We start from the raw sequence: 56,997 nt of genomic DNA, 5'->3' as shown, positions 1-56,997 counted from the left end.
TGGATGGCATTGCCGGTCTGGTGCACGGTTGCTTCGTGGCCGGCGTTGAGCAGCAGGATGGCCGAGGAGACCAGCTCGTCCTCTGACAGTTTCTGGCCGTCCTCCTGGGCCGAGATCAGCAGTGACAGCAGGTCATCGCCCGGCTTCTTGCGCCGCTCGGCGACGTAGCCGCGCAGGAAATCGGAAAATTCGCCCGCGGCACTGTTGGCCGTCTCCTCGGTCTCACGGGTGCGGCCATGGATATACATGGCGACCATTTGATGCGACCAGTCGAGCAGTCGCGGCCCCATCTCCACCGGCACGCCAAGCATTTCGGCGATGATGGTGATCGGCAGCGGGGAGGCGAAGGCCGGCAGGAGGTCGACGGCTTTGCTTGGTTCGAAACGATCGATCAATTCGTTGGCGAGCGCCTCCACGCGCGGCCGCAACCGTTCGACCTGACGGGAGACGAAAGCCCGGTTGACCAGTGTTCTCAGCCGCGTATGGACCGGTGGCTCCAGCTCGAGCATCGAATTGGCTTCGATGCCGTCGAATGCCTTGAGATGGGTCCTGTCTTGTCCGACACCGCGGCTGTCGGGGATGCCGGCCGGGTTCTGGCGGCCGAAACGGCGGTCGCGCAACAGCCGGTTGACATCGCCGAAGCCGCCAAAGCACCAGAAGCCGAACTCTTCCCAGAAAAACGCATTCGAAGCTTCGTGCAGGAAGCCGTAGGCCTCGTAAGGGTTCAGGAAGAAAGCCGGTTCGCGCGGGTCGAGTCTGAGCTGGCGAGTGGCTGGATCAAAGGCCAGATAGGAGAGCGTCGATTTGGTCATGCCAGACCCATAGCGCGGCTTGCCAGCCCGGTTCCAGACCGTATGTTGCGTCCGACAGCCCGATGCATTGAGCCAGGCAGTAGGGTTGCGGAAAGTCTGAACGGATGAATGTGATCGTTGTCGGCGCGGGTATCGCCGGTCTGTCCACGGCGTGGTCGCTGGTCAAGGCGGGCCACGCCGTGTCGATTGTCGAGCAGGGGCCGATCCCCAATCCGCTGGCGGCATCGGGCGACCATCACCGCATCATCCGCCGCGCCTACCGCGCTGGAACCGGCTATGGGCTGCTGATCACCGAAGCCTACGAGGCCTGGGACGAGATGTGGGCCGATCTCGGCGAGAACCACCTCGACGCGCGGGGCTTCGTCTGCGTTTCGCGCGAGCCCGGCGACGAGGCCGAGGAATACCGCGAGGGCCTGGAAGAGGGAAAATTCCCTTTCGAATTGCTGGGACCGGAGGCAGCCGTCGAGCGCTGGCCGTTCCTTGAGGCCGGCTCGTTCCGCTACGCCTATTTTTCGCCCGAGGGCGGCGCGCTGCATTGCCGCAAAATAGCGGCCGGGCTGGCCAAATGGCTGCGTGCCAATGGAGCCAACGTCTACGAGCACAGCAAGGTGACGGAGATCGATGGTGAGGCCGGCCATATCGTGCTCGAATCCGGCGAGACGATGCAGGCCGACCGCATCGTCGTTGCCGCTGGCGCCTGGGTGCTGAAACTATTCCCCGAACTCGGCGGCGAATTGAAGACCTTTCGCACCGCGCTCGCCTATGTCGAGCCGCCGGCCGATCTCAAGGCCGCTTGGGAGGCGGCGCCCGTCATTCTCGATGTCGGCGGCACGACCGACGGCTATATGATCCCGCTTACGCGGGGCGCCGGCATGAAATTCGGCTCGGGCCTGCACAAGGTGCCGACCAGCGACGCCGACTGGAACCGCGAGCCGGTGCCCGGCGAGGGCGAGGCGATCCGCAACCTGTTTTCGCCGCCGATCGCCCGCATCGAGGAGTACAAGGTGACCGAAGTGGTCACCTGCGCCTACACGTTCACCGATGACGAGAAATTCCTGGCGCATGAGACCGGCAAGTGCCTGGTCGTCTCGGCGTGCTCGGGTCACGGCTACAAGTTCGGCGCGGCGGTCGGGCGTCGTGTGGCCAAAGCCATTGGCGATGGCGATGTCGTCGGTCTTAAGGCCTGGCTGCGGGCCGAGGTGGCCTAAGCCTAGTCCTGGCAGTGCCTTGGAATATGCACCCGCCGCCAGCCGGATGAGCCTTCGCGCACCAGCACGCGGCGCGGGACGGTCTGGTACGCGGCGGGAATATCGATGACGCGCCTTTGCTCGGGCCGCACCAGCACCTCCTCGGCGATACTGTCATATTGCGCCGGAATGACGACGCGCCGCGTGCGCTCGGGCTGGATCACCACCGTCTCGGCGACGCGTTCAAAGCGTGCCCTGCGCCAAACCTTGCACAGCACGCGGCGGCCGTGGATGACGCGCCATTCCCAGGAATAGCCGCCGCCATCGACCCTGACGGTGTGGTAGACGGTCCTGGTGGCCGCAGGCACCACTTCATACCGAATCTGGGCCGGCACAGTCACCACCACTCGCTCGCGCGTGCCATAGATCGGCGGATCATAGTCGACGATCTGCTGGCCGGGAGGGCTGACCATGACGTCTTCGTAGACCGTGTCGTAAACGGCCGGTGTGTGGACGGGCTCGTAGCATTCGACGGCGCGACCACCGGCCGCCGTTTGCGAAATCGAGCCGAGCATGGTCATCCCTGCAATGGTGAAGCATGCGGTTTTCCCGGACATGGCACTCCCCGTCTGAACTGTAGGCACAAGTTCAACGTTGAATTGTAGGGGAAGCCGTTGCGGAGAAAAGCGGTTTTGGCGCATTTCGTTAAGTGACGAGGTTAAGAAACTGCTACCCTGGCGGGGCCGGTCGGTATTTGAGGTCGGCGTGGCATCAGCTGCTGCTAATTCTTGCCCGAAAGCTTGATTCGACTTACCCAGATGGCTAGGACGGGTCGGCCTTGCACAAGGATGAGCCGGCATCCTATTTACATCTTAACGATCCAGAACCGATTCTGCCCGAGCTGCCAGCCTGTCCGGCGCCGGAATCCCACCGCGAGACAAGAGATAACTGATGAAGAATCCCGTCGAAACCTACATGAACCTCGTTCCGATGGTGGTCGAACAGACCAATCGCGGCGAGCGGGCCTACGACATTTTCTCGCGCCTCCTCAAGGAGCGCATCATTTTCATCACCGGTCCGGTCGAGGACGGCATGGCGACGCTGGTCTGCGCGCAGCTCCTGTTCCTCGAAGCGGAGAACCCGAAGAAGGAAATCAACCTCTACATCAATTCGCCGGGCGGCGTCGTCACCTCGGGCATGGCGATCTACGACACCATGCAGTTCATCAAACCGGCCGTGTCGACGCTGTGCATCGGCCAGGCGGCCTCGATGGGCTCGCTGCTGCTGACCGCCGGCCACAAGGACATGCGTTTCGCCACGCCCAACGCCCGTATTATGGTTCACCAGCCGTCCGGCGGCTTCCAGGGGCAGGCGTCCGATATCGAGCGTCACGCCCAGGACATCATCAAGCTGAAGCGTCGCCTCAACGAGGTCTATGTCAAGCACACCGGCAAGAGCTATGAGGACATCGAGAAGACGCTCGACCGCGACCATTTCATGACCGCCGACGAGGCCAAGGATTTTGGCCTGATCGACAAGGTCATTTCGTCGCGCGAGGCGGCCGAGGGGGCGTTGGCATAAAGGCTAGTTGGCAGTTGGATGGCACCATCACGCGCTTTTGGCGTGTCTTGCGTCATTTCGGCCACAATTGGCTGTTCCCTCGGAGGTCGGGATTGCCTACGTTAAGGCTATGTTGATTTTCGACGGCTTAGCTTTGCGTGGGGAAGCTGCGAATCATTGCCACGTTTTCTGATTTGTGTTTCGTACGGAATACGTTGCGGGAGCCGGAAGACTGGCGGCGGCGGATTCCCGCGATAAATAGAGTATGCGCCCTTTCAGCCAGACCATCGGCGGGCGGCCATGAAAGGACATGAAAATGAGCAAGGTCGGCAACAACAGCGGTGATTCCAAGAACACGCTTTATTGCTCGTTTTGCGGCAAGAGCCAGCACGAGGTGCGCAAGCTGATCGCCGGTCCGACGGTGTTCATCTGCGACGAGTGCGTCGAGCTGTGCATGGATATCATCCGCGAGGAGAACAAGACCTCGATGGTGAAGTCGCGCGAGGGCGTGCCGACCCCGCAGGAGATCCTCAAGGTTCTCGACGACTATGTCATCGGCCAGCCCTACGCCAAGCGCGTGCTGTCGGTGGCCGTCCACAACCACTACAAGCGCCTCGCGCACGCCGGCAAGAACAACGATGTCGAGCTGGCCAAGTCCAACATCCTGCTGATCGGCCCGACCGGCTGCGGCAAGACGCTGCTGGCACAGACGCTGGCCCGCATCATCGACGTACCCTTCACCATGGCCGACGCCACGACGCTGACCGAGGCCGGTTACGTCGGCGAGGACGTCGAGAACATCATCCTGAAGCTGTTGCAGTCGGCCGACTACAATGTCGAGCGCGCCCAGCGCGGCATCGTCTACATCGACGAGATCGACAAGATTTCACGCAAGTCCGACAATCCCTCGATCACCCGTGACGTGTCGGGCGAGGGCGTTCAGCAGGCGCTGCTCAAGATCATGGAAGGCACGGTCGCCTCCGTGCCGCCGCAGGGCGGCCGCAAGCACCCCCAGCAGGAGTTCCTGCAGGTCGACACCGCCAACATCCTGTTCATCTGCGGGGGCGCCTTTGCCGGGCTGGACAAGATCATTTCGGATCGCGGCAGGAAAACCTCGATCGGCTTCGGAGCTGTCGTCGCCTCGCCGGAGGATCGCCGCACGGGTGATGTTTTCCGCCTGGTCGAGCCCGAGGATCTGTTGAAATTCGGCCTCATTCCAGAGTTCGTCGGCCGTCTGCCGGTCCTGGCGACGCTGGAGGATCTCGACGAGCCGGCACTGATCCAGATCCTGACCGAGCCGAAGAATGCGCTGGTCAAACAGTACCAGCGCCTGTTCGAGATGGAAAATGTCGATCTGACCTTCCACGAGAACGCGCTTTCGGCGATCGCCAAGCGCGCCATCGAGCGCAAGACCGGTGCGCGCGGCCTGCGTTCGATCATGGAAGCGATCCTGCTCGACACGATGTTCGAACTGCCGGCGCTCGAAGGCGTGCGCGAGGTTGTGATTTCGGAAGAGGTGGTGACCGGCAGCGCCCGGCCGCTCTACATCTATTCCGAACAGAAGGAAAAGAAGGGCAATGTCAGCGCCTGATATGGCACTTGGCCCTATATTTTTATGGAACGGCGCCCCTGCGGCGCCGTTTTGCTGTGAGGAACCGGCACAGCGTCGCGATGGAGTGGATTGGGGACGATGTTAACTCTTGATCTTTGCCCTGCCTGCCTCCACCTAACACGAGAAGGCCGAGGTGCCCGATTTCTGTGCTGTAAAACTCCCGTCATAAACGGTGGTAGGCGGAACGATCCCCGGTCGTTAATATGAGATTCGCGGTTGGCCTGATGGTGGCCGCGACATGAAAGGTTGGACAATGGCCAAAATATCCAAGGCTCCCAGCGACGGCGTCTTCGCGGTCCTCCCACTGCGCGACATCGTGGTGTTCCCGCATATGATCGTTCCGCTCTTCGTCGGGCGCGAAAAGTCGATCAAGGCGCTGGAAGAGGTGATGGGTCAGGAAAAGCAGATCCTGCTTGCCACCCAGATGAATGCCGCCGATGACGATCCCGAGCCCGATGCGATCTTCGACATCGGCACGCTCGCCAATGTGCTGCAATTGCTGAAGCTGCCCGACGGCACCGTCAAGGTCCTGGTCGAGGGCGCCTCGCGCGCGAAAATCGTCTCCTTCACCGACCGTCCCGACTTCCACGAGGCCAAGGCCACGGCGCTGGTCGAACCGGAAGAGGAGGAGGTCGAGGTCGAAGCCCTGGCCCGCTCGGTCGTCACCGACTTCGAGAACTACGTCAAGCTGAACAAGAAGATCTCGCCCGAAGTGGTGGGTGCCGCCAGCCAGATCGACGACTATTCCAAGCTCGCCGACACGGTTGCCTCGCATCTTGCCATCAAGATCCCTGAAAAGCAGGAAATGCTGGCCACGCTTTCCGTCAAGGAGCGGCTGGAAAAGGCGATGGGCTTCATGGAAGCCGAAATCTCCGTCCTGCAGGTGGAGAAGCGCATCCGCTCGCGCGTCAAGCGCCAGATGGAGAAGACGCAGCGCGAATACTACCTCAACGAGCAGATGAAGGCGATCCAGAAGGAGCTCGGCGAGGGCGAGGACGGCCGCGACGAGGCCGCCGAGATCGAGGCTCGCATCAAGAAGACCAAGCTCTCCAAGGAGGCCCGCGAAAAGGCGGATGCCGAATTGAAGAAGCTCAGGACGATGTCGCCGATGTCGGCCGAATCGACTGTCGTGCGCAACTATCTCGATTGGCTGCTGTCGATCCCGTGGGGCAAGAACTCCAAGGTCAAGCAGGACCTGGCCTACGCGCAGAACGTGCTCGACACCGATCACTTCGGCCTCGACAAGGTCAAGGACCGCATCGTCGAGTATCTTGCCGTGCAGAGCCGCCAGAAGAAGCTGAAGGGGCCGATCCTGTGCCTCGTCGGCCCTCCCGGCGTCGGCAAGACCTCGCTCGGCAAGTCGATCGCCAAGGCGACCGGTCGCGAATTCATCCGCATGGCGCTTGGCGGCGTGCGTGACGAGGCCGAGATCCGTGGCCACCGGCGCACCTATATCGGCTCGATGCCCGGCAAGGTCATCCAGTCGATGAAGAAGGCCAAGAAGTCCAACCCGCTCTTCCTGCTCGACGAGATCGACAAGATGGGCCAGGACTTCCGTGGCGATCCGTCGTCCGCGCTGCTCGAGGTGCTCGACCCCGAACAGAACTCGACGTTCATGGACCACTACCTCGAGGTCGAATACGACCTGTCGAGCGTAATGTTCGTGACGACGGCGAACACGCTGAACATCCCTGCGCCCCTGATGGACCGCATGGAGATCATCCGTATCGCCGGCTACACCGAGGACGAGAAGATCGAAATCGCCAAGCGGCACCTGATGCCGAAGGTGATCCGCGATCACGCGCTGCAGCCAAAGGAGTTCTCCGTCGGTGAGGACGCGATCCGCGCCATCATCCAGACCTACACCCGTGAAGCGGGCGTCAGAAGCCTGGAGCGCGAGCTGATGAAGCTCGGGCGCAAGGCGGTGACCGAGATCCTGAAGACGAAGAAGAAGACGGTGAGCATCACGGCGGCGAACCTCGCCGACTATCTCGGTGTTCAGCGCTACCGCTTCGGCCAGGTCGAGGCTGACGATCAGGTCGGTGTCGTCACCGGCCTTGCCTGGACGGAAGTCGGCGGCGAGCTGCTGACGGTCGAAGGCGTCATGATGCCCGGCAAGGGCCGCATGACGGTGACCGGCAATCTGCGCGACGTGATGAAGGAATCGATCTCGGCGGCGGCCTCCTATGTCCGCTCGCGCGCCATCGATTTCGGCATCGAGCCGCCGCTGTTCGACAAGCGCGACATCCACGTGCACTTGCCGGAAGGCGCCACGCCGAAGGACGGTCCGTCCGCCGGTGCCGCCATGGCCACGGCCATCGTGTCGGTGCTGACGGGTATTCCGGTGCGGGCCGATGTGGCGATGACTGGCGAGATAACGCTTCGCGGCCGCATCTTGCCGATCGGCGGCCTCAAGGAGAAGCTGCTCGCCGCACTGCGCGGCGGCATCAAGAAGGTGCTGATCCCGGAAGACAACGCCAAGGATCTGGCGGAGATCCCGGACAACGTGAAGAACGGCATGGAAATCATTCCGGTCTCACGCGTCGGTGAGGTGTTGCGCCACGCGCTGGTGCGGATGCCGGAGCCGATCGAATGGGTCGAACCGGTCAATCCGCCGGCTTCCACGGACACCAGCGATGACGCTGGAAAGTCGCTTGCGCATTAGTTTTTTCTAAGGTTGCAGCGCACAAACAGAAAGCCGGGCCTCGCGCCCGGCTTTTTCATGTGAAAAACCCCGGAATTCCGGGCTTTTTCCGCTATTTTCCTGCCTTTTCGACTTGGTTGCGGGAACGCTTCTTTCTAAAGTCCGTTTCCTGCCGGATGAGTCGTGAGTTCCGGTGTTCTCATGGAAGGGAATTTTTATGAACAAGAACGAACTGGTGTCCGCTGTCGCCGACGCCGCGAGCATTTCGAAGGGTGACGCGCAGTCTGCGGTCGATGCAGTGTTTTCTGTCATCTCCGGCGAACTGAAGAAGGGCGGCGATGTCCGGCTTGTCGGCTTTGGCAATTTCACCGTGTCAAAGCGCGCCGCATCCACCGGCCGCAACCCGCAGACCGGCGCCGAAGTGAAGATCCCGGCGCGCACCGTGCCGAAGTTCTCGGCCGGCAAAGGTCTCAAGGACGCCGTCAACTAAGCGCGTTTTTATTTTTGAAAAAACCAGAAAAGCCGGGCTTGCCCGGCTTTTCTTTTTCGGCGTATTGGGCCGGACGGTAGCTCCTCAAGCTGTCGGGGCGTCGGCGCGCATGAGGCCTTCGTTCTTGAGGTCGGCCCAGAGCGCTGCAGGGAGTTTGGCGTCCAGGAGCGAGCGGTTGCTCTCGACCTCTTCAGGCCGCTGACCGCCGGGGATGACCGAAACCACCGACGGGTGCAACAGCGGGAACTGCAGGGCGGCTTCGATCAACCTGACCCCATGGCGCTTGCAGACGGCCTCGATGCGCGCCACGCGATCGAGCACTTCCTGCGGCGCCTCGGAATAATTGTAGTAAGCGCCGGACTTCGGTCCGGTGGCCAGGATGCCGGAATTGTACGGGCCGCCGAGAACGATGCCGATGCCGCGTTTCTGGCAAAGCGGCAGGAACGATGTCAGCGCCTCCTGTTCCAGCAGCGTATAGCGCCCGGCAAGCAGGAACAGGTCGAAATCGCCGCGCTCGGCCAGGGTCTGGGCCACCTGCCATTCGTTGATGCCGCCGCCGAACGCCTTGATGACGCCCTGGTCGCGCAAGGCGAGCAGGCCATAATAGCCCGAACGCATGAACTCTTCGATGCGCCGGTCGGACGCCTCCTTGCTGCCGTGGGTGAAGATATCGACATCGTGCACGAACAGGATATCGATGCGGTCGACGCCAAGCCGCTCCAGCGAGGCCTCGAACGAGCGCATGACGCCGTCATAGCTGTAATCGTAGACCTCCTTGCGCGACGGCGTGTCGAAGAACTTGCCGATGCCGGTGCGCTCTTCTGGCGGGCAGGCGCGCATGATGCGGCCGACCTTGCTCGACAGCACGTAGTCGTCGCGCTTCCTGGATCGCAGGAACGGATTGAGGCGCGTTTCCGACAGGCCGAGCCCATAGAGGGGCGCGGTGTCATAATAGCGGCAGCCGGTCGCCCAGGCGGCCTCCAGCGTCGCATTGGCATCCTCGTCGGAGACGGCGCGGTAAAGATTGCCGAGCGGCGCTGTACCGAAACCCAGCTCCGTGAAGGTGATGCCGCCATTGCCGATGCGGTCGAAATGCCGTGTCTTCATATCTTGAAATTTTCCCGGATTGATTTGTCTGACATGACACTATCACGCTCGTGGCTTGGCAAAAGCGCCGCTGAGCGTTGGACACGCATTTTCCCGGTTGCTAGCATGAACGAAATCAAGCTGTTCCGGGGAAAAGCGTGATCAGGAATTGCCAATCCAATTCGATTGCCGGCGCGCAGGCGGCGCGGCCGTGAGCAACTCCAGCTCGGAGATGTTCAAGACCGCGCTCGACGAGCCTGGCGCGGTGCTGGCGCGCGTCGATGGCGATCGGATCGACGCCGCCTGTGGGATGCTGGTCGGTGCCAGACAGATCGTCGTCTATGGCTGCGGCCGCGAGGCCTTGCAGGTGAAGGGCTTCGCCATGCGGCTCTATCATCTGGGCCTGCCGGTTTCGGTCGTCGGCGACATGACCACCCCGCCTGTAGGGCAGGGCGATGTCCTGCTTGTCAGTTCCGGACCCGGCGAAACCTCGACCGTACTCACCCTGATGCGCATCGCGCGCGAGGCAGGCGCCACCGTCCTGCTCCTGACCGCCCAGGCAGGCGGCAGCGCCGCAGGGCTGGCCGATTTGACGCTGCTGATCCCGGCGCAGACCATGGCCGACGACCAGGGGCCGCAAAAGACGTCGGTGCTGCCGATGGGCTCGGTGTTCGAGGGCGCGTTGTTCGTGCTGTTCGAGATCATGGTGCTGAAACTCAGGGAGATGACCGCGGCGTCGCCGGAAGCCATGCGCGCCCGCCACACCAACATGGAATAGATCATGCGCTATGAACTGATGCTGCCGCACCAGATCCGAAAGGCAATCGCCCAGAATTGGCCGGTCGCGCTGCCGCTCGGCGTGCTGGAATACCATGGCGAGCACATGGCCGTCGGCATGGATACGCTGGCAGTCATCAAGACGCTGGAGCTGTTCGAAAAAGAGAGCGATGTCGTCATCCTGCCGCCCTTCTACTATGGCGCGGCGAGTTACGCGGTGGCACCGCCGGAAGGCAGCGGCTCCGTCCAGGTCGGCGGCAATCAACTGGCGCCATTCGGCGAGGCGCTGTTCTACAGCCTGCTGCGCATTGGGTTTCGCAACATCCACGCCATCATTCATCACCAGACCGAGAATTTCGCCGCCGGCATGCCGACGGATCTCGCCTTCAAGACCGCAGGCAGACAGGCGATCTTCCGCTTCCTCGAGAAGCAGCGTGGCGAGGGCTGGTGGGGTTCAGAGACGATGGCCGACTATTATGCCGGACATGCCGAGGGCGAAAACTTCTTCAACTGGGTGCAGGTGCACCCGCTGATGCCGACCGCCATGAACGGCAAATATCCGTTCGACCATGCCGGCATCGGCGAGACATCGCTGATGCTGGCGCTATGCCCGGAAGCGGTGGACGCCGCGCATTTCGCGGACAACAAAAGCTGGTATACGGCAACTGCGGCGGAAGCCTCGGCAGCACTTGGACAGAAGGGCGTCGCCATGATCATGGATCATCTGCGCGCGATCCTGAAGGCTTAGATTAGCGCGACCTTTCTCCGACCGAGGGGAGGTGAAGACGCCCGGTCACTTCACCGCGCCAGCGGTCATGCCCATGATCAGGTAGCGCTCCAGGGCGATGCCGATGACGGCAAGCGGCGCGATCGCGGCCGTGGCAAGCGCCGCCATCGACCACCAGTTGATGCCTTGCGAGCCCGTCTGGCTGGCGACCATGACGGGAATAGTCTTGGCGTCCGTCGAAGTCAAAAGGGCGGCGAAGAAGTACTCGTTCCAGCACAGCACCATCGCCAGGATGAAGGCGGCCACCATGCCCGGCAGCGCGATCGGCATGACGATACGGAAAAAGGCGCCCCAGATCGACAGGCCGTCGACGAGGGCTGCTTCCTCGAGTTCGACGGGGATGGAATTGAACTGGTCGCGCATGATCCAGATGACGATCGGCAGCACCATCAGCGTGTAGAGCAGGATCAGTCCGACGCGGGTATCGAGCAATCCGACTTCACGGTAGAGCACCAGGAAGGGCAGGGCCAGCACCACCGGCGGCAGGATGAGCTGCGACAGGAAGAAGAAGGAGATGTCCTCGTTCTTGAACCAGGCGAAATGGTAGCGGTAGCGGGTCAGGCCATAGGCGGCGAGGCTGCCGATGATGATCGCCAGGCTCGACGCGCCAACCGAGGTGATGACCGAATTCATGAAGCGCTTGAGGAACTCGTCGCGCACGGTCGATGTCTGGAAGATCGAGTCCGGCGACAGGCCAAGCGATCGCCAGCCTTTCCAATCCGGCTGGAAGTCCACGAACGGGATCAGGTGGCCCTGGGTGACATCCACCGCCGTCTTGAAGGATGTGGTGATGGTCCAATAGATCGGAAACAGGCAGATGAAGCCCCAGCAGGCGAGCGCACCATAGATGAAGACGCGGCTGGCGAGGAAGCTCGCCGGCGAGCGGATTTCGGATGCGACGCAGTCGGTGGTCTGAACGCTCATCTCTACCTAATTCACATTGCGCACGAAACGGCTGGCGAACTTCAACAGCCAGGTCACGAACACCACGATGATGACGAGATAGGCCATCGCCAGCATGGTGCCATAGCCAACATTCGAGCGGTCGCGGTATTCGCGGTAGATGAAGCTCGAGACCGAATCGGTGGCGCCGCCCGGACCGCCCGAGGTGACCGTGATGATGATGTCGGCAAGCTTCAGCTTGAAGATGATGCGCAGGATCACCGCCGTCACCGACACCGGCAGCATCAGCGGGAAAGTGACCTGCCAGAAGGTTTGCCAGGCCGTGGCGCCGTCGACACGTGCCGCCTCCAGCACCTCGCGCGACATCGCCTGCAGCCCTGCCAGCAGCATGATCATCATGAACGGGATGAAGGTCCAGGCGTCCAGCAGCATGATCGAGATGCGGGCGGTGATCGGGTTCGAGAAGAAGGCCGGGTCTTCCCAGCCGAGATGGCGCGCCAGCGTGGCTGCCGGTCCAAAGCGGTATTCCATCAGCGACTTGCCGATCATCCACGAGACCGCGACCGGCGACAGCATGAGCGGCATCAGGAACACCACCCGGAAGAACTTGCGAGCCCGGATCTGCGCGTTGAGGAGCAGTGCCAGGCCAAAGGCGATGACATATTCGACCAGCACCGCCAGCACATAGAGCACCATGTTGAACAGGGCGTTGCGGTAGTAGGGGTCGGCGAGCATCTGCCAGAAATTGTCGAGCCCGTTGAACCTGCGGCCGCTGAAGGAGGAGAGGTTCCAATCGGTCAGCGCGATGTAGAAGCCGAACAGGGTCGGGAAGATCACCATCGCAATGGTGAACAAAAGGGCCGGCAGCAGGAACAGCGCGCGCTGGCCGTCCTCGCCGCGTGTCAGAACCTGGCCGATGCCGATCGCCACACCCCACAGCACATAGGCGTAGACCACGGGCCGCCATGTCTCGAAGCCGATCGTATCGACCTCGGTCTTGTAGAGGATCTGCACCACGATCGTCGCCAGCAGGCCGAGCGTGGCAATCGCCATCAGCGCCCAACCCAGACGCCTGCGGCCCGGCGGGATCAGATCATAGGGGGCGGCGTCTGCCGGCCACCGGGTCGCGGTCGAAGTCTGGTCAGTCACAAATCTCGCCCGTTTGGAAGGGAAGGCTGTGGCCCGGCGTTGCCGCCGGACCACGGTTCACAGGGCAGCCTACATGCCGAGCGAGGCCTTGTAGAGCTTGATCTGCTTGTCGCGGCCAATCTGGTCGGTCAGCTTCTCCCAGGCGGCTGCGATGGCATCGGCGCCTTCCTGCGCCTTCATCTTGCCGGCGAAGGTGTTGGCCAGGATATCCTCGGCGGCGCTGTAATACTGGAAGATGCCGGGGATGCGCGGCTCGATCGCCGCGTTGGGATGGTTGTAGCTGTCGCCTTCCGACTTCAGGTATGAGGTGATGAACGCCTCGTCGTAGCCGGCCGCCACCCACTCCGGAATGTCGAAGTGCGAATTGCGGTAGGGCTGGAAGCCCGACGGATACATCGCCGTCCAGATCGACAGGTCCTTGCCGCCGAGATGGGCGGCGGCCGACCATGCCGCCTTCTTCTTCTTTTCGTCGCTATCGACGCGGGCCATGACATAGACGCCCCAGCCGAGATAGGCGCAGTTGGGCGAATAGTTCGGGCCGCTGGCGAGCTTCTCCCACTTGCCGGTCTTGGAGTTGTAGACATCGTCGGAGCCCGGCAGGATCGAGAAGCCGGTGACATCGCCGATGACCGAGCTGTCATTGGTCTTGACGTTCGAGCCGACGTCGCCCCACCAGGGGATCATCGAGCCGGTGCCGGCCAGGAACTGCTGGAAGGCGGTGGTGTTCGGGTCGGCATTGATCTGGTCGGCCGGCTCCGACGGCAGGGCGTCGATGACGTCCTGGATGGCGCGTACCCAGGCCGGATTGTTGATGCGTGGCTTCATCGTGTCGGCGTCGAACAGCCAGGCCTTGTCGTCGGGATGCTTGGCGTAGGCGGTGGCACGGCTGCCTAGGAAGTAGAAGCCGAACCCGCCCCAGGGCTTGGGCGCGTCGAGGTAGCCGTAGACATCCTGGCCCTTGAACTTCTTGCCTTTCAGGAACTTGGTCACGGCCTGAACCTCTTGCCAGGTCTTAGGCACGCCCCATTCGCTCGTCGCCCCGCCATCCTTCCACTGCTTGGCGAGGTCGGCATCGGCAAACACGTCGGTGCGGTAGTTGAAATTGTGCGCGTCGCCGTCGATGGTGACCCGGTACTGCTTGCCATCCCACGTGCCGACGGGCGGCTTGAGGTAGTTGACGAGATCGTCGAAGTCGATCTGCTTCTTGACCCAGTCGGGCATCTCCGAAGTCAGGCCCTTGCCGCAGACGTCGCCCTCGAACGGCGCGCCCATCTCGATGATGTCGAAGTCGACGGTGCCGGTGGCGATCGACTGCTGCAGGCGGGCGTTGTAGTCGGCCTGCGCCAGGTCGATCCAGCTGATCTTGGCGCCGGTATAGGTCTCCCATGGCTTCAGGAAACCACGGAACAGCACATTGTGCAGGTTCTGGTTGTTGAGGCCCATGAAGGTGAGCTCGACACCGGCGAACTCGCCTTCCTTGACATTGGCCTTGGTCGCCTCCAGGCAAAGCTCGCCGACCTTCTGGAAGTCGGCGTCTGTCGGCTGGCCTTTGCCAACCCCGGGGATCTGCAGGATTTTCGAGCGCAGTTCGCTTGCGGCGGAAGCCGGGCGCGTCAGCGCGCCAAGTCCGGCGCCCGATGCGGCCGCGATCGCGGCCATCGAGGCCGCGCCCTTCAATATGTCGCGCCTTGTCGCGCCGGCACGTACCAGTTTGTCGTAAAGACCTACTCGCATGGACTATTTCCTCCCAGAACGTTAGTCGTGAATCGAAAGTGCCAATCGTGCCGGGCGCTGGCCTTTTAGAAGCGAAATCAGGACCCCAACCTGCGTCGCTTCGCGTTCCGTTTTTTCGGGTAGAGTACCGGCGTTCGGATTGGCGCTCGTCACTATTCTCACAACCAAACGCCGTGTCAACGAGGACGGGTTTTTATCTATAAGAGACCGACTTGCCCTGACCGGTCGCGTTGGTTAGCTTCTGCGCCTACGGCCAGTGGAGCCGATGGGGGAACGATGGCTCAAGTCGCGATCAGCAATGTGGCCAAGGCGTTTGGAACCGTCAAGGTTCTGCACGAAGTCAGCGTCGACATTGCCGATGGCCAGTTCGTCGTGCTTGTCGGCCCGTCCGGTTGCGGAAAGTCCACGCTGCTCAGGATGGTGGCCGGGCTGGAGACCGTCTCCGGCGGCACGATCGCCATCGGTGACCGTGTCGTCAATCACCTGCCGCCCGCAAAACGCGACATCGCCATGGTGTTCCAGAATTATGCGCTCTACCCGCACAAGACGGTCGAGCAGAACATGGCCTTCGCCCTCAAGCTGCGCAAGACCGATCCGGCCGTGGTTGCCGAGCGGGTCAAGCGCGCCGCCGACATCCTCGACCTCAGCCCCTATCTGAAGCGCTACCCGCGCCAGCTTTCCGGCGGCCAGCGTCAGCGCGTCGCCATGGGGCGCGCCATCGTGCGCAATCCGCAGGTATTCCTGTTCGACGAGCCGCTTTCGAATCTCGACGCCAAGCTGCGCGTCCAGATGCGCACCGAGATCAAGGAACTGCACCAGCGGCTGAAGACCACCACCATCTATGTCACCCACGACCAGATCGAGGCCATGACGATGGCCGACAAGATCGTCGTCATGCGCGATGGCCGCATCGAACAGGTCGGCGCGCCGCTGGAGCTTTTCGACAGGCCGGCGAACCTTTTCGTTGCCGGCTTCATTGGCTCGCCGTCGATGAACCTGCTCAAGGGTACCGGGCGCAAGGGCGGCGTCGAGATTGGGGGAACGCTATTCCCGGTCGCTCCGAACAACACCGTCGAGGAAGGGCGCTCCGTCGTCTATGGCGTGCGCCCCGAACATCTCGAAATCGATCCCGAAGGCGTGCCGGCGAAGATTTCCGTGGTCGAGCCGACCGGCTCGGAAACCCTGGTGTTCCTCCGCTTCGGCGACGGCGAGATGGTGGCGCTGTTTCGCGAGCGCCATGACTTCAAGCCCGGCGATACGCTGAAGCTCCGGCCAAGGCTCGACCATATCCATCTGTTCGACGCCGAGGCCGGCAAGCGTCTCTGATCTCAAACGCACTTCACGAGGACCATCATGCTCAAAGGGATCGATCCGTTGCTCAATGCCGACGTGCTCCAGGCATTGCGGGCGATGGGGCATGGCGACGACCTGATCATCGCCGACACCAACTTCCCGTCCGATTCGGTGGCGCGCCAGACGGCACTCGGTCGGGTGCTCCGCATCGATGCGCCGGCGGCGCGAGTGGTCGAGGCGGTTCTGTCGCTCTACCCGCTGGACACATTCGTCGATGATTCCGCCGCCCGAATGGAGATCGTCGGAAAGCCGGACGAGATCCCAGCCGTGCAGAAGGAAGTGCAGAAAGAGATCGACGCCGCGGAGGGCAAGTCCTGGCCGATGGTGCCGGTCGAGCGTTACGCCTTCTACGAGCGCGCCAAGCAGGCCTATTGCGTCATCCAGACCGGCGAACGCCGCTTCTACGGCTGCTTTGCCTTCCGCAAGGGCGTCGTGCCGCCGGATGCGGAGTAGCGGCATGGCCTCGGGCAAGCCGGTCGTCATCCTCGGTGTGTTTGTCGCCGACACGGCCTACAGGGCCCAGCGCCAGCCGCGCATGGGCGAAACGATCCTTGGCAATTCCTTCAAGCTGGGGCCGGGCGGCAAGGGGTCGAACCAGGCCGTGGCCGCTGGCAAGCTGGGGGCCGATGTCGCGTTCCTGACCCGCCTCGGTGTCGATGCCTTCGCCGACATGGCCAAGCGGACCTGGAAGGATGCCGGCGTGAAGAGCGCCGCCATCGACACGCCAGACAGCTACACCGGTGCCGCCTATATCTTCGTCGAGGAGGGGAGCGGCAACAATGCCATCATCGTCAGCCCCGGCGCTGCCATGCTGATCACGCCCGAGGACATCGAAGCCAATGCCGACCTTATCAGGGGTGCCGGTGTTTTCGTGACGCAGCTCGAACAGCCGATCGATGCCGCGATGCGGGCGTTGGAGATCGCGCGCGGGGCCGGGGTGACGACCATCCTCAACCCGGCACCGGCGGCAAAGCTACCCGACCGCACCTACACGCTCTGCGACTATCTTACACCGAACGAGACAGAGACGGAGGAGTTGACCGGGCTGAAAGTTTCTTCGGTCGACGAGGCCCGCGCCGCCGCCGGCAAGCTGCTCGAAAAAGGCGTCGGCACGGTCATCGTCACGCTGGGCGACAAGGGCGCGCTCCTGCAGACGAAGGATCGCTCCGAGCATGTTTCCGCCATCAGTGCCGGCCCTGTCGTCGAAACCACCGGCGCGGGGGACGCCTTCAACGGCGGCCTGGCCGCAGCACTTTCGCGCGGCGTGGAGCCGCTGGAGGCGGTGCGCTTCGCCTGCGCCGTGGCCGGCATTTCGGTGACCCGTCCAGGCACGGCACCGTCTATGCCGACATCGCAGGAGGTCGAGGCGTTGCTGGCCAAGCGCTGAGGCTGCTCAGGGTTCGCGGGGTCCCGGAGCCCAGACCGTTCTGGCCTCCGGGTCAGTGGGCGTTGAGAAGCTACTGCATGACGTAGCAGCGCTTTCCCTGGTCGGGAGCGGGATCGCCGAATGCATCGTTGTCGCATTGGACGCCATTGCGGAACACGTCCTGCGTGAACCGGCCGCGGGCGCCATACCTGACCACCTTGCGGCCATAGAAATCGCAGAATTCGCCTTCCTCGGCGCAGACCGCCCACTTCTCGCGGCGTGGCTGATCGTAGTCGTCGTTCGACTCGTCACGGTCGCGCTTCACGATGAAGCAGAACTTTTCCTTGCCCGGCGCGGGATCGCCGAAAACGCGGTTCGAACAGGGTACTGCGTTGCGCTCGATGTAACGCGAGGTCGTGCGGCCCCTGGCGCCGTAGACGACCTCGGCGGGATAGGGCAGGCGGCAGATCTCACCCTCGCGAGCGCATCGCTGCAGCCGGTCGGCCGACGCGGCGGCGGGAAAAAGGACGGATGCGGCCGTCGTCGCGCCACCCAGGCAAATCAGCGTGAATATCGTGCGCGTGGAAATGTTCGGTGCAATTGACATTACGTCCTCCATGCCATTCCGGCAGCATACTGCAATGTGGCTGCCTGCGGCATGAATCGAGCGTTTTGTGGGCGATTGCGCAAGCAGATTCGCAACGACCAAGTCGTCCGCTGTCCGCAGGGCCTCTTCGTCCGTTGCTTGGCGACCCACACGAATCGCGTCGTGGATTCCAAGGCATCGCTCATGCAAGAGTGATTTTGGAGCCGAGAAGAACCGGGCCGAAGAAGGTCTTCGGACGCTGTTCCTGGAGAGATCTTTGACAATTTTGTCGGCATTTCCCCGGAGCCAAGGATCATCATCCTTGAGGGGAAATGGCGCGAGTGACGGGGCTCGAACCCGCGACCTCCGGCGTGACAGGCCGGCACTCTAACCAACTGAGCTACACCCGCGCATTGACGAGCACGTGTCAGCCGTGTTCGTCGTTGGGGCGCTGGATAAGGGGTTCGCTACCGGGTGTCAAGCGCACCAAACCATCATAACGCCAAACAGGAGAAGGTTTTTTGACAGCCGGCATTTTGTTCGCAAATCCGGCCTGCGAACAGGGTATCCCGCACTCATTTGGCCTTGCGAAGCAAGCCCCGACCGCTTAAAGGTCCGGCCCGGAGCGGGCGATTAGCTCAGTTGGTAGAGCGCTTCGTTTACACCGAAGATGTCGGCGGTTCGAGTCCGTCATCGCCCACCATTCAAACTCACATTTCAAGTCAGCTGAGACCCGGCCGCTGGCGCGTCGGGTATCACGGCGGCACCATACGGAAATCCTTGCCCTCGGGCAGCAATTGCCCGCCATCGACCACGATGGTCGTTCCCGTGATGTAGCTCGCATCGTCCGAGGCGAGGAACAGGAAGGCGTTGGCCACGTCGCGTGGGCTGCCGAGCCGGCCGAGTGGGATGGAATCTTCCATGTTCTTGATATAGGCGGCGCCGCGGTGCTCCTGGATGGCTTCGGTGAGGATATTGCCGGGTTCGACGCCGTTGACGGTGATGCCGTAGCCGGAGAATTCCAGCGCCGCGGCGCGAATGAAGCCGTTGATGCCTGCTTTCGTCGCCGAATAGTGGCCATGGCCGGGGCTGGTGACATGCGGGCCGGTGATGGAGGAGGTGTAGAGCATGCGGCCAAAGCGCTGCGCCTTCATCGGCACCAGGGCCGCGCGGCTGGCGTTGAAGGTGCCGCGCAAATTGACCGCCATGACGCGGTCCCAGTCGTCGGCGCTGGTGTTCTCGATCAACTGCCAGGGATAGATGCCGGCATTCTGGACGATGATGTCGAGGCGGCCATGGTGTTTCAGCGAAAGCGCCACGGCGGCCTCGGCGTCGCTCATTTGCGAGATGTCGGTGCGGATGAAGGGGACGCCAAGCTCATCCGCACTTGCCCGCCCGGCCTCGGTCTCGGAGTCGGCGAGCACCAGCCTTGCACCTTCCTCGGCGAAGCGCAGCGCGATGCCCTTACCGATGCCGCGCGCGCCGCCGACGATCAGCGCCACCTTGCTTTCCAGTCGTCCTGTCATGCGAACCGTCCTGTCACGCCAATCCCCGTCTCACGCCAATCGTTGGCGAATGGTTTGCTTGAATGCATCGAGCAGCACGGCTGCTAGCACCAGCAGGCCATGGATGACCTGGGTAAAGTTGGCGGGCAGGCCCATCAGGTTGATCGCCGTGTTGATGGCAGAAAGCAGGAGCACGCCGGCGTAGACGCCGGGCAAGGTGCCGACGCCGCCCTTCAGGCTGACGCCGCCGATAACCACGGCCGCGAAGGCGTTGAACAGAAGGCCGACGCCCAGATTGGCGGTGGCGCCCGAGGTGCGGATCGCCAGCAGCCAGCCGGCCAGCCCTGCGATGGCGCCGGCGAGCACGAAGGCGATGATCAGGTTGCGGTTCACCCGGATGCCGGCACGGAAGGTCGCGGTTTCATTGCCGCCGATCATCACCAGGTGCCTGCCGAACGGGGTCTTGGCCATGATCAGTGAGAACACGACGAAACAGGCCACCGCGATCCAGGCGGTAAGCGGCAGGCCAACCAGGCGCTGGATGCCGAACCAGCGGATGGCGGGTGCCAGATCCTGCGCCGAGCGGCCGCCCGAAATGACCAGCACCAGGCCGCGCACCCAAATGTAGGAGGCGAGCGTGATGATAAAGGCGCTCATCTTGACCTTGACCACGAGATAGCCGTTGAAGGCGCCGATGAGGCCGCCGACGGCCAGCGCCAGCAGCAGCGAGACCGGAACCATCAGCCATTCCGGGTGCAACTGCACGCCGAGGCCGATGCCCGAGGAACAAAACAGGATGCCCACCGCCATGGCGCTGAGCGCGGCGACGGATTCGACCGACAGGTCCATGTGCCCGGCAATGATGACCAGCGCCAGGCCGATCGACATCACACCGAGCACGCTCGACGCCTCGATGATATTGGCGAAGATGCCGAGCTGGAAATAGTTCGGGATGAACAGCGAGAAGACGACCAGGACAAAAAGCAGCATGAACCAGACGAGGTTGTCGAGGACGAACTCCAGGGCGTGGCGTGTGCGAGGGTTCATGTGTCGATCCGGTTGGCGTGCGGGATCAAGGCCGCGGCAGGTTGCCTGCGTCTCGTTTCATGCGGGCAGGGCAGGGCTCCGGGCCTGGTATGGCCCGGAGCGGTCGGGCCGTCTGTCTATTCGACCGGCTTGACGGTATCCGTCGGCGGCTTCTGGTTGCCCCAGAAAGCCGGGTTGTCGACGTTTTCCTTGGTGATGGCGGCACCCGGGATCTTGATGTTGGGGCCCCAGGCTTCCTTGGTGAGGGTCGATTTCAGGCCAAGCACATCGTATTCGCCGGGCTTGATCTCTTCCTTCTTGACGACCTTGTCCATGAACATGGCGACGGCGGCGGCCTGTGCGTAAAGCGGCTGCTCGACTTCGACGTTGAGCCAGCCCTTGCGGATCAGGTCGAGGCCGACCGGTGCGCCGTTCGAGCTCATCAGCATGACGTCGCCCGGCTTCTTGCCGGCGGCCTCGAGCGAGGCGACGGCGGCGACCGACAGGTGTGCGGCATGGCTGAAGATCAGGTCGATGTCGGGGTTGGCCAGCATCTGGTCGGCAACGATGGTGCCGGCGTTGCTGGCCTCCCACTGCATGGCCGGCAGCGAGATGATCTTGACGTCTGGGAACGCCTTCATCTTCTCCTCGAAACCCTTCTGGATGTCCAGCGTGTAGGGATCGCCGGGATCGCCAAGCACCTGCAGGACCTTGCCCTTCACCGAGCCGTTCTTGGCTTTCAGAAGCTTTTCGGCCTGCTCGGCGGCGACGTAGCCGATCTCGACGGTGCCCGCGACCGACGTGAAGTCGGACGGTGTCGACGTGATCTGGCGGTCGAACTCGACCACCGGAATGCCGGCCGCGCGCGCTGCCTCGATCGATGGTTTCAGCGCATTGAAATCGACTGCGGCCAGGATGATCGCCGCCGGCTTCAGCGCGATGACGTCGTTCATCTGCGATTGCTGCGCGTCGGTCTTGTTGTCGGCGTTCAGCGTCTTCATCTCGTAGCCGGTCTGTTTCAGGAACAGCTCCAGCGCGCTCACCGAGCCGGTCTGGAATTCGTCGAGCAATGTCGGCACCATGTAGTAGACGATACCCTTGGACTGGGCGAATGCCGGCGTAAGCGTGGCAAAGGCCAGTGCCAGGATACCGAAGACAGCAAGAAGTATTCGCTTCATGTCGTTGGCTCCCTGTTGAGCCGGACCCCTCTTTGTCCCTCAGCCCGCCGGTCCGGCACCGGCAAGCGTCTCTCCGGTGATCATGTTGATCACCGCATCGGGACTTGTCTTGTTGCGGGCGACATCGCCCGCCACGACGCCTTGCCGGATGACCACGATCCGGTCGGCGACCTGAAAAGCCTGCTGCATGATATGGGTGATGATGACGACGCCGATGCCCTGGCTCGCCACCTGGCGGATCATTTCGAGACCGCGCCGGGTTTGCTCGACGCCAAGTGCGGCGAACGGCTCGTCGAGAAGCACCAGCTTGCCGCCCCAATGCACGAAGCGGTTCAGCTCGATGGCCTGCCGCTGGCCGCCCGAGAGATGCTCGACCTTGGTGCGCAGTGAAGGAATGCGGGTCCCGGCGCTGGCCAGCGCCTTGCCGACGACGGCTTCCATGGCGCGCTCGTCGAGCACCGGAATGCCGAGCACCTTCCTGGTGATCTCGCGGCCCATGAAGAAATTGGCCACCACATCGACATTGGTGCACAGCGACAGGTCCTGGTAGACGGTCTCGATGCCTGCCGCCTTGGCTTCCGCCGGGGACCGGGCCAGGAATTCCTTGCCCTCGAACAGCATGCGGCCGGAGGTCGGTTCGAGACCGCCAGCTATGATCTTGACCAGCGTCGACTTGCCGGCGCCGTTGTCGCCGAGCAGCGCCACCACTTCGCCCTTGCCGATGGAAAAGCTGATCCCCTTCAGCGCTTCGATCGCGCCGTAGTTCTTGGTCACGTTGTCGAGCACCAGCAGGGGTTCGCTCATGCGGCAATCTCCCTGCCCGAAAGTATGTCGCGGCCGCGCTCGCGTTCGGCGGCGAACATCTGGCCGAAGCGTGGCGACAACACCCCTGAAACGGCGAGCGCCGCCGCGCCGCGCAGCACGGCATGCTGGCCGCCGCTGGCGACGATGACGCGCGGCGTCTTGCGGTCCGCGCGGGCCGAAACCGAATTGTGCAGCGGTTCGGCCGCGTCCGCCAGGCGCTCGAGCAGTTCCGATGCCGCCAGGCCGCCGAGCACGACCGTCTCTGGATCGAAGAGGTTTTCGATGATGGCGATGGTGTTGCGGAAGATCGGGCCGACTTGCGCCACCCAATCGGCGTCGCTGCCGGCCCGGCGGCCCCGCGCCTCGAGCGAGAGATAGCGCTCGAGGCAGCCTCGGTTGCCGCAGGGGCAAAGCTCGCCATCGGGGACCACGGGAATGTGGCCGATCTCGCCCGCATTGCCCCAGGCGCCGCGCAGAACGCTGCCGTCATGCATCATCGCGCCGCCAAGCCCGACGCCGAAATAGAGATAGTAATAGTCGGAATGGCGGGCTCCGATGCCATAGAGCCGCTCGCCCATCGCGGCCGCGGCCATGTCGCTCTCGAAGAACGCCGGCAATCCTGTCGCGGCCGTCAGCCGCTCACGCAGCGCCACATGCTTCCAGCCGGTCATCGTGGTCGGGCCGACAAAGCTCATGGAGTCCACGTCGAACGGGCCGGGAAGCGCCATGCCGACGCCGATGACGCGGCCGCCGGGCCGCTTGCCCGTCAGGTCGCGGACCATGGCGCCGATCTGGTCGAACGCGTGATCGGGCGTCGCGTTGGACGCTTCGCGGCGTGAACTCTCGATAACGTCGCCGCTGAGATTGATCAGCGCGGCGTCTATTCCAAGCGGCGTCAGGTGGATGCCGACGGCATAGCCGCCTTCCGGGTTGATGCGCAGCGTCGCCGGTGGCAGGCCACGCCCCTTCGGCTCTTCGCGCACGGACAGGATGTAGCCCTGTTCCTCCAGTTCGCGAACGATGGTCGACACGGTCTGCACGGTGAGCCCGACGTGCCTGGCGATGTCGCCACGTGCAATCGGGCCATGACGGCGGATGGACTCAAGCACGATGCGCCGGTTGTATGGCCGCCCGAACTCCTGATTGGTCCCCCGCAATGCCATGCCTTGCGCCCCCACTTGACGTAAGGTTCGCATCAAACATTTATTCAGTCAAATGGAATTCAAAAATAATCCGGAAGCTGAGGAGCCGCGATCCTATGGCGGTTTACGGGGTGCGGGATACCGCATGACGAGGAGAGGTGTGCTCGACCGGGACCGACGGCTCCGGATTCAGCAAGCGAGCGGCTGATCTTGCTAGAGATACTGGGCGACTTTCTTGCCGACGGTCAAGAAGCGCAGCGGATCGATCGCCTCGCCATTGTGACGCACTTCATAGTGCAGATGCGGGCCGGTCGAGCGCCCACTGCTGCCGGTCTTGCCGATGACGGCGCCGGCGTCCACTTTCTCGCCTACCGTCACGTCGATCTCGCTGAGATGTCCGTAGCGCGTGGCAAAGCCATTGCCATGGTCGATCTCGACCATGCGGCCATAGCCGCCATTCCAGCCGGCCTTGGTGACGATGCCGGGCGCGGTGACCTTGGCCGCCATGCCGATCGGCGCCCTGAAATCCATGCCCGAATGCAACGCGGCCGTGCCGAGAATGGGATCGGTGCGCACGCCGAACGGACTGGTGACGGAGTGGCCAGGGGCAGGGTTTGCAAGCGGCAACCGGCGCGCTTCCTTCTTGAGGTGATCGAGCGTATCCAGCGCCTCGTCCAGTTCCTTGACCTTGCTGTCGAAGATCATCGACGAGTCGAGCGGAATCAGCGGTCCGCCGACATCGCTTTCGTTCTTGCCGAAATCACTGTCGACCGGCAGTCCGGCCGTCTGCAGCGCCTGCTGGATGGCATCGGCGCTTTTGTAGGCGTTGTCCGCGAGCGTGTTGATGCGGCTGAGCTGTTCATTCTCGATGGATTTCAGCGACTGGTTGATCGAGACGAACAGCCTGTCGGCGCGATCGGCGGCTGAGTCGCTGGGCAGCGGATCGGTGCGGGTCGACCACAAGGAGAAGGGCCTTGTGTCGGAGGTGCCGAGGACCGCGCCCAGGCTGGCAACCGCGTAGTTCCGCGCTGGCTGGCTGATGCTGCCGGTCACCTCGGCGCGCTTGTCCGGCTTGGCGGGCGCGGCCGGATCTTCGGCGGGCACCGTTCCGACATCACCTTCGGCGCGTTCGAGCAGTGGGCCGAGACGGCCATGCCGCTGGCTGAGCTGCGTCTGGCGCTCGAGCAATTCGCTGACTTTGGTCTCCATCAGTTGCTGGTCGAGCAACTGCCTGCTGGTGATGCGGTCGACCTGGGCGCGAAGCGCCGAAATGCGGTCCTCGTAGGCCTGCTGCATGCGCGCCTGGCGCGCCGTGGTGGCGCCGATCAGGTCGTCGCGCAGCACGAGATAGGATGTGGCCAGGAGGTAGCCGATGGCAATGGCGGCGAGTGCTGAACCGATGAATGCCGCCAGCCAGGGACGGATCGTGAAGTGCCTGATCTCGTTGCCCCGGGCGATGATGATCGTGTGCGGTTCCTTGCGCCTGCCGAAGACTGCGGACTGACCGGTTGCGTTCACGGGACCAAGCTTTCGTTACGACACCACGACCGCCTGATTACACATTATTAGGGTTAACAAAGGCTTGCCGTATCGGCAGCGCGACGCCGAATGCACGCAATGCAGGCGAGAGGTTGCATGGAAATCGCCAGCTACGGCCGCTACGTCGCGAAATCGTTGGCGAGGAGCACCAATGTTCCGCCAGCAGCGGTCAGTCACGCGCTGAGCAAGCTCCAGGTTTCTTAACTGTATTCGATTGCATTTAATTGACTCTTTTCGAGTAAAGACCTGCTGGTATTTCGGATTCACCGTGGCGGTAGGAATGCTGGACGACCTGGTTGGCAAGATCCTCGACAAGATTTCGGGCACCAGTCTGTTGGCGACCGGGCTTTTGCTGCTGACGGCCCTTGTCAGCGCGCTCGTGGCCTATTGGCGCACGGTCGAGGAGAAGAGCTGGAAGGAATTTTTCGAGTTCGTCGTCCCCCATGAGGTCATCACCCATCCCTCCGCGAAGGCCGACCTGCTGTTCTGGATCACCAGGAAGGCCCTGATGCCTTTCCTGATGCTGCCCGCCGGAATTGTCTTCGTCACGGCGGTGGGCTACGGGACCAACTGGCTGTTTTCGACACTGTTCCAGTTTCAGCCGCCTCTGATCGAGGGGCCGGCAGGACCGGTGACGGTGCTGATCTTCACCATCAGCATGCTGCTCGCCTACGACATTTCCTATTATCTCTATCACGTCGCCCAGCACCGCTACCCCCTGCTTTGGGAACTGCACAAGGTGCATCACTCGGCCGAGGTGCTGGTCGGGATCACCAAGGACCGGGTCCATCCGCTCGACGAGTTGATGAACCGAGCCTGGGACGGGCTCATCGTGGGGCTGTGCTTCGGCATTTGGTCGCTGATTTCGCTGAACCTTGTCGAACTGACCGTCTTTGGCATCAACGTCTATGTCATGCGGAACATCCTGATGATGGATTTCGTCAGGCACACGCATTTCAAGATCTCGTTCGGCCCGCTCAACAATTTGATCCTGTGTCCTCATTGGCACCAGCTGCATCACAGCGTCGATCCGCGCCACTACGACAAGAATTTCGGGCTGCTCTTCTCGTTCTGGGACCGGCTCTTCGGAACATTGTGCGTGCCGAGGCCCGACGAGGACTTCAAGTTCGGACTGGTCGACCGCGATGTGCGCGACTACCAGTCGCTCGCCGGCCTTTATGTCATGCCGCTGAAGCGGATGTGGGGCCATGTTGCCAGGCGCATCCGGCCTGGAAAGCGACAGCCACGGACCGAGCGACCATCGGAAGGGACACGGCCATGAACGCTCCCGTCACGCTCTCCATCCCGCGGACACGCACCTTCGAAATCGTGACATCGGCGGTGCGCCTGGCCGAGATCGCACCGGCCTGGAGCGCGCTCTGGCAGCGGGCTGGCGGGCTTGTCTTCCAGCATCCCGACTGGATCGCGGCCTGGTGGCGCACCACCCCGCATCAGGAGCGGCGCGCCCTCAGGATTGGGCTTGCCTGGAACGGCGACCGGCTCGAGGGCGTGATAGCGCTCGCGACCTTCAGGCGCTCCGGCATCCGCATGCTCGAATGGGCGGCGAAGGATCACAGTGACTATGGCGACGCGCTGGTTGCACCCGACAGCGACCCGCAGGCGATCTCCCGCCTTTGGCAGCATGTCTTCGATCAGGGCGGCTTCGACCTGATCTACCTCAACCGTCTGCTGCCGGATGCCGGGGTTCATGCCCTGCTGCACCCGGCCCATGGCAAAGCGCTTCGGCCCAACCACCGCGGTGAAATCAGCTATCGTGTCACTGGTCCCTGGCAGAGTGGGGCGGAATGGTTCGAGACGTTGTCGAAAAAGGGCCGGCAGAACTATCGTCGTGGCCGCAAGTTCATGGAAGAGAGCGGCGCATTGCGTTTCCGCCTCCTGGATGCGGATGACCCGCGCGAGCCGGTGCTCGAGCGGGTCGCGACGCTGAAGCGGCTCTGGCTCGTTCGGCATGGCCGCGCTTCGGATCTGTTCGATGAGGGCTCGCCGGTTCTCGCTGCGCTTATTTCCGTGCTGGCCGACCTCGGGCTGTTGCGCATTTTCGTGCTGGAGCTTGACGACACGATCATCGCGGTCTCGATCAACTTCGAGCAGCACGGCACGATGATGGCTTTCGTCACCACCTACGATCCCGAACACGAGCGCGCCTCGCCGGGTATGGTGCTGATGATGGACTATATCCAGTGGTCGCTCGACCGTGGCCTTGCCACGATTGATTTTCTCTGCGGCGGCGAGGATTTCAAGCGCCGCTTCGCCACGCAATCAGTCGCGCTGTCGTCGATGATGGGTGCGCGCGGCTTGCGCGGTCATCTCGCCGCACTGGCCGATCATGTGGACCATGTTTCGAAGTCCTGGAAGACCCGGCGGCAGCCGAAAGCCGACGCGGTGCCTGACGAATAGCGCCACGATCGTCGTTTGCGTCGTGTGCTTTGGCGACGCTCAAAGCGCGCGAACGGCTTCCAGAACGGCCTCGGCATGGCCCTTGACCCGGACCTTGCGCCAGATGTTGGCGATCCGTCCGTCACGGCCGATCAAGAATGTCGCGCGCTCGACGCCCATGTATTTGCGGCCATACATCGATTTCTCGACCCACAGGCGGTAGGCCTCGATCACCTTGCGCTCCTCGTCGGCGGCAAGATCGATGGTTAGATCGTATTTCGATTTGAACTTGTCGTGTTTCTTGGCGCTGTCGGGCGACAGGCCGATGACGACAGCGCCGGCCTTCTCGAATTCCGGCTTCAGCCGCGAGAAGCTGATCGCCTCTTGCGTGCAGCTTGTCGTGTCATCCTGAGGATAGAAATAGAGCACGACTGGCTTGCCGGCGGATGCGGCCAGGCTGAGCGATCCGCCGCCGTCCCGCGGCAGATCGAATTGCGGCGCGGGATCGCCTACTTCGAGGTCAGCCATATCGATGCCCTTGTTTGAGGTTACGCGCGAAGCCACACCGATATAGTGTCGACCGGGGATTCGTCCACGAGCGAGTTTGTACAACGGAAGATTGCGTGGATCAGGAGCAACCGCAGCACGAGAAGATCCGGTTCAGGCGGGACGAAATCACCGACCTGGGCGCCCTGCCGTCCGCGTGCCGCGTCCCGCCTCTTGGCCAGGCGGCGATCGGCCGCGGCTTTCGCATCCTTTCGCGCGTGTTTGCCGGCGTGGTCGCGTTCATGCTACTGGCCGCGACGGCGGTCTATCTCATCGGCCTTTCCGGCATTGGTTCTGACCGGCTGCGCGTCGAGGCGGAGAGCGCCATCGAGAGGCTGGCGGGCGTCGACGTCAATGTCGCTGTCGGGCCCGCCCGCATCACGCTCGACAGTTCGAGCTTCGTGGCGCTGCAGGTGAGCGATGTCAGCCTGAAGACATCGGACGGCAAACCCATGGCCGATGCCGGGCGTGTGCGCTTCGGCATCCGCCTGGTGCCGCTTTTGTGGGGCGAGGTGCGGCTGACCAGCGCCAGGATCTCCGATGCCCGCATCGTCATGGCGGCGATGCCGTCCGGCGGCGACTGGACGGCGGCACTGCGCAACGAGAACGGCCTCGTCGATCCGGAGAAGCTGTCGGACGCGGTGTTCGGCTACATCCATCGTGCGCTCGACGCCGTGCGGGAAGATTCGATGCGCCGGATCGATCTCAGCAATGTCGAGTTCGTGTTGCCCGACGCTGGATCGATCAAGCTGGTCAAGATCGCCGACGCCACCGTGGTTCAGTCGGGGCCGGGCGGCATGGAGTTCACCTCCGACGCCGACATCGACGGCAGGACAGTCACCGTTGTAGCTTCCGCCACCCGTAACATCGCGGCGCACCGGGTGACGGCGGTGGATGCCAACATCAATCTGGCGGATGCCGGCGCCACCGCCGCCGGCTCCGGCAAGCTTGGTGCCGTCGCGCTGAAGTTGACAGGATCGGAAGGGTCAGGTGCCACCGCATCACGCTTGACCGCCGCCCTTTCGTCCACCGGGTCCGTGCTGGATCTTGGCACACGCGGGCTGCTGCCGGCGGATGCCGATCTCAATGCGACGCTTGTCTATGGCTCCAACAAGATCCAGGTGGACAGGCTGCTCTTGAAAACCGGCAGGTCTTCATTCGATTTCGGCGGCTCGATCGGGCCAAAACCAGCAACCGGGGTGGCTGGTGAGGAACCCTCCTACCGTTACGATCTGACCAGCGACGGTTCGACCTTGGCGCCATCGGAATCGCCTGAGCCCGCGCTGATGTTCCTGGCGCGCATCGCCGGCGTCTACCAGCCGCAAAGCCATAAACTGGTGGCCGAGCAGATCGCGGTTCGGTCCGCCGGGAGCAGCGAGGTGCTTGGCACCGCGGCTGTGGAATTCGTCGAGGGCAAGGCTCCCGGGATCAATCTGGCGCTCAACATCCATGACATGCCGGTCTCGCACGTCAAACAGCTGTGGCCGTGGTTTTCGGCGCGCAATGCGCGGCTCTGGGTGCTGAACAATCTGTTCGGCGGCCGCGTGGTCGACGCCAGCCTCCAGTTCCAGGTGGTGCCGGATCGCCTCGGCAATGGCGTGCCGCTTTCCGCGGACGAGGTCTTCGGCCGTTTCCAGATCGAAGGCGCGCGTTTCGACACTGCCGGCCGCATCCCACCGATCCGCGACGCGGTGGGCGTGGTCGGATTCCACGGCAACGACGTCGACGTTTCCTTGTCGTCGGGCACCGTCTTCATGCCGAGCGGCCGCACGGTGGCGGCCAGCAATGGCACGCTGACGGTCAAGGCCGCCAACCGTCCGCCGGTCATCGGCGCACTTGACATCGATGTCGAGGGGGAGGCGCCGGCCGTGGCCGAGCTTGCCTCCTACGAACCGATCAACGCCATGCGCCATGTCGGCATCCTGCCTGAGGATCTTTCCGGCAGCGTCACCGGCCACGTCAAGGCGGATATTCCGCTGCAGTCGGGCGTCGATACGGCGAAGCTCAATTGGCTGGTGTCGCTCGACTACACCGGCCTGTCCCTGGCCAAGCCGTTCGAGGGGCAGGCCGTGACGGACGCGGACGGCTCGATCACGGTCGACCCGCAAAAGGCTGTCATTTCGGCCAAGGCATCGCTGAACGGCATTCCGGCCGAACTCGATCTCGTCGAGCCGTTAACGGATGACGGGCCGGCGCGCAGTCGCAAAGTCGCCCTGGTGCTCGACGACAAGATCCGCGCCGCCGCCATGCCCGGCCTGACGCCGCTGCTTGGTGGAACGGTGAAGGTCGCGATCGACAAGAGCGGCAGCGGCAACCAGAACGTTTCGGTCGACCTGACCAATGCCAGGCTGGACATTCCCTGGGCCGGCTGGAGCAAGGGGGCGGGGGTTCCCGCCAGCGCCACCTTCGTCATGACCAAGGCCGGCGACACCACGACGCTGTCCGACTTCGACCTCGGTGGCAAGACATTCTCCATCGATGGCGGCATCGTGCTGGTCAACGGCGCGCTGTCGTCGGCCAAGTTCAGCAGGGTCACCCTGAACCGGGGCGATGATGTTTCCGTGTCGGTGAAGCGATCGGGCAAGGGCTATGCGGTCGGCATCAATGGCAATGCGCTTGATGCTCGTTCGTTGATCAAGCAGTTCACGTCCGATGTGGACACCGCGACCAAAACGACAGGAACAGACAATATTTCAGTCAGTGCGGACGTCAATCAGCTCACCGGTTTCCACGACGAGCAGCTCTCCAACCTGAAGCTCGACTACAGTGCGGCCGGTTCGCGGGTGAACGGACTGAAGGTCAGCGCGACGGCGAGTTCGGGTGCCGCCATCGCCATCAGCAACACCACCGGCGACGGCAGGCGTTCGCTCAATGTGCAGTCGGCGGACGCCGGCGCCATCCTGCGGTTCCTCAACATCTATGAGCACATGGAAGGCGGATCAATCACGCTGGCGCTGACCGGGGCCAGCGACGGGCCGATGAAGGGCAAGGTCGACACCAGCAACTTCTTCATCGTCAACGAACCCAAGCTCGCCTCCATCGTCTCGACCACGCCGGCCGGCGACAGCCGCAGCCTCAACCAGGCGGTGAAGGGCAAGCTCGACACGTCGCGGGTGAAGTTCGAGCGCGGATATGCCGAAATCGACAAGGGCAGCGGCTATCTGCGGCTGACCAATGGCGTGCTGCGCGGCCCGCGTATCGGCACGACCTTCCAGGGCATCCTCTACGACCAGAACAACAATATGGATATGACCGGCACCTTCATGCCTGCCTACGGTCTCAACCGCATCTTTGGCGAATTGCCCATCGTCGGCGCGCTTCTGGGCAATGGCCGCGACCGCGGCCTGATCGGCGTCACCTACCGCCTCAGGGGCAATGCCAACAAGCCGGTGCTCGACGTCAATCCGCTGTCGGTGATCGCGCCGGGGATATTCAGGTCGATCTTCGAGTATCGCTAGAGCGAAACGGTTTTCTGCCCGCAATTGCCTCAAGACACATAGTTGGAGCCGTTTCCGGGAAACGGCTCCAAGGGCCTTAGGCCGGCCTGACCAGGATGTGTTTTTTCCTGCCCAATGAAAGCTTTATGACGTTTTCCGGACTCAAATCCTGAAGCGTCACCAGCCGGCGGTCGTCGCTGACCGCCTGGTCGTTCAGGCGCACGGCGCCGCCCTGGATGTGCCGCCGTGCCTCGCCATTGGATGATGCCAGCCCGGCGCTGACCAATAGCGACAGGATGCCGACACCGGCTTCGAGCGCGGCCTTGTCCGCCTCGACGGCCGGCAAAGTGTCGGCGAGAGCGCCTTCCTCGAAAGTCTTTCGCGCCGTCTCGCTGGCCTGTTCGGCGGCCGCGCGGCCATGCAGATGGGCGGTAATCTCGGTCGCGAGGATCTTCTTTGCCTCGTTGATCTCGGAGCCGCCCAGCCGCTCGAGCCGTGCGACCTCGTCCAGCGGCAATGTGGTGTAGAGTTTCAGGAACCGGGCAACGTCGGCATCCTCGGTGTTGCGCCAGTACTGCCAGAACTCGTAAGGGCTCAGCATCTGCGGATCGAGCCAGACCGCACCCGACGCCGACTTGCCCATCTTGGCGCCGGACGAGGTGGTCAGCAGCGGCGTGGTCAGCGCATAGAGTTGCGCATCTTCCATACGGCGGCCGAGATCGATGCCGTTGATGATGTTGCCCCATTGGTCGGAGCCGCCCATCTGCAGGCGGCAGCCGAGGCGCTTGTAGAGTTCGACGAAATCATAGGCCTGCAGGATCATGTAGTTGAATTCGAGGAACGAAAGCGATTGCTCGCGATCGAGCCGCAACTTGACGGAATCGAACGCAAGCATGCGGTTGACGGAAAAGTGCCGGCCGACATCACGCAGGAAATTGACGTAGTTGATCTCCATCAGCCAGTCGGCATTGTTGACCATGACCGCGTCGTTCGGACCACTGCCGAATTTGAGGTAGGGCATGAAGTTGCGGCGGATGCCGGCAAGATTGCCGTCGATGTCTTGCGGCGTGAGCAGCTTGCGCGCCTCGTCCTTGAAGGAGGGGTCGCCGATCATCGAGGTGCCGCCGCCCATCAGCGCGATCGGCCGATGGCCGGTCTGCTGCAGCCAGTGCAGCATCATGATCTGGATCAGCGAGCCGGCATGCAGGCTCCTGGCGGTGGCGTCGAAGCCGATATAGGCCGTCACCGTCTCCTTGGCGAAGAGTTGATCGAGACCGGCATCATCCGAGGTCTGGTGGATGAAACCGCGCTCGCTCATCGTGCGCAGGAAATCGGATTTGAAGGCAGGCATGGTTTTTTCCCGAAAGCGTGTGCCCGTCCAGCGCGAGCAATGTGAACGCGCGCGTTTAGCACCCAAGGGCGATCAGCAAAAGTGGAATCCGGTTTTGCGGCCGGCGCGGATGGCATTTGCGAATCCTTGCCTCATCCATGCCGCTGGCGTAATGAGGCGCCGCGCAAGGGCAGCGCCCGCACGCCGCGACGGGGTCGTCCCGCAGATCAGATCCGGAAAGCTCCCGCGATGAACAGAAACTACCTCTTCCTCTTTCTGTTCAGCTTGGTCATGAGTTTCAGCGGCTTGGCGAGCCTTCCGCCGATCGACCGCGACGAGTCCCGCTTTGTCCAGGCGACCAAGCAGATGGTCGAAACCGGCGACTATATCGACATCCGCTTCCAGGATGTCTCGCGCTACAAGAAGCCGATCGGCATCTACTGGCTGCAATCGGCTGCCGTCGCATTGAGCGGCGAGGGCGCGGCCGCACCGATCTGGGTGTACCGCCTTGTCTCGATGCTCGGAATCGCGCTCGCTGTCCTGGGCATCGGCTGGACGGGCACAAAATTGTTCGGCGCCAATGCCGGCCTTGCCGCCGGCCTGATGATGGCGGCGATCTTCGCAACCGCGTTCGAGGGACGCGACGCCAAAACCGACGCCATGCTTTTGGCCTGTTGCGTGGCCGCGCAGGGCGCGCTGGCGCAAGTCTACCTGGCGTCGCGCCGCAACGAGCCGGTGGCCGGCCATCTGCCGTGGATATTCTGGTTCGCGCAAGGCGTCGGGATCCTCATCAAGGGGCCCGTGGCCCCGCTTCTGTCACTGCTGACGGCGGCCGCGCTGTTTGCTTTCGAACGCGACTGGCGCTGGCTTTTGAAGCTGAAGCTGGTGCGCGGCGTCGCGCTCGTTTTGCTCATCGTGCTGCCCTGGGTCGCTTTTATCGGCTGGAAGAGCGGCGGCGCCTTTTTTCAGGAAGCCGTCGGCAAGGATATGCTGAACAAGGTCGCCTCGGGAGAGGAATCGCACGGCCTGCCGCCCGGCTTCTACATGCTGACCTATTCCCTGTTCATGTGGCCGTTCGGCCTGATCGCGGTCGGCGCCGGCCTGCAGGCCCTCAATCGTGTGCGCGACGATTTCAGGCTGCGCTTTTGCCTGGCATGGTACATTCCGTTCTGGCTGGTGTTCGAACTCATCCCGACCAAACTGCCGCATTACGTCCTGCCGGCCTATCCCGGCATGGCGCTGCTGATCGGCTGGCTGCTGACGTTGTCGCCGCAGGATGCCAATGCGCCGCTCAAGCGCTGGCAGCAGTGGTTGTGGTGGTCGACCGCGTTCGGTCTGGTGGTGGTCAGCCTCGGGCTGGCCGCGGTTTGTATCGGGGCACCGATCTACCTTACGCACAGTTTCTCCTGGTGGAGCATTCCTGCGGCAGCGTCAGCGCTGGGCGCCGGTTATCTCGCATTCTCCAGGCAGTTGCAGGTGCCGCTGCCTCGCATTGGAGCCACCGCCGCCTGCGCGGGCATCACCTATGCCTTGCTGTTCGGGGTCATCGCGCCGTCGCTGAAGCCGATGTGGCTGAGCCCGGCGATCAGGCAAGCCGTGCTTGCCAACCAGGCATGCGACACAGCGGTGCTGGCCTCGGCGCGGTATCAGGAGCCGAGCCTGGTGTTTCTGGTCGGCACGAAAACGGTGCTCACCGATGTCGGAGGCGTGGCGGAGCACCTGCTCGCCGATCCTGCCTGTGCCTTGGGGCTGGCCCCGATCGGGGATGAGCAGAAGTTGAATGGCATGCTGTCGGTGCGAGGCAGATCGGTGAACCGCGTCGCTGAAATCGATGGCTTCAACTATTCGTCGGGAGACAAACTGTCGCTCGGCCTTTATCGTGTGGCCCAATGACGGCTGGGTCGATGACAGAGTCCAGTTTCCAATGCTCGTGAAATCACGCCCACCAGTTACCAGCTTTCCCCTCGGGATAGGACGCCGGTCCCTCGGCAATTTTCGTGACACCCTGCGGATCGCAAGGCGGCGCCTCGCCGTTCGGCCCGCTCGCTATCCAAACATCTCATGGTGGGCGTGGGGACTGGTCTGGGTCTTTCTGACGGCAGCCGCCTTTGTTCGTCTCGATAGGCCGGCGGGGGTAGCCCATGGCCAATGGTCGGCGGGTGCCGCTAGGCTTGCCGAATTCTTCACGCAGTTCGGACTGGGCGGCTGGTATCTCATCCCGTCCGCGCTTCTGCTTGTCGCGGCCAATCTGACGGATTGGCGAAGCCTTTCGCGGCGCGCGCTGATGCTGGTCTACAGTTGGACTTGTCTCGCTTTTCTGGTGCTGAGCGCCGTTGGCTTGTCGGGCCTGACCGTCAATGTCCTGAAATATGCCATTGGCAGGGCGCGCCCGCTCTACTTCCAGGATTTTGGCGTCCTTGCACTGCACCCGTTTGCCTTCGATGCGCGCTTTGCCGGCTTTCCGTCCGGCCACGCCACGACGATGGGCGCCGTCTTCGGTATCCTGCTGCTTTTGTTTCCGCGGCGTTGGTATATCGCCCTTGTGGTGACGGGCTGCATCGCCTCGACCCGGATATTCGTCGGCGCGCACTATCCAAGCGACACCGTCGCCGGCTTCGGCCTCGGCTGTGCCTTCGCGCTGGCGTGCGGACTGGTCTTTGCCAGGCTCGGTTTCATCTTCCGGCCGGCAGCTTCAGGATTGCCGGTCCGCAAATCATCGTTCCGGCTTGTTGCCCCGGAAAAATAAGTCGCTGCCGGACCGCATCGTAGCAAGCGATGTGTCGAGGAGCGGACATTGCCCGCCCGCCCATAGCCCCGCGAACACGCCTGGCCTGATGTCTTAACGCAGCCGCTTTGGCCTCGGATCGGACAATTCTCCCGCCAGCCGTCGATCGAGATAATCGGAGCATTCCTCGATCAAGAGATCGGCGTCGTTGGCGAAAAAGTGGTTGGCGCCGGGCAGGGTCTTCTGCGTGATGGTGATGCCCTTCTGCGTATGCAGCTTGTCGACCAGGCCTTGCACATCCTTCGGCGGCGCCACCTTGTCGGCGTCGCCATGAATGATCAGGCCCGAAGACGGGCAGGGCGCCAGGAAGGAAAAATCATACGTGTTGGGCTGCGGCGCGATCGAGATGAAGCCCTCGATCTCGGGCCGGCGCATCAGCAGCTGCATGCCGATCCACGAACCGAAGGAATAGCCGGCGACCCAGCAGCTCTTGGAATCCGGATGCAGCGACTGCACCCAGTCGAGTGCCGCCGCCGCGTCCGACAACTCGCCGGTGCCATGGTCGAACTCGCCCTGGCTGCGGCCGATGCCGCGAAAATTGAAGCGCAGCGTGGTGAAATCACGCTTCTGGAACATGTAAAAGAGGTCGTAGACGATCTTGTTGTTCATCGTGCCGCCGAACTGCGGGTGCGGATGCAACACGATGGCAATTGGCGCGCTCTTTTCCCGCGAGGGCTGGTAGCGTCCCTCCAGGCGGCCGGCCGGACCGGTGAAAATGACCTCAGGCATGAAATACTCCACGTGACATACAAGTGCGCGGTGCCCGGAAAACTGTTCCTCTGGCCCCGCTTCCACAGACCTTGACGCAGGGCGAGCGTCTTCATAGAAGCTAGTTTAGAATTGTTCAAAACTGGGTGGCCGAAACGCAATCGCCCGGTCGCCCTCGCCGCAAGCCGCGTAAATAGGACGGCTTGCGTTGGAATTTCAAGGAAATAACGCCATACGTCGGCGGAATGGCTTCTGACGGGAAGAACTGGACAAAAATGGCCGCGAGACGCGCCTATCTCGACTATAATGCCAGTGCGCCGCTGCTTTCAGCGGCGCGCGAGGCCATGGTCGCGGCGTTTGATGCGGCCAACCCTTCTTCGGTCCATGCCGAGGGGCGCGCCGCGCGCAGGCTCGTCGACAATGCCAGGCGCGACGTGGCGGCACTGGTCAACGGCAAGGCCGAACATGTCGTCTTCACTTCGGGTGCGACCGAGGCCGCCTCGGCGCTTCTGACGCCGGACTGGCGGATGGGGCGCGGCGCCATTCGCATGAGCCGGCTCTACGTGTGCGAGGCCGACCATCCGTGCCTGCTGAATGGCGGACGTTTCCCGGCAAGCCAGGTAACGCGGATCGGTGTCGACGCCGATGGCATCGTCAACCTCGACGCCTTGACCGCGGCGCTCGCCGGCCACGACAAGGCCGACGGTCTGCCGCTGGTGGCGATCCATGCCGCCAACAACGAAACCGGCGTCATCCAGCCGATCGATCGCATTGCCAAAATTGTCAAGGCGGAGGGCGGCATTCTTGTCGTCGATGCCGTGCAGGCCGCTGGCCGCGTCTCGATCGACATGGCGGCTGGATACGCCGACTATGCAATTCTGTCCTCACACAAGATCGGCGGCCCCAAGGGCGCCGGTGCCATCGTCGCCGCGGCCGACCTGATGATGCCGACGCCGCTGATCAATGGCGGCGGCCAGGAAAAAGGCCACCGTGGCGGCACCGAGAACCTGCCTGGCATTGCCGGGTTTGGCGCCGCTGCACGAGAAGCCCTGGCCGGACTGAAGGCCGTCGGTGCCGTGCGGCAGCGTCGCGATGAGGCCGAAGCCATCCTGAAGACGCTGGTGCCGGACGTGGAAATCTTCGGAACGGGCGCGCCAAGGCTTGCCAACACGACATTCTTCGCTATTCCCGGCGTGAAAGCCGAAACCGCCCAGATCGCCTTCGATCTGGCAGGCGTGGCGCTTTCCGCCGGATCCGCCTGCTCGTCGGGCAAGGTCGGGCCGAGCCATGTGCTGAAAGCCATGGGGCACGGCGACAGCCTTGGCGCCCTGCGCGTCTCGGTCGGTGCCGCGACCGCCGCCGAGGACATCGAACTGTTCCGCACCGCGCTGGCAAGCATTGCCGCGCGTCGGGCGGGTAGAGAGAAGGCCGCCTAGCGGTTGGAGCATCGGACCGGAAAATCCGATGCTTGAGAAAAACGGATTTGGGCCTTTCGGCCTGGTAGAGCCGTGCGTTTCATGCTGGCCGGGTGAATTTCCGGTCGAGGCGCACTATATTGAACTTACGCTGCCGCGGATGCTGCTCGGGTGTCTATTTGGCGGTGCCATAGTTTGAAAACTGTCGGGCCTTGACCCCGGCGTGGATGGAGAACGCTTATGCCTGCTGTGCAGGACACGATCGATCGGGTCCGAAAGATCGACGTCGACCAATACAAATACGGATTCCAGACCGAGATCGCCGTCGACAAGGCTCCCAAGGGCCTGAGCGAAGACATTATCCGTTTCATCTCGGCCAAGAAGGACGAACCGTCCTGGATGCTGGAATGGCGCCTCGAAGCCTATCGGCGCTGGCTGACGCTGGAAGAGCCGACCTGGGCGCGCGTCAACTACCCCAAGATCGACTTCCAGGACATCTACTATTACGCGGCGCCCAAGAGCACGCCCGGACCGACTTCGCTCAGCGACGTCGATCCTGAGATCTTGAAAGTCTACGAGAAACTCGGCATTCCGTTGAAGGAGCAGGAGATCCTCGCAGGCGTCCAGAAGACCGACGCCTCGGAGTTCGAGGAAGCCAGCGACAACGTCTACAAGTCGGGCCGCGTCGCCGTCGACGCCGTGTTCGATTCCGTGTCCGTCGTCACCACCTTCAAAAAGGAACTGGCGCAGGCCGGAGTCATCTTCTGCTCGATCTCGGAAGCTATCCGCGAGCATCCCGAACTGGTGAAGAAATATCTCGGCTCGGTCGTGCCGACCTCCGACAATTACTACGCCACACTAAATTCGGCCGTATTCACGGACGGGTCCTTCGTCTTCGTGCCGAAGGGGGTGCGCTGCCCGATGGAGCTGTCGACCTATTTCCGCATGAACGAGAAGAACACCGGACAGTTCGAGCGCACGCTGATCATCGCCGAGGAGGGGGCCTACGTCTCCTATCTCGAGGGCTGCACGGCGCCGCAACGCGACGAGAACCAGCTTCACGCCGCGGTGGTCGAACTGGTCGCGCTCGACGATGCCGAGATCAAATATTCGACCGTGCAGAACTGGTACCCCGGCGACGCCGAGGGCAAGGGCGGCATCTACAACTTCGTCACCAAGCGCGGCGACTGCCGTGGCGACCGTTCGAAGATTTCGTGGACCCAGGTCGAGACCGGCTCGGCAATCACCTGGAAGTATCCGAGCTGTATCCTGCGCGGCGACGATTCCTCGGGCGAATTCTATTCGATCGCCGTGTCGAACGGCTATCAGCAGGTCGACAGCGGCACCAAGATGATCCATCTCGGCAAGAACACGTCGAGCCGCATCATCTCCAAGGGCATCGCCGCCGGCTTCTCGCAGAACACCTATCGCGGCCAGGTCTCGGCGCACCGCAAGGCGACCAATGCCCGCAACTTCACCAACTGCGACAGCCTGCTGATCGGCGACCAGTGCGGCGCGCACACCGTGCCTTATATGGAAGCCAAGAACTCCACGGCGCAGTTCGAGCATGAGGCGACCACGTCGAAGATTTCCGAGGACCAGAAATTCTATGTCATGCAGCGCGGCATTCCCGAGGAGGAAGCCATCGCGCTGATTGTCAACGGCTTCGTCAAGGACGTCATCCAGCAACTGCCGATGGAGTTCGCCGTCGAGGCGCAGAAGCTGATCGGCATCTCGCTGGAAGGCTCGGTGGGCTGACCAGCCCAGATAAATATTCAGGAAACAAAGAATGCTTGAGATCAAGAACCTGCACGCCCGCATCGTCGATGACGGCACCGAGATCATCCGCGGCCTGAACCTGACGGTGAAAGCCGGTGAGGTCGCCGCGATCATGGGCCCGAATGGCTCTGGCAAGTCGACCCTGTCCTACATCCTTGCCGGCCGCGAGGACTATGAGGTGACCGAAGGCGACATCCTCTACAACGGCCAGTCGATCCTCGAAATGGATCCGGCCGAGCGCGCTACGTCAGGAATTTTCCTCGCTTTCCAGTATCCGATGGAGATACCGGGCGTCGCGACCATGGAATTTCTCAAGGTGGCCATGAACGAGCAGCGCAAGGCGCGTGGCGAGGAGCCGCTGAAAATCCCGGAATTCCTCAAGCGCGTGAAGGAAGCCGCCGCCTCGCTCAGCATGGACATGGCGATGCTGAAGCGGCCGCTCAATGTCGGCTTCTCCGGCGGCGAGAAGAAGCGTGCCGAGATCCTGCAGATGAAGCTTCTGGAGCCGAAACTCTGCGTGCTCGACGAGACCGATTCCGGCCTCGACATCGATGCGCTGAAGATCGTCTCCGACGGCGTCAACGCGCTGCGGGCGCCGGACCGGGCCTTCCTGGTCATCACCCACTATCAGCGCCTGCTCGAGCACATCGTGCCCGACAGCGTGCACGTGCTCTACAAGGGCCAGGTCATCAAGTCGGGCGACAAGTCCCTGGCGCTCGACCTCGAAGCCAATGGCTATGCCGGCGTGATCGGCGAAGCCGCGTGAGATGCCAGGTCATTTTGTGCCAAAAGACGGGGCAAAGCTGATGAATATGCACACACAACCGCAGCGCACACCGGCCGAGACAGCGTTGATCGACGCGTTCGGCGACCGGCTGTCGCTGTTGCCGGGCGACGGGGCGGTGATGCTGAAGCGCGACGATGCCATCGAAGCGATCAAGCACGGCTTGCCGACGCGACGTATCGAATCCTGGCATTATACCGACCTGCGCCGCCTTTTGAACGCGGTGCCGGAGTTCGACCCGGCCGCCGCGGCGAAAGCCATCGCGCCAATCGTCGACGGTTCGACGGTTCTGAGCCTGTTGAACGGCGTATCGAGTGCCAAGGCGCCGGTTGTCGAGGGCGTCAGCGTCCAGCGCCTGTCGGAAAAACTGACCGACGGCAGCATCGCGCCGGGGCTCGATCCCTATGGCAATGACGATGCCATCGGTGCGCTGAACACGGCTTTCGTTGCCGACGGCTACTTTGTCGACATCGCCGATGGCGCCGAACTGGAAAAGCCGATCGAGCTGCAGAATTTGCAGGCCGGCGGCCAGACCCATGTGCGCTTGGCCGTTCGCGTCGGCACCGGCGCCAAGGCCGTCATCGTCGAGCGTCAGGCGGGCGAGGGCGCGGCGCTGACCAGTTCGGTCAGCCAACTCGTGCTCGGCGAAGGTGCTGAGGTAACGTGGCTGATCGTGCAGGAGCAGCCGGAGACGGCGACGCATCTGGCACAGTTAAAAGCCCATATCGGCAAGAACGCGAAACTGACGCTGTTCGTCATGAACGCCGGCGGCAAGCTTGTGCGCCAGGAGATCATGGTCAAGACGACAGGTGAGGGCGCCGACTTCCAATTGCGCGGCATCAACCTGCTCGCCGGCGACACCCACACCGACGTGACCATGGTGCTCGACCACGCCGTGCCGCACACGACCTCGACGGAGATCGTCCGCAACGTGGTGACGGGCAAGGCGCGTGGCGTCTTCCAGGGCCGCATCAACGTCCATCAATATGCGCAGAAGACCAACGCCAAGATGGCCTGCAACACGCTGTTGCTGTCCGACGATGGCGAGTTCTCGACCAAGCCGGAGCTCGAAATCTTCGCCGATGACGTCGTCTGCGGCCACGGCGCGACGGTGACCGAGATCGACCACGACCATCTGTTCTACCTGATGGCGCGCGGCGTCGACGAAAAGAGCGCACGCGGTCTGCTGGTCAAAGCCTTCGTCGCCGAGGTGATCGAGGAACTGGACGACGAGACGATTGTCGAGGCGCTGGAAGCGAAGCTCGACGAGTGGTTTGTGACGCACGGGTGAAGCTGATGAACGCACCGGGCAAGATTGGAGATTTCTACGACGTCGAGGCGATCCGCCGCGACTTCCCGATCCTGTCGCGCGAAGTCTACGGCAAGCCGCTGGTCTATCTCGACAATGGCGCCTCGGCGCAGAAGCCGCGGGTGGTGCTGGACACGATCCAGCACGCCTACAGCCAGGAATACGCCAACGTCCATCGCGGCCTGCATTTCCTTTCCAATGCGGCAACCGACGCTTACGAAAAGGCGCGGGAAACGGTGCGCCGCTTTCTCAATGCGCCAAGCACCGACAACATCGTCTTCACCTCCAACACCACCTCGGCGATCAACACCGTCGCCTATGGCTATGGCATGCCCAATATCGGCGAGGGCGACGAGATCGTGCTGTCGATCATGGAGCACCACTCCAACATCGTGCCCTGGCACTTCATCCGCGAGCGGCAGGGCGCCAAGCTGGTCTGGGTGCCGGTCGACGATCTCGGCGTCTTCCACATCGAGGAATTCGAAAAGCGGCTGACCGATCGCACTAAACTCGTGGCCATCACGCAAATGTCGAACGCGCTGGGCACGGTGACACCGATCAAGGAGATCGTGCGCATCGCGCATTCGCGTGGAATTCCCGTGCTCGTCGACGGCAGCCAGAGCGCGGTGCACATGCCGATCGACGTGCAGGATCTCGACTGCGATTTCTTCGTCTTCACCGGCCACAAGGTCTACGGCCCCTCGGGCATCGGCGTGCTCTACGGCAAGAAGGATAGTCTCGCCGGCATGCGGCCCTTCATGGGCGGCGGCGAGATGATCGAGGAGGTGACGGAAGACATCGTCACCTACAACGAGCCGCCGCATCGCTTCGAGGCCGGCACGCCGCCGATCGTCCAGGCGATCGGACTGGGCGCCGCGCTCGACTATATGGACTCTGTCGGTCGTGAGCGCATCGCCGCGCATGAGGAAGACTTGAAGACCTACGCCCACGAGCGCCTGCGCGCCATCAACTCGCTGCGCATCTTCGGCGATGCGCCCGGCAAGGGCGCCATCATCTCCTTCGAGCTGCAAGGCATTCATGCCCATGACGTGTCGATGGTGATAGACAGGCAAGGCGTGGCGGTCCGTGCCGGCACCCATTGCGCCCAGCCGCTGTTGAAACGCTTTGGCGTAACCTCCACATGCAGGGCATCGTTCGGCATGTATAATACCAGGGCAGAAGTCGACGCTTTGGCCGAGGCGCTTGAAAAAGCGCGCAAATTCTTCGGATGACGATTTTTTCGGGTGACGACCATGGATGATGTGAGCACCACCACCGAAGCTACGCCGGAAGCCGCCGGCAACAGCGTCGTTTCCGCCTCGGCCATTCCCGCCGATGAACTGGCGCGGCTGACCGACGACATCGTCTCGGCGTTGAAGACGGTCTACGACCCGGAAATCCCGGCCGACATCTACGAGCTTGGCCTCGTCTACAAGATCGACGTCGAGGACGACCGCTCGGTCAAGATCGACATGACGCTGACCGCGCCTGGCTGCCCGGTGGCCGGCGAAATGCCCGGCTGGGTGGAAAATGCCGTCGGTGCCGTCGAGGGCGTCTCCGGCGTTGAAGTCAACATGACCTTCGACCCACCCTGGACGCCCGACCGCATGTCTGAAGAGGCGCAGGTGGCGGTGGGCTGGTACTAGCGCCGCACCTGGCACACTTGCGCCAGTGGTAAAACTTCACCATTTTAGGTGAGGAATCATTCGGCAGGCCTTGAACCTGCATGGAATGGAGAAGGAAAAAGCATGGGACGCTTTGCCGTCATCACGATGACCGAAAAGGCCGCCGACCGGGTGCGTGAGATCGTCGCCACGCGCGACAACGCGCATGGCATCCGCCTTGGCATCAAGAAGGGCGGCTGCGCCGGCATGGAATACACGGTCGATCTGGTGACCGAGCCCAACACAAAGGACGACCATATCGAGCGCGACGGCGCGCATGTCTATGTCGCGCCGGAAGCCGCCCTGTTTCTGTTCGGCACCGAGATGGATTTCGAGCAGACGACGCTGCGCACCGGTTTCACCTTCCACAACCCGAACCAGAGTTCGGCCTGCGGCTGTGGCGAATCGGTCGAACTGAAGCCGGCCGATCTCAAGGCGCTGGCCGAGGCACGCGCTTCAGCCTGATCTTTCTTCGCCCCGTAGACGGGGCGAAGAAAGCTACTCCACCCACATACCCGTCCGCTTGTGCCAGTCCGCGATCGATTCCTGGGGATAGACGTCGAACGTCTTGTCGCCTTTGCCGATCTTAGGCTCGACCCAGTTCGCCTTGTATTTCAGCATCAGATGCACTTTTTCGGGTGGTTTCGGCAGGTCGCTGTCGATCGCCGAGGCGAAGGGATGCACCAGCTCCGGCCAGGTTGGGTCGTAGAGCCAGAGCGCCGACCCGCATTTGCGGCAAAAATTGCGCTCCCCGGTCGATATCTCGCAGTGGGGATGCTCGTCATCCTCGATCTCGGCGCGATAGACGCCGAGATTGCTCTTGCCCCTGATGTTCAGCGTCTCGTAGGCGGCGCCGAGATTGATGGCGAAACCGCCGCCGCCCTGCTGCTTACGGCAGATCGAGCAGTAGCACAGCATGAACGGCACGGGCGTGTGGCTTTCCACCTCGAAACGCACGGCGTTGCAGCGACAGGACCCCTTGAGCAGCACAGGCATGGCAAAAACTCCGACAGGATAGCCACAACCTGTCAGCATGATTTTGGTTGCGGCGATGACAAGGCCAAATGCCGGTGACATGATCGCGGCATGGACAATGAGCGCATCGCAGAACTGTTCGAGGGCCTCGGTCCAGTCAGCATCCGAAAGCTATTCGGCGGCAAAGGCATCTATTTCGATGGCGTCATCGTCGCCATCGTGCTGCGCGGCGAATTGCTGCTGAAAGCCGACGCGCAGAGCGCATCGGAGTTCGAAGCCGCGGGCTGCCGGCAATGGACCTACACCGGCTCTCGCCACGGCAAGCTTGTCGCCATGCCCTATTGGAGCATTCCCGACAGCGCTTTCGACGATCCCGACGAAATGACGGTGTGGGCGCGACGCGCCTACGAAGCTGGGCGGCGGGCGGGGAAGTAGGCTCCCGCCAGCGCGAGGCCACCCCTCATCCGGCCGCTTCGCGGCCGCCTTCTCCCCGGGGGGGAGAAGAGGTTTGCGTTGAGGCCGCAAGTTCCTCTCCCCTCGGGGAGAGGTCGGATTGCCCCAAATTGCTCTTTGCAATTCGGTCTTGGTAATCCGGGTGAGGGGGACTTTCTTGGCAGTCCCTACAGCGCCTTGGCGATCTCAGCCGCCAGCCTTGCATTGTTCTCGACCAGCGCGATGTTGGTCTTCAGGCTGCGGCCGCCGGTGAGTTCGAGGATTTTTCCCAGCAGGAACGGCGTCACGGCCTTGCCGGTGACGTTGAGGGCTTCGGCCGCCTTTTGCGCGGCTTCGATGTAGCCCGCCATTTCTTCAGCGGGGATTTCGTGGGATTCCGGCACGGGATTGGCAATCAGCATGCCGCCGCCCAAGCCCAGAGCCAGGCGTGTCCGGTAGAAATGCGCGATATCTTCCGCTCCGTGCAAGGTCAAGGGCGCTCGGAACGGTGACTGCCGCGACCAGAAGGCCGGCATCGTCTCGCAGCCATGGCCGACCACGGGCACGCCGCGCGTCTCCAGCACTTCCAGCGTCTTTTCGATGTCGAGGATCGCCTTGGCGCCGGCCGAGACGACGATCACCGGTGTACGCGCCAATTCATCGAGGTCGGCCGAGATGTCGAAGCTCTTTTCCGCCCCCTTGTGCACGCCGCCAATGCCGCCGGTGGCGAACACCTTTATCCCGACCATGTCAGCCGCGATCATGGTGGCGGCGACCGTGGTGCCACCGGTGCGGCCCTGCGCGACGGCGAAGGCGAGATCGGCGCGCGACAGCTTCATGGCGTCACCGGTCATCGCCAGCGATTCGCGTTCGCCGTCCGAAAGCCCGATCTTGATGCGGCCGTTGACCACCGCGATGGTTGCCGGCACGGCGCCGCCGTCAGCGATGATCTTTTCGACGTTGGCCGCCATGGCGCCATTGTCGGGATAGGGCATGCCATGGGTGATGATGGTGCTTTCGAGCGCCACCACCGGGCGCCCGGCGGCCAGGGCCTGCGCCACCGGTGCGTGGATATCGATGAAGGGGCGGGCGGTCTCTGGCGTCATCTCTGATCTCCAATCCGGAGTGCGGCGCATCCATCAGGAAAGCGTAGCTTCACCGCGCGTTATGAACTTGCCGGGTCTCATGCCACTTCCCTGGCATCCGGCACAAGGGCCAGCGCTTCCGCGAAGCTCGCCGCGGTGAATTCGGGCACCGCGTCGGCGCTTTCGATGGCCAGCGTTGCCGCGGCGACGCCCTCGCGCACGGCGTGGCGCAGCGGCTGGCCCCGCAGCAGTGCTGCGACCGTCGCACCTGCCAGCGCGTCGCCGGCGCCGGTGACATCGGCGACTTTTCTGGGGGCAGGCGGCAGGATCGAAAAGGCGCCTGTCTCATCGAAACCCAGCACAGGGCCGCTGCCGGCCGTGACCACGCCGCTGGCAAGGCCGCTGCACCGCAACCCGTCGACCATTTCCCGCTCGGCGGCCGCTGCATTGACACCGGCCAGCACGACGGCCTCTCGCCGGTTCATGAAGAGCTGGGCCAGCCCGCCGAGAACCGGTATCAGCCGCGTTACCTTCGCCGGCGAAATCGCGATGGCGAAAACCGGTTTACCGGCGGCGAGCGACAGCAGCCGCTCCAGGGCGGCCGACGGCAGATTGGCGTCGCACAGGATGGCATCGGCGGCGGCCACCTCCTGGCGTATCTTGGAACGCCTGATCTGCTTGGGAAAAGCCAGGTCGTACAGTGCCATGTCGGCAAAGCCGACGATCAATTCGCCCTCGCGATCGATCAATGCCGTGTAGCTCGGCGTGGTACGGTCGAGGAACACCGCCGAAAGATCGGCGATGCCTGCCTCGGCGATGGCCCGTGAAACCGTATCGGCCGACGCATCGCCGCCCCGCATCGACACCAGGGAGGCCGACACGCCGCGCCGCACCATGCTGCGCAACGCATTGAAGACGCCCCCGCCGACATCCTCGCGCATCGTGCCGGGATTGGAGGCTGCCGGCACATAGGGACCGTACACCTGGCCACGCCGGTCGATATGGGCGCCGCCCACGGCCAGGATCTTCGGGGATTCCACCATGGTGGCGATATGACCTTTGTTGTTGCGGCCGCACAAGCGCTAGAGTGCGCGACAGAGCTTCGCATGCTGGTCGGCGATTCGGTCGGGCGATACGATCGAGCCGTCTGGCCCAATGCGGAGCCCGTTCGTGCCAGGGTTTGCGAGACAAAAAAAGAACAAACCGCGATATCCTTTGTTTTTCAGTTGGTTGTCACCCCTTGCCAAATGAGAACAAAAAAGGTACAAAATGGCAGGGATCACGGATTGTCCGGCCTTCATTGACGACCAAGGGGTGATGTATCATGGCTCAGAATTCTTTGCGGCTGGTAGAGGATAAGGCAGTGGACAAATCAAAGGCTCTGGATGCGGCGCTGTCGCAAATCGAGCGGGCTTTCGGCAAGGGCTCGATCATGCGGCTCGGCGCCAACGAGCAGGTCGTCGAGATCGAAACGGTGCCGACCGGCTCGCTCGGCCTCGACATCGCGCTCGGCGTCGGTGGCTTGCCGCGCGGCCGTATCATCGAGATTTACGGGCCGGAAAGCTCCGGCAAGACGACCCTGGCCCTGCACACCGTGGCTGAAGCCCAGAAGAAGGGCGGCATCTGCGCCTTCGTCGATGCCGAGCACGCGCTCGATCCGGTCTACGCCCGCAAGCTCGGCGTCGATCTTGAGAACCTGCTGATCTCGCAGCCCGACACCGGCGAGCAGGCGCTGGAGATTTGCGACACGCTGGTGCGTTCCGGCGCCATCGACGTGCTGGTGGTCGATTCGGTGGCGGCGCTGACGCCGCGTGCAGAGATCGAGGGCGAGATGGGCGATTCGCTGCCGGGTCTGCAGGCCCGCCTGATGAGCCAGGCGCTGCGCAAGCTGACCGCGTCGATCTCGCGCTCCAACACCATGGTCATCTTCATCAACCAGATCCGCATGAAGATCGGCGTCATGTTCGGTTCGCCCGAAACCACGACCGGCGGCAACGCGCTGAAATTCTACGCTTCGGTTCGCCTCGACATCCGCCGTATCGGCTCGGTCAAGGATCGTGACGAGGTCGTCGGCAACCAAACCCGCGTCAAGGTGGTCAAGAACAAGTTGGCGCCGCCCTTCAAGGTGGTCGAGTTCGACATCATGTATGGCGAGGGCGTCTCCAAGACCGGCGAACTGGTCGACCTCGGCGTCAAGGCCGGCGTGGTCGAGAAATCGGGCGCCTGGTTCTCCTATAATTCGCAGCGTCTCGGCCAGGGCCGCGAGAATGCGAAACTGTTCCTGCGCGACAATCCCGATACCGCGCGCGAGATCGAGCTAGCGCTCAGGCAGAATGCCGGATTGATCGCCGAAAAGTTCCTCGAAAATGGTGGCTCCGAGGGCAATGGCGAAGACGGTTTTGAGGACGAAGCCGGCGCGATGTAGGCAACGGTCAGAATTTGGCCATAAATCCAGACTATTAGTCAATGCTTAAGTAACAGAGTTCTGTAGTACCGCGTTCCAAACCGCCGGCCTTCGCGCCGGCGGTTTTCGTTTGGGCGGCCCCGCAAGTGCCGGTGCAAAGCGCGAATTGGCCCAATTCCGTGTTTCTGGACAGGGTCAAGAGCTACGGCTAAAAGGCCAGCTCCATCTTCTAGAAAATATAGAGCCATCTCCCGCCGGTCCGGCCGGCGGCTCTCTTGAAAAGGCAGTATCCATGAGTGGCGTCAACGAGATCCGGTCGACCTTTCTCGACTATTTCCGCAAGGAAGGCCACGAGGTCGTGGCCTCGAGCCCGCTCGTGCCGCGCAACGATCCGACATTGATGTTCACCAATGCCGGCATGGTGCAGTTCAAGAATGTCTTCACCGGTTTGGAGAAGCGGCCCTATTCGCGCGCCACCACAGCCCAGAAAAGCGTCCGCGCCGGCGGCAAGCACAACGATCTCGACAATGTCGGCTATACCGCGCGCCACCTGACCTTTTTCGAGATGCTCGGCAATTTCTCCTTCGGTGACTATTTCAAGGAGCGCGCCATCGAGCTTGCCTGGAACCTCATCATCAGGGAGTTCGGGCTGAAGAAGGACAAGCTGCTGGTCACTGTCTATCACACAGACGACGAGGCGGCTGGCTTCTGGAAGAAGATCGCCGGTTTCTCCGACGATCGCATCATCCGCATCCCGACCTCGGACAATTTCTGGGCGATGGGCGACACCGGTCCTTGCGGACCATGCTCGGAAATCTTCATCGATCGTGGCGAGCACATCTGGGGTGGACCTCCCGGCAGTCCCGAGGAAGACGGCGATCGCTTCCTCGAATTCTGGAACCTGGTGTTCATGCAGTATGAGCAGGTGACGAAAGAGGAGCGCGTCGACCTGCCGCGCCCGTCGATCGACACCGGCATGGGCCTGGAGCGCATGGCGTCCATCCTGCAAGGGGTGGAGAGCGTCTTCGAGACCGACCTGTTCCGTCATCTGATCGATGCGGCGTCCTCGGCACTTGGGCGCGCGCCCGACGCCGAAACGGTTGCGTCCTATCGCGTCATTGCCGATCATCTGCGCTCGTCCTCCTTCCTGGTCGCCGACGGCGTGCTGCCGTCGAACGAAGGCCGCGGCTATGTGCTGCGCCGCATCATGCGCCGCGCCATGCGCCATGCGCAGTTGCTGGGGGCGAACGAGCCGCTGATGTGGAAGCTGGTGCCGGCGCTGGTGCGCGAGATGGGCCAGGCCTATCCCGAACTGGCACGCGGCGAAACGATGATCGCCGAGACCCTGAAACTCGAGGAGACCCGTTTCCGCAAGACGCTGGTGCGCGGCCTCGGGCTGCTGTCCGAGGCGACGGAGAAGCTCGGCGCCGGCGACATGCTCGATGGCGAAACGGCATTCAAGCTCTACGACACCTATGGCTTCCCGCTCGACCTGACGCAGGACGCGCTGCGGCAGCGCAGCATCTCGGTCGACCTTGCCGGCTTCACCAATGCGATGGAGCAGCAGAAGGCGGAGGCGCGCAAGCACTGGGCCGGGTCCGGCGAGGCCGCCACCGAGACGGTTTGGTTCTCCGTGCGTGAAAAGACCGGCGCCACCGAATTCCTCGGCTACGAAACCGAGCAGGCGGAAGGCCTCATCGAGGCGCTGGTCAAGGACGGCAAGACCGTCGACAGCGCCGGCAAGGGCGATGCGGTCGCCGTGGTCGTCAACCAGACGCCGTTCTACGGCGAGTCCGGCGGCCAGATGGGTGACACCGGCATAATCTCGGGCGAGGGCTTCTCGATCGAGATTTCCGACACGCAGAAGAAGGCCGATGGCCTCTTCGTGCATCTCGGCAAGGTGGTCGCCGGCACGGTCAGTCCGGGTGCCGCGGTCGAACTTAAGGTCGATCATGCCAGGCGCTCCCGGCTGCGCGCCAACCACTCGGCGACGCACCTGATCCACGAGGCGTTGCGCGAGGTGCTGGGCACCCATGTCGCGCAGAAGGGTTCGCTGGTCGCACCCGAGCGTCTGCGCTTCGACATCTCGCACAACAAGCCGATCTCCGCGCAGGAGCTCGAAGAGGTCGAGCGCATGGCCAACGAGATCGTCGTGCAGAACGGCCCGGTGACCACGCGCCTGATGTCGGTCGACGACGCCATTGCCGAGGGCGCGATGGCGCTGTTCGGCGAGAAATATGGCGATGAGGTGCGCGTCGTGTCGATGGGCACCGGCTTGCATGGCGCCAAGGCCAACCGGCCCTATTCGGTCGAGCTCTGCGGCGGCACGCATGTCAGGGCGACCGGCGATATCGGCCTGGTGCGCATCGTCTCGGATGGTGCTGTCGCCGCCGGCGTGCGCCGCATCGAGGCATTGACCGGCGAGGCCGCGCGCAGGCATCTCGATGAGCAGGACCGACGCCTGAAGACCACGGCGGCGACGCTTAAGATTTCGCCCGCAGATGTGCCAGCGCGCGTCGAAGCGCTGCTCGAAGAGCGCAAGAAGCTCGAAAAGGACCTGGCCGAAGCGCGCAAGAAACTGGCGCTGGGCGGTGGGTCGCCTGCTGATGCTCCTGCCGCCAACGAGATCGTCGCTGGCGTCGGCTTTCTCGGCAAGGCGGTGTCAGGTGTCTCGCCAAAGGACCTGAAGCCGCTGGCCGATGCCGGCAAGACTTCGTTGGGTTCTGGCGTCGTCGTGTTCGTTGGCGCCGGAGAAGACAACAAGGCGAGCGTCGTGGTCGCTGTCACCGATGATCTCGTCGGCCGTTTCAGCGCTGTCGACCTTGTTCGCGTGGCCTCCGCCGCATTGGGCGGGCAGGGCGGCGGCGGCCGCCCCGACATGGCGCAGGCCGGCGGCCCGGATGCGTCGAGGGCCGATGATGCGATCGCGGCAGTGAGGGCGGCGCTCGAGGCAGCGTAGCTACCATGCGTGGGCCAGGCGGGATCCCTTCTCTTGGGGCAGCGCTGCCCCTCATCTGGCTGCCGCCATTTTCTCCCCGTAGAACGGGGAGAAGGGCGCTTGCTTTCGTCGCGCCCTTCGCCAATCGCCCTCGTTGCAGAAGAGCGCCGGCAACGCGAGCAGCCTCTTTCTCCCCGTTCACGGGGAGAAATGCCCGCCAGGGCAGGGGCGGCGCGACGTCGAGGAACCTCACCTCAAGTTATACGCTTTTTCGGTACGCACGAAGCTCGGGCGGCCAGCCATTCGCAAATACAAATCCCAGATGCCTGCAAACTGCGTCAGCAAGTTGCGCCCTTCTGGCACTTTGACGAAGTAGGCGATGATCGGCGCCGCGTGCAGATCGGCCAGGGTCAGCTGGTCGCCGAGCAGCCAGGGTCCATCTTGCTTCAGCGAGGTCAATACCTTCAGCACCGTCTCTGCCTGCCGCAGGCCATCCGCGATCAAGCTCTCGTCGGGCACTTCCTTCTCCAGACGCTCGACCGCGACATCCCAGACCATCGCACGGTAGGCGTAGGCGTCGAGCATGCCGATGATCTGGTTCATCCTTGCGCGGGCGCGCGGATCCTTCGGCTGCAAGGGTGGACCGTCGAAAGCGTCGTCGATATAGCGCGCGATCGCACTCGCCTCGAACAGGCGGAACCCCTCATGCTCGAAGGCCGGGATGCGGCCGAAGGGATGGTGTTTGCCGTACCATGCCGGCGCGCCACCTTCTGCAAAGATGTCGACCGGCACGAGATCGTAGACGATGCCTTTCTCCTCGAGCGCAAGCCGGACGATGCGTACATAGACGCTGTAATCCGCGCCGTAGACGACCGGCTTGCCCATTTGTCCGCGAGGCGGTTACGCCATCGCCTTCTGCAAATTCTCGTCGATCTTGTCGAGGAAGCCGGTGGTCGAGAGCCAGGGCTGGTCGGGGCCGATCAAGAGCGACAGGTCCTTGGTCATGAAGCCGCTCTCGACAGTCTGGATGCAGACCTTTTCCAGCGTCTCGGAAAAACGCTTCAGTTCGGCGTTGTCGTCGAGCTTGGCGCGGTGCGCGAGGCCTCGCGTCCAGGCGAAGATCGACGCGATCGAATTGGTCGAGGTTTCCTCGCCCTTCTGATGCTGGCGATAGTGGCGGGTGACGGTGCCGTGCGCGGCTTCCGCTTCGACGGTCTTGCCATCCGGCGTCATCAGCACCGAGGTCATCAGGCCGAGCGAACCGAACCCTTGCGCCACCGTGTCGGACTGGACGTCGCCGTCATAGTTCTTGCAGGCCCAGACATAGCCGCCCGACCATTTCAGGCTCGACGCCACCATGTCGTCGATCAGGCGGTGCTCGTACCAGAGCTTCTTCGACTTGAACTCGGTCTCGAATTCAGCCTCGTAGACTTCCTGGAAAATATCCTTGAAGCGGCCGTCATAGGCCTTGAGAATGGTGTTCTTGGTCGACAGGTAGACCGGATAGTTGCGCAGCAGGCCATAGTTCAGCGACGCCCGGGCGAATTCGCGGATGGACTCGTCGAGATTGTACATGGCCATAGCGACACCGGCGCCGGGCGCGTCGAACACGTCGTGCTCGATGACCTGGCCGTCCTCGCCGACGAACTTGATCGTCAGCTTGCCCTTGCCGGGAAAGCGGAAATCGGTGGCGCGATACTGGTCGCCGAAGGCGTGGCGGCCGACGATGATCGGCTTGGTCCAGCCGGGCACCAGGCGCGGCACGTTCTTCATGATGATCGGCTCGCGAAAGATGGTGCCGCCCAAAATGTTGCGGATGGTGCCGTTCGGCGATTTCCACATCTTCTTCAGCTTGAATTCCTCGACGCGCTGCTCGTCGGGGGTGATGGTCGCGCATTTCACGCCGACACCGTATTTCTTGATGGCGTTGGCCGAATCGATGGTCACCTGGTCGTTGGTGGCGTCGCGATGCTCGATGCCCAGGTCGTAATATTCGAGCTCGAGGTCGAGATAAGGGTGGATCAGCTTGTCCTTGATGAACTGCCAGATGATGCGGGTCATCTCGTCGCCGTCGAGTTCGACGACCGGGTTCGCCACCTTGATCTTCGCCATGGAAAGAATGCCTCGTTGCTGGGAATGGGACGGCCTTGCCCGCGTGGCGTCGGCCGGGGATGCCGCCCGTATATCAAAGCGCTTTTGGCCACGCAAACGGCGATCGGTCACGAATGTGAGCCCACGGCGCCGTCATTTGCGAATGCTTCATTTTCGCGGCCGAATATGGCAGGGGACGCTGAAATGCCGCAAACAGCAGTTCATTGACAATCATGCCCATTACCAAAGATCCCGATAACACCGCAGCCGGCCCGGCGATCATCCTTGTCGAGCCGCAGCTCGGCGAGAATATCGGCATGGTCGCCCGCGCCATGGCCAATTTCGGACTGTCGGAACTGCGCCTGGTCAATCCGCGCGATGGCTGGCCGAGCGAGAAGGCGCGTGCCGCCGCCAGCCGTGCCGACCACGTCATCGATGCCGTCAAGGTTTTCGACGATCTGGCCTCGGCACTTGCCGACCTGAACTTCGTCTTCGCCACCACCGCAAGGCAGCGCGACGGCTTCAAATCCGTGCGTGGACCGGTGGAGGCGGGCAGGATGCTGCGCGCCCGTCACGCAATGGGGCAACGCACCGGTATCCTGTTCGGTCGCGAGCGCTTCGGCCTCTACAATGACGAGGTTGGCCTCGCCGACGAGATCGTCACTTTCCCGGTCGATCCTGATTTCTCCTCGCTCAACATCGCCCAGGCGGCCTTGCTGATGTCCTACGAGTGGATGAAGTCGGGCCTGGAGGACGAGACCAGGACCAATTTTTCGGGGCCGGAGATGAAGCCTGCAAGCAAGGAAGAATTGCACGGCCTGTTCACCTATCTCGAAGGCGCGCTCGAGGCGCGCGGCTATTTCAGGCCGGCGCCGAAGAAGCCGAAAATGGTCGACAACCTCCGCGCCGTGCTGACGCGGGCAGGCTTTGCCGAGCCGGAGCTCAAGGTGCTGCGCGGCATCATCTCTTCGCTTGACCGGTTCTCGCCGGCGATGCCGCGCGGCGATGGGTCACCTGGCGATGACCCGAGGCGTTTGCCCGCGGCGGCGGCGCGCGCCCGCAAGGCGGAGGCGACTGGTCGGGCGCCGGACGCTAGCGGCGACGACACGGACACGCCACTGCTCGGCGGCAAGGGAACCGACAATGACTGACCAGCCGATCCTGATGTTCGATTCCGGCGTCGGCGGTCTGACCGTGTTGCGCGAGGCACGCGTCCTGATGCCCGACCGGCGCTTTATCTATGTCGCCGACGATGCCGCTTTTCCTTTTGGCGCCTGGGAGGAGCCGGCCCTAAGAGAGCATATACTAGGATTATTCGCCAAACTGCTCGACCGCTTCGCGCCGGCCATCTCGGTTATCGCCTGCAACACCGCCTCGACACTGGTGATCGACGCGCTGCGCGAAAGATTTCCCGGCCATCCCTTCGTCGGCACGGTGCCGGCGGTCAAGCCGGCGGCCGAGCGCACGCGCTCCGGGCTGGTCTCGGTGCTGGCGACGCCGGGCACGGTGAAGCGCCAGTACACGCGCGACCTGATCAGCAAATGGGCGCAGAAATGCCATGTCCGCCTGGTCGGCAGCGACAGGCTGGCTGGCCTGTCCGAAGCCTATATGCGCCAGGGCTTCGTCGACGAAGAGGCCGTGCGCGCCGAGATCGAGCCATGCTTCATCGAGCGCGACGGCATGCGCACCGACATCGTCGTGCTGGCCTGCACGCACTATCCCTTTCTGGTCAATCGCATGCGCAAGACCGCTCCCTGGCCGGTCGACTGGATCGATCCGGCCGAGGCGATCGCACGGCGCGCCCTTTCGCTGCTGCCGCCGATCAATGGGGCGCTGCCGCAAGCCGAGCCTGATATCGCGGTCTTCACCTCGGGCAAGGCGGACTTCGCCGTCAGCCGCCTGATGCAGGGGTTCGGGCTGACCGTTCACTTGGACAGCGGCAAAGCCGCCCGCCACTCAAACAGGTTCGAAGACGATGCTGCGTTGATCCGGATCGGCCAGGACTAGCCTAAGCGTCAGACCATCACCCTGTCTGAGCCCCGAGGCCTTCACGGTGGCAACGACAGCCATGTCGGCAAGCTGAATGCGCACGCCATGGTCGACGAAGTCGGTGACGACGGCTTTGAACGTCTCGCCCTCGCGCCCCTCCAGCATTACCGCCTCGGCAAGGTCGATGGCCGCGTGGTTGATCTGCGAAGCGCGGCTATCCGCGCGTCCCATCGCCTTCGGCAACCTGGCAAACGCGTCGGTAACAGCCTGGGGCACGGGCTGGCCGTTGGCGATAGCCAGCGCGCAGCGCACGACATAACGATCGGCAAGGCGCCTCAGTGGGGCGGTTGCATGGGCATAGGTCGCGGCCATCGCCTCATGCCATGAAACAACGCCGTCCTGATACGGTTGATAGGATGCGCCGGGGCTTGCATGGCGGATTTCCAGCATCAGCGCCGCCTGATGCGGATCGGTCGGATCGAGGGTTCGCTGATAGTCCCGCAAGCTGGTCGAGGCCGGCCAGGACAGTCCGAGAGCCTGTGCCGCGTTGCGCAGCCTTTGAACCTTGAAGGCATCCGGCCCCGACATCACCCGAAAAAGGCCGGTATGATGCGCAAGCATGGCATCGGCGATCGCCATGTTGGCGGCCAGCGAAAGCGCGGCGTTGTCCTGCTCGGATTGCAGAAGCGGCCTGAACGAAAGCCGGAATGTGCCGTCGGCAAGCCTTTCCACCTCCTGCTCGGGTGGGTCGACGCGGGAAGCCCCACGGCGCCGCTCATTCGCCGCCATGCGCCGCGCCATTTCGGCGAAGCCGGCCGGGACATCGGAGGCCTTCACGCTGTCATAGGCGAGCTTCGCGCGGCTTTGAATGATTGCCCGCTCCGCGCCGTCCAACTTCGTCGCGCCGTCCTGCGCAACCCGAACCGTGAAGATAGCAGCTGGACGGGGTCCATCCGGCAACAGGCTCGCCGCACCCTCGGCAATTACCGGCGGATAGAGCCCGGCCTTGCCGTCCGGCAAGTAAAGCGTCTCGCCCCGCGTCCAGGCTTCGCGATCGATCGCGTCGCCGTCCTCGACGAACCAGGCCACGTCGGCGATGGCGTAATGCAGCAGAAGATCGCCACCGCTCGCCTCGATCGAGAACGCCTGATCGAGATCGGTGGAAGCAGCCGGATCGAGCGTGACGAACGGCATTTCAGTTCGATCGGCATGCTGGTTGGGCACACGTTTGGCCGCCGCCTCCGCCGCGGCAAGCACATCGGCCGGAAATCCGTCCGGCACGTGGAATTCGGCGCGGATTTTCGCCAGTCCCGCGGAGAGAACCTGTGAGGGATCGGTCAGGGATTTCATTCAGCCGTCCTACACTGGGGTTCCGGACACGAGAAGGCTGCCGACGAAAATCGCCGAGCGCGGCCAAGGGTTGGCACCAGGCGGACCGGGAGCCGCGCCACTGGCGCTGGAACCGGCGCCGAAGCGTGGCGTTTCTCCTGACAGCAAAGGAGACCCGCCATGCCAGCCACTTCGAAAGCCCAGCAGAAAGCCGCCGGCGCCGCACTCTCCGCCAAACGCGGCGAGACCAAGAAAAGCGAACTCAAGGGCGCCTCCAAGGGCATGTATGAATCGATGAATGAAAAGCAGCTCGAGGAATTCGCCGAGACGAAGCGCAAGGGATTGCCGGAGAAAAAATCC

The 56,997-nt window shown here is 63.0% G+C and carries 50 protein-coding genes and 2 tRNA genes (2 of these 52 running past the window's edge); 29 read left to right on the top strand and 23 right to left on the bottom strand.

Annotated elements, in window-relative coordinates; translation table 11 throughout:
- Window positions 1-812: the 5' portion of a cytochrome P450 gene (locus FJ527_RS17070; protein WP_140823644.1), read on the bottom strand. It extends 439 nt beyond the left edge of the window; 812 of the gene's 1,251 nt are visible here — the first part of the coding sequence; it begins with the start codon at window positions 810-812; the stop codon falls past the left edge of the window.
- Between the two features lie 104 nt (window positions 813-916).
- Between FJ527_RS17070 and FJ527_RS17065 the strand changes: the two genes are divergently transcribed.
- Window positions 917-2,020 (top strand): FAD-dependent oxidoreductase, encoded by a 1,104-nt coding sequence (locus FJ527_RS17065; protein WP_140823643.1) that lies wholly within the window; start codon window positions 917-919, stop codon window positions 2,018-2,020.
- 2 nt (window positions 2,021-2,022) lie between these two features.
- Here the strand turns inward: FJ527_RS17065 and FJ527_RS17060 are convergent, their stop codons facing one another.
- Window positions 2,023-2,616 carry a hypothetical protein gene (locus FJ527_RS17060; protein ID WP_140823642.1) on the bottom strand — a complete coding sequence of 198 codons (594 nt, stop codon included), beginning with the start codon at window positions 2,614-2,616 and terminating at the stop codon, window positions 2,023-2,025.
- Window positions 2,617-2,950: 334 nt separating this feature from the next.
- Between FJ527_RS17060 and clpP the strand changes: the two genes are divergently transcribed.
- The 4 genes from clpP (at window position 2,951) to FJ527_RS17040 (ending at window position 8,305) form a co-directional block, all read left to right on the top strand.
- Complete coding sequence (gene clpP, locus FJ527_RS17055) at window positions 2,951-3,580, top strand: ATP-dependent Clp endopeptidase proteolytic subunit ClpP (RefSeq protein WP_015318198.1); 630 nt, start codon at window positions 2,951-2,953, stop codon at window positions 3,578-3,580.
- A gap of 295 nt (window positions 3,581-3,875) precedes the next feature.
- Window positions 3,876-5,150, top strand: a complete 1,275-nt coding sequence (gene clpX / locus FJ527_RS17050) for an ATP-dependent Clp protease ATP-binding subunit ClpX (protein WP_013532190.1) — start codon at window positions 3,876-3,878, stop codon at window positions 5,148-5,150.
- Between the two features lie 274 nt (window positions 5,151-5,424).
- The gene (gene lon / locus FJ527_RS17045; RefSeq protein ID WP_015318197.1) at window positions 5,425-7,836 is read left to right on the top strand and encodes an endopeptidase La; all 2,412 of its coding nucleotides are present in this window, start codon (window positions 5,425-5,427) and stop codon (window positions 7,834-7,836) included.
- 196 nt (window positions 7,837-8,032) lie between these two features.
- Window positions 8,033-8,305: an HU family DNA-binding protein gene (locus FJ527_RS17040; protein WP_015318196.1), complete on the top strand. Its 273-nt coding sequence runs from the start codon at window positions 8,033-8,035 to the stop codon at window positions 8,303-8,305.
- Window positions 8,306-8,389: 84 nt separating this feature from the next.
- On the opposite strand, the gene FJ527_RS17035 is transcribed toward FJ527_RS17040, so the two are convergent.
- Window positions 8,390-9,412, bottom strand: a complete 1,023-nt coding sequence (locus tag FJ527_RS17035; RefSeq protein ID WP_140617024.1) for an aldo/keto reductase — start codon at window positions 9,410-9,412, stop codon at window positions 8,390-8,392.
- Window positions 9,413-9,602: 190 nt separating this feature from the next.
- Between FJ527_RS17035 and FJ527_RS17030 the strand changes: the two genes are divergently transcribed.
- Together FJ527_RS17030 and FJ527_RS17025 are read left to right on the top strand one after the other, a co-directional pair.
- The gene (locus FJ527_RS17030) at window positions 9,603-10,169 is read left to right on the top strand and encodes an SIS domain-containing protein (protein WP_140823641.1); all 567 of its coding nucleotides are present in this window, start codon (window positions 9,603-9,605) and stop codon (window positions 10,167-10,169) included.
- A gap of 3 nt (window positions 10,170-10,172) precedes the next feature.
- Entirely contained in the window at window positions 10,173-10,916 is a 744-nt protein-coding gene (locus FJ527_RS17025) for a creatininase family protein (protein WP_140617022.1), read from the top strand.
- A gap of 45 nt (window positions 10,917-10,961) precedes the next feature.
- Here FJ527_RS17025 and FJ527_RS17020 read toward each other — a convergent pair whose 3' ends face one another.
- The 3 genes from FJ527_RS17020 to FJ527_RS17010 all read right to left on the bottom strand — a co-directional run bounded on the left by FJ527_RS17020 (window position 10,962) and on the right by FJ527_RS17010 (window position 14,741).
- Window positions 10,962-11,879, bottom strand: coding sequence for a carbohydrate ABC transporter permease (locus FJ527_RS17020; protein WP_140823640.1), 918 nt, complete (start codon window positions 11,877-11,879; stop codon window positions 10,962-10,964).
- Window positions 11,880-11,885: 6 nt separating this feature from the next.
- The gene (locus FJ527_RS17015; protein ID WP_140823639.1) at window positions 11,886-13,007 is read right to left on the bottom strand and encodes a sugar ABC transporter permease; all 1,122 of its coding nucleotides are present in this window, start codon (window positions 13,005-13,007) and stop codon (window positions 11,886-11,888) included.
- Between the two features lie 69 nt (window positions 13,008-13,076).
- The gene (locus FJ527_RS17010) at window positions 13,077-14,741 is read right to left on the bottom strand and encodes a sugar ABC transporter substrate-binding protein (RefSeq protein ID WP_015318190.1); all 1,665 of its coding nucleotides are present in this window, start codon (window positions 14,739-14,741) and stop codon (window positions 13,077-13,079) included.
- A 276-nt stretch (window positions 14,742-15,017) separates the two neighbouring features.
- On the opposite strand from FJ527_RS17010, the gene ugpC reads away from it, so the two are divergent.
- The 3 genes from ugpC to rbsK are packed head-to-tail and all read left to right on the top strand — an operon-like array spanning window position 15,018 to window position 17,481.
- Window positions 15,018-16,067 carry a sn-glycerol-3-phosphate ABC transporter ATP-binding protein UgpC gene (gene ugpC, locus FJ527_RS17005; protein ID WP_140823638.1) on the top strand — a complete coding sequence of 350 codons (1,050 nt, stop codon included), beginning with the start codon at window positions 15,018-15,020 and terminating at the stop codon, window positions 16,065-16,067.
- Between the two features lie 27 nt (window positions 16,068-16,094).
- Window positions 16,095-16,547: an RbsD/FucU family protein gene (locus tag FJ527_RS17000; protein WP_140823637.1), complete on the top strand. Its 453-nt coding sequence runs from the start codon at window positions 16,095-16,097 to the stop codon at window positions 16,545-16,547.
- A 4-nt stretch (window positions 16,548-16,551) separates the two neighbouring features.
- On the top strand, window positions 16,552-17,481 hold the full coding sequence (gene rbsK, locus FJ527_RS16995; RefSeq protein WP_140823636.1) for a ribokinase: 930 nt from the start codon (window positions 16,552-16,554) through the stop codon (window positions 17,479-17,481).
- Between the two features lie 70 nt (window positions 17,482-17,551).
- Here the strand turns inward: rbsK and FJ527_RS16990 are convergent, their stop codons facing one another.
- A complete protein-coding gene (locus tag FJ527_RS16990; protein WP_015318186.1) occupies window positions 17,552-18,067 on the bottom strand; it encodes a hypothetical protein in 516 nt (171 codons plus the stop codon).
- 312 nt (window positions 18,068-18,379) lie between these two features.
- Window positions 18,380-18,456 (bottom strand) — tRNA-Asp (locus FJ527_RS16985).
- A gap of 217 nt (window positions 18,457-18,673) precedes the next feature.
- Here FJ527_RS16985 and FJ527_RS16980 point away from each other — a divergent pair.
- Window positions 18,674-18,749 (top strand) — tRNA-Val (locus tag FJ527_RS16980).
- A 52-nt stretch (window positions 18,750-18,801) separates the two neighbouring features.
- Here the strand turns inward: FJ527_RS16980 and FJ527_RS16975 are convergent.
- The 6 genes from FJ527_RS16975 to FJ527_RS16950 form a co-directional block, all read right to left on the bottom strand.
- Window positions 18,802-19,572 (bottom strand): SDR family oxidoreductase, encoded by a 771-nt coding sequence (locus tag FJ527_RS16975; RefSeq protein ID WP_140717496.1) that lies wholly within the window; start codon window positions 19,570-19,572, stop codon window positions 18,802-18,804.
- Window positions 19,573-19,602: 30 nt separating this feature from the next.
- Window positions 19,603-20,598: an ABC transporter permease gene (locus tag FJ527_RS16970; protein WP_015318184.1), complete on the bottom strand. Its 996-nt coding sequence runs from the start codon at window positions 20,596-20,598 to the stop codon at window positions 19,603-19,605.
- A 116-nt stretch (window positions 20,599-20,714) separates the two neighbouring features.
- A complete protein-coding gene (locus FJ527_RS16965) occupies window positions 20,715-21,755 on the bottom strand; it encodes a sugar ABC transporter substrate-binding protein (RefSeq protein WP_015318183.1) in 1,041 nt (346 codons plus the stop codon).
- Window positions 21,756-21,794: 39 nt separating this feature from the next.
- Window positions 21,795-22,559 (bottom strand): ATP-binding cassette domain-containing protein, encoded by a 765-nt coding sequence (locus FJ527_RS16960; RefSeq protein WP_140823635.1) that lies wholly within the window; start codon window positions 22,557-22,559, stop codon window positions 21,795-21,797.
- The gene (locus tag FJ527_RS16955) at window positions 22,556-23,722 is read right to left on the bottom strand and encodes an ROK family transcriptional regulator (protein WP_140717488.1); all 1,167 of its coding nucleotides are present in this window, start codon (window positions 23,720-23,722) and stop codon (window positions 22,556-22,558) included. The genes FJ527_RS16960 and FJ527_RS16955 overlap by 4 nt, the downstream gene beginning before the upstream one ends.
- 192 nt (window positions 23,723-23,914) lie before the next feature.
- A complete protein-coding gene (locus FJ527_RS16950) occupies window positions 23,915-25,219 on the bottom strand; it encodes a M23 family metallopeptidase (protein WP_140823634.1) in 1,305 nt (434 codons plus the stop codon).
- Window positions 25,220-25,520: 301 nt separating this feature from the next.
- Here FJ527_RS16950 and FJ527_RS16945 point away from each other — a divergent pair, with 301 nt between their 5' ends.
- Window positions 25,521-26,522 carry a sterol desaturase family protein gene (locus FJ527_RS16945; protein ID WP_140823633.1) on the top strand — a complete coding sequence of 334 codons (1,002 nt, stop codon included), beginning with the start codon at window positions 25,521-25,523 and terminating at the stop codon, window positions 26,520-26,522.
- Window positions 26,519-27,658, top strand: a complete 1,140-nt coding sequence (locus FJ527_RS16940) for a GNAT family N-acetyltransferase (protein WP_015318178.1) — start codon at window positions 26,519-26,521, stop codon at window positions 27,656-27,658. The genes FJ527_RS16945 and FJ527_RS16940 overlap by 4 nt, the downstream gene beginning before the upstream one ends.
- A 39-nt stretch (window positions 27,659-27,697) precedes the next feature.
- On the opposite strand, the gene FJ527_RS16935 is transcribed toward FJ527_RS16940, so the two are convergent.
- Complete coding sequence (locus tag FJ527_RS16935; RefSeq protein ID WP_140823632.1) at window positions 27,698-28,165, bottom strand: peroxiredoxin; 468 nt, start codon at window positions 28,163-28,165, stop codon at window positions 27,698-27,700.
- A 95-nt stretch (window positions 28,166-28,260) separates the two neighbouring features.
- On the opposite strand from FJ527_RS16935, the gene FJ527_RS16930 reads away from it, so the two are divergent.
- A complete protein-coding gene (locus tag FJ527_RS16930; RefSeq protein WP_140823631.1) occupies window positions 28,261-31,641 on the top strand; it encodes a DUF3971 domain-containing protein in 3,381 nt (1,126 codons plus the stop codon).
- A 76-nt stretch (window positions 31,642-31,717) separates the two neighbouring features.
- Here FJ527_RS16930 and tyrS read toward each other — a convergent pair whose 3' ends face one another.
- Window positions 31,718-32,971, bottom strand: coding sequence for a tyrosine--tRNA ligase (gene tyrS, locus FJ527_RS16925; protein ID WP_015318175.1), 1,254 nt, complete (start codon window positions 32,969-32,971; stop codon window positions 31,718-31,720).
- A gap of 228 nt (window positions 32,972-33,199) precedes the next feature.
- Between tyrS and FJ527_RS16920 the strand changes: the two genes are divergently transcribed.
- The gene (locus tag FJ527_RS16920) at window positions 33,200-34,843 is read left to right on the top strand and encodes a glycosyltransferase family 39 protein (protein WP_140717478.1); all 1,644 of its coding nucleotides are present in this window, start codon (window positions 33,200-33,202) and stop codon (window positions 34,841-34,843) included.
- Window positions 34,844-34,874: 31 nt separating this feature from the next.
- Complete coding sequence (locus tag FJ527_RS16915; protein ID WP_140717476.1) at window positions 34,875-35,696, top strand: phosphatase PAP2 family protein; 822 nt, start codon at window positions 34,875-34,877, stop codon at window positions 35,694-35,696.
- Between the two features lie 93 nt (window positions 35,697-35,789).
- Here FJ527_RS16915 and FJ527_RS16910 read toward each other — a convergent pair whose 3' ends face one another.
- A complete protein-coding gene (locus tag FJ527_RS16910) occupies window positions 35,790-36,464 on the bottom strand; it encodes an alpha/beta hydrolase (RefSeq protein ID WP_015318172.1) in 675 nt (224 codons plus the stop codon).
- A 254-nt stretch (window positions 36,465-36,718) separates the two neighbouring features.
- Between FJ527_RS16910 and FJ527_RS16905 the strand changes: the two genes are divergently transcribed.
- From FJ527_RS16905 to sufA, 7 genes are all read left to right on the top strand, one after another.
- The gene (locus FJ527_RS16905) at window positions 36,719-37,879 is read left to right on the top strand and encodes a cysteine desulfurase family protein (protein WP_140717474.1); all 1,161 of its coding nucleotides are present in this window, start codon (window positions 36,719-36,721) and stop codon (window positions 37,877-37,879) included.
- 219 nt (window positions 37,880-38,098) lie between these two features.
- Window positions 38,099-39,616: a Fe-S cluster assembly protein SufB gene (sufB, locus tag FJ527_RS16900; RefSeq protein ID WP_015318169.1), complete on the top strand. Its 1,518-nt coding sequence runs from the start codon at window positions 38,099-38,101 to the stop codon at window positions 39,614-39,616.
- 31 nt (window positions 39,617-39,647) lie between these two features.
- Window positions 39,648-40,403, top strand: a complete 756-nt coding sequence (gene sufC / locus FJ527_RS16895) for a Fe-S cluster assembly ATPase SufC (protein ID WP_015318168.1) — start codon at window positions 39,648-39,650, stop codon at window positions 40,401-40,403.
- 40 nt (window positions 40,404-40,443) lie between these two features.
- Window positions 40,444-41,712 carry a Fe-S cluster assembly protein SufD gene (gene sufD / locus FJ527_RS16890; protein ID WP_140717472.1) on the top strand — a complete coding sequence of 423 codons (1,269 nt, stop codon included), beginning with the start codon at window positions 40,444-40,446 and terminating at the stop codon, window positions 41,710-41,712.
- 5 nt (window positions 41,713-41,717) lie between these two features.
- On the top strand, window positions 41,718-42,962 hold the full coding sequence (locus tag FJ527_RS16885) for a cysteine desulfurase (RefSeq protein ID WP_140617006.1): 1,245 nt from the start codon (window positions 41,718-41,720) through the stop codon (window positions 42,960-42,962).
- Between the two features lie 21 nt (window positions 42,963-42,983).
- Window positions 42,984-43,376, top strand: a complete 393-nt coding sequence (locus tag FJ527_RS16880; protein ID WP_023773197.1) for an SUF system Fe-S cluster assembly protein — start codon at window positions 42,984-42,986, stop codon at window positions 43,374-43,376.
- 102 nt (window positions 43,377-43,478) lie between these two features.
- The gene (gene sufA, locus FJ527_RS16875; RefSeq protein WP_013532156.1) at window positions 43,479-43,859 is read left to right on the top strand and encodes a Fe-S cluster assembly scaffold SufA; all 381 of its coding nucleotides are present in this window, start codon (window positions 43,479-43,481) and stop codon (window positions 43,857-43,859) included.
- 33 nt (window positions 43,860-43,892) lie between these two features.
- On the opposite strand, the gene FJ527_RS16870 is transcribed toward sufA, so the two are convergent.
- Entirely contained in the window at window positions 43,893-44,390 is a 498-nt protein-coding gene (locus FJ527_RS16870; RefSeq protein WP_140823630.1) for a GFA family protein, read from the bottom strand.
- Window positions 44,391-44,480: 90 nt separating this feature from the next.
- Here FJ527_RS16870 and FJ527_RS16865 point away from each other — a divergent pair, with 90 nt between their 5' ends.
- Window positions 44,481-44,804 (top strand): TfoX/Sxy family protein, encoded by a 324-nt coding sequence (locus tag FJ527_RS16865; protein ID WP_015318162.1) that lies wholly within the window; start codon window positions 44,481-44,483, stop codon window positions 44,802-44,804.
- 185 nt (window positions 44,805-44,989) lie between these two features.
- Here FJ527_RS16865 and FJ527_RS16860 read toward each other — a convergent pair whose 3' ends face one another.
- Together FJ527_RS16860 and FJ527_RS16855 are read right to left on the bottom strand one after the other, a co-directional pair.
- A complete protein-coding gene (locus FJ527_RS16860; RefSeq protein WP_140823629.1) occupies window positions 44,990-45,907 on the bottom strand; it encodes a pseudouridine-5'-phosphate glycosidase in 918 nt (305 codons plus the stop codon).
- A 77-nt stretch (window positions 45,908-45,984) separates the two neighbouring features.
- Window positions 45,985-46,929, bottom strand: coding sequence for a carbohydrate kinase family protein (locus FJ527_RS16855; RefSeq protein ID WP_015318160.1), 945 nt, complete (start codon window positions 46,927-46,929; stop codon window positions 45,985-45,987).
- Between the two features lie 281 nt (window positions 46,930-47,210).
- On the opposite strand from FJ527_RS16855, the gene recA reads away from it, so the two are divergent.
- Together recA and alaS are read left to right on the top strand one after the other, a co-directional pair.
- On the top strand, window positions 47,211-48,311 hold the full coding sequence (gene recA, locus FJ527_RS16850; protein WP_140787554.1) for a recombinase RecA: 1,101 nt from the start codon (window positions 47,211-47,213) through the stop codon (window positions 48,309-48,311).
- Between the two features lie 271 nt (window positions 48,312-48,582).
- Window positions 48,583-51,249 carry an alanine--tRNA ligase gene (gene alaS, locus FJ527_RS16845; protein ID WP_140823628.1) on the top strand — a complete coding sequence of 889 codons (2,667 nt, stop codon included), beginning with the start codon at window positions 48,583-48,585 and terminating at the stop codon, window positions 51,247-51,249.
- Between the two features lie 228 nt (window positions 51,250-51,477).
- Here the strand turns inward: alaS and FJ527_RS16840 are convergent, their stop codons facing one another.
- Complete coding sequence (locus FJ527_RS16840) at window positions 51,478-52,113, bottom strand: glutathione S-transferase family protein (protein ID WP_140823627.1); 636 nt, start codon at window positions 52,111-52,113, stop codon at window positions 51,478-51,480.
- 15 nt (window positions 52,114-52,128) lie between these two features.
- Entirely contained in the window at window positions 52,129-53,340 is a 1,212-nt protein-coding gene (locus FJ527_RS16835; protein ID WP_140823626.1) for an NADP-dependent isocitrate dehydrogenase, read from the bottom strand.
- 212 nt (window positions 53,341-53,552) lie between these two features.
- On the opposite strand from FJ527_RS16835, the gene FJ527_RS16830 reads away from it, so the two are divergent.
- Both FJ527_RS16830 and murI read left to right on the top strand, forming a co-directional pair.
- Window positions 53,553-54,470, top strand: a complete 918-nt coding sequence (locus FJ527_RS16830; protein ID WP_140617001.1) for an RNA methyltransferase — start codon at window positions 53,553-53,555, stop codon at window positions 54,468-54,470.
- On the top strand, window positions 54,463-55,326 hold the full coding sequence (murI, locus tag FJ527_RS16825; RefSeq protein WP_140617000.1) for a glutamate racemase: 864 nt from the start codon (window positions 54,463-54,465) through the stop codon (window positions 55,324-55,326). The genes FJ527_RS16830 and murI overlap by 8 nt, the downstream gene beginning before the upstream one ends.
- On the opposite strand, the gene FJ527_RS16820 is transcribed toward murI, so the two are convergent.
- Entirely contained in the window at window positions 55,276-56,658 is a 1,383-nt protein-coding gene (locus FJ527_RS16820; RefSeq protein ID WP_140823625.1) for an RNB domain-containing ribonuclease, read from the bottom strand. The genes murI and FJ527_RS16820 overlap by 51 nt on opposite strands.
- Before the next feature lie 159 nt (window positions 56,659-56,817).
- Here FJ527_RS16820 and FJ527_RS16815 point away from each other — a divergent pair, with 159 nt between their 5' ends.
- Window positions 56,818-56,997: the 5' portion of a DUF3008 family protein gene (locus FJ527_RS16815; RefSeq protein ID WP_015318153.1), read on the top strand. Its footprint extends 3 nt past the window's final position; 180 of the gene's 183 nt are visible here — the first part of the coding sequence; its start codon is at window positions 56,818-56,820; its stop codon lies beyond the right edge, outside the window.

The sequence above is a fragment of the Mesorhizobium sp. B2-4-18 genome, from assembly GCF_006441385.1.
Taxonomy (GTDB): domain Bacteria; phylum Pseudomonadota; class Alphaproteobacteria; order Rhizobiales; family Rhizobiaceae; genus Mesorhizobium; species Mesorhizobium australicum.
Note: the sequence above shows the minus strand (reverse complement) of the source record. Positions and strands in the feature narration are given on the sequence as shown.

Bases quoted from the DNA above. Each gene is read 5' to 3' on its own strand.
- FJ527_RS17065 (WP_140823643.1), top strand. From the start codon at position 917: ATGAATGTGATCGTTGTCGGCGCGGGTATCGCCGGTCTGTCCACGGCG.
- FJ527_RS17060 (WP_140823642.1), bottom strand. From the start codon at position 2,616: ATGTCCGGGAAAACCGCATGCTTCACCATTGCAGGGATGACCATGCTC.
- clpP (WP_015318198.1), top strand. From the start codon at position 2,951: ATGAAGAATCCCGTCGAAACCTACATGAACCTCGTTCCGATGGTGGTC.
- clpX (WP_013532190.1), top strand. From the start codon at position 3,876: ATGAGCAAGGTCGGCAACAACAGCGGTGATTCCAAGAACACGCTTTAT.
- lon (WP_015318197.1), top strand. From the start codon at position 5,425: ATGGCCAAAATATCCAAGGCTCCCAGCGACGGCGTCTTCGCGGTCCTC.
- FJ527_RS17040 (WP_015318196.1), top strand. From the start codon at position 8,033: ATGAACAAGAACGAACTGGTGTCCGCTGTCGCCGACGCCGCGAGCATT.
- FJ527_RS17035 (WP_140617024.1), bottom strand. From the start codon at position 9,412: ATGAAGACACGGCATTTCGACCGCATCGGCAATGGCGGCATCACCTTC.
- FJ527_RS17025 (WP_140617022.1), top strand. From the start codon at position 10,173: ATGCGCTATGAACTGATGCTGCCGCACCAGATCCGAAAGGCAATCGCC.
- FJ527_RS17020 (WP_140823640.1), bottom strand. From the start codon at position 11,879: ATGAGCGTTCAGACCACCGACTGCGTCGCATCCGAAATCCGCTCGCCG.
- FJ527_RS17010 (WP_015318190.1), bottom strand. From the start codon at position 14,741: ATGCGAGTAGGTCTTTACGACAAACTGGTACGTGCCGGCGCGACAAGG.
- ugpC (WP_140823638.1), top strand. From the start codon at position 15,018: ATGGCTCAAGTCGCGATCAGCAATGTGGCCAAGGCGTTTGGAACCGTC.
- FJ527_RS17000 (WP_140823637.1), top strand. From the start codon at position 16,095: ATGCTCAAAGGGATCGATCCGTTGCTCAATGCCGACGTGCTCCAGGCA.
- rbsK (WP_140823636.1), top strand. From the start codon at position 16,552: ATGGCCTCGGGCAAGCCGGTCGTCATCCTCGGTGTGTTTGTCGCCGAC.
- FJ527_RS16990 (WP_015318186.1), bottom strand. From the start codon at position 18,067: ATGTCAATTGCACCGAACATTTCCACGCGCACGATATTCACGCTGATT.
- FJ527_RS16975 (WP_140717496.1), bottom strand. From the start codon at position 19,572: ATGACAGGACGACTGGAAAGCAAGGTGGCGCTGATCGTCGGCGGCGCG.
- FJ527_RS16970 (WP_015318184.1), bottom strand. From the start codon at position 20,598: ATGAACCCTCGCACACGCCACGCCCTGGAGTTCGTCCTCGACAACCTC.
- FJ527_RS16965 (WP_015318183.1), bottom strand. From the start codon at position 21,755: ATGAAGCGAATACTTCTTGCTGTCTTCGGTATCCTGGCACTGGCCTTT.
- FJ527_RS16960 (WP_140823635.1), bottom strand. From the start codon at position 22,559: ATGAGCGAACCCCTGCTGGTGCTCGACAACGTGACCAAGAACTACGGC.
- FJ527_RS16955 (WP_140717488.1), bottom strand. From the start codon at position 23,722: ATGGCATTGCGGGGGACCAATCAGGAGTTCGGGCGGCCATACAACCGG.
- FJ527_RS16945 (WP_140823633.1), top strand. From the start codon at position 25,521: ATGCTGGACGACCTGGTTGGCAAGATCCTCGACAAGATTTCGGGCACC.
- FJ527_RS16940 (WP_015318178.1), top strand. From the start codon at position 26,519: ATGAACGCTCCCGTCACGCTCTCCATCCCGCGGACACGCACCTTCGAA.
- FJ527_RS16935 (WP_140823632.1), bottom strand. From the start codon at position 28,165: ATGGCTGACCTCGAAGTAGGCGATCCCGCGCCGCAATTCGATCTGCCG.
- tyrS (WP_015318175.1), bottom strand. From the start codon at position 32,971: ATGCCTGCCTTCAAATCCGATTTCCTGCGCACGATGAGCGAGCGCGGT.
- FJ527_RS16920 (WP_140717478.1), top strand. From the start codon at position 33,200: ATGAACAGAAACTACCTCTTCCTCTTTCTGTTCAGCTTGGTCATGAGT.
- FJ527_RS16915 (WP_140717476.1), top strand. From the start codon at position 34,875: ATGCTCGTGAAATCACGCCCACCAGTTACCAGCTTTCCCCTCGGGATA.
- FJ527_RS16910 (WP_015318172.1), bottom strand. From the start codon at position 36,464: ATGCCTGAGGTCATTTTCACCGGTCCGGCCGGCCGCCTGGAGGGACGC.
- FJ527_RS16905 (WP_140717474.1), top strand. From the start codon at position 36,719: ATGGCCGCGAGACGCGCCTATCTCGACTATAATGCCAGTGCGCCGCTG.
- sufB (WP_015318169.1), top strand. From the start codon at position 38,099: ATGCCTGCTGTGCAGGACACGATCGATCGGGTCCGAAAGATCGACGTC.
- sufC (WP_015318168.1), top strand. From the start codon at position 39,648: ATGCTTGAGATCAAGAACCTGCACGCCCGCATCGTCGATGACGGCACC.
- sufD (WP_140717472.1), top strand. From the start codon at position 40,444: ATGAATATGCACACACAACCGCAGCGCACACCGGCCGAGACAGCGTTG.
- FJ527_RS16885 (WP_140617006.1), top strand. From the start codon at position 41,718: ATGAACGCACCGGGCAAGATTGGAGATTTCTACGACGTCGAGGCGATC.
- FJ527_RS16880 (WP_023773197.1), top strand. From the start codon at position 42,984: ATGGATGATGTGAGCACCACCACCGAAGCTACGCCGGAAGCCGCCGGC.
- sufA (WP_013532156.1), top strand. From the start codon at position 43,479: ATGGGACGCTTTGCCGTCATCACGATGACCGAAAAGGCCGCCGACCGG.
- FJ527_RS16870 (WP_140823630.1), bottom strand. From the start codon at position 44,390: ATGCCTGTGCTGCTCAAGGGGTCCTGTCGCTGCAACGCCGTGCGTTTC.
- FJ527_RS16865 (WP_015318162.1), top strand. From the start codon at position 44,481: ATGGACAATGAGCGCATCGCAGAACTGTTCGAGGGCCTCGGTCCAGTC.
- FJ527_RS16860 (WP_140823629.1), bottom strand. From the start codon at position 45,907: ATGACGCCAGAGACCGCCCGCCCCTTCATCGATATCCACGCACCGGTG.
- FJ527_RS16855 (WP_015318160.1), bottom strand. From the start codon at position 46,929: ATGGTGGAATCCCCGAAGATCCTGGCCGTGGGCGGCGCCCATATCGAC.
- recA (WP_140787554.1), top strand. From the start codon at position 47,211: ATGGCTCAGAATTCTTTGCGGCTGGTAGAGGATAAGGCAGTGGACAAA.
- alaS (WP_140823628.1), top strand. From the start codon at position 48,583: ATGAGTGGCGTCAACGAGATCCGGTCGACCTTTCTCGACTATTTCCGC.
- FJ527_RS16840 (WP_140823627.1), bottom strand. From the start codon at position 52,113: ATGGGCAAGCCGGTCGTCTACGGCGCGGATTACAGCGTCTATGTACGC.
- FJ527_RS16835 (WP_140823626.1), bottom strand. From the start codon at position 53,340: ATGGCGAAGATCAAGGTGGCGAACCCGGTCGTCGAACTCGACGGCGAC.
- FJ527_RS16830 (WP_140617001.1), top strand. From the start codon at position 53,553: ATGCCCATTACCAAAGATCCCGATAACACCGCAGCCGGCCCGGCGATC.
- murI (WP_140617000.1), top strand. From the start codon at position 54,463: ATGACTGACCAGCCGATCCTGATGTTCGATTCCGGCGTCGGCGGTCTG.
- FJ527_RS16820 (WP_140823625.1), bottom strand. From the start codon at position 56,658: ATGAAATCCCTGACCGATCCCTCACAGGTTCTCTCCGCGGGACTGGCG.